The 56070-nt window shown below is 70.4% G+C and carries 56 protein-coding genes (2 of these 56 running past the window's edge); 29 read left to right on the top strand and 27 right to left on the bottom strand.

Features of this window, described 5'->3' with window-relative positions:
- The 3 genes from ACFC06_RS11510 to ACFC06_RS11500 form a co-directional block, all read right to left on the bottom strand.
- Positions 1 to 67, bottom strand: partial view of a hypothetical protein gene (locus ACFC06_RS11510; protein ID WP_375929679.1) — the beginning only. 380 nt of this gene lie to the left of the window's left edge; the window shows 67 of its 447 coding nt (coding positions 1-67); the start codon lies at positions 65 to 67; the stop codon falls past the left edge of the window.
- A gap of 73 nt (positions 68 to 140) precedes the next feature.
- Positions 141 to 605 (bottom strand): MarR family winged helix-turn-helix transcriptional regulator, encoded by a 465-nt coding sequence (locus ACFC06_RS11505; RefSeq protein WP_375929678.1) that lies wholly within the window; start codon positions 603 to 605, stop codon positions 141 to 143.
- A 109-nt stretch (positions 606 to 714) separates the two neighbouring features.
- Positions 715 to 1308: a DUF4352 domain-containing protein gene (locus tag ACFC06_RS11500; protein ID WP_375929677.1), complete on the bottom strand. Its 594-nt coding sequence runs from the start codon at positions 1306 to 1308 to the stop codon at positions 715 to 717.
- A 290-nt stretch (positions 1309 to 1598) separates the two neighbouring features.
- Between ACFC06_RS11500 and ACFC06_RS11495 the strand changes: the two genes are divergently transcribed.
- The 3 genes from ACFC06_RS11495 to ACFC06_RS11485 all read left to right on the top strand — a co-directional run bounded on the left by ACFC06_RS11495 (position 1599) and on the right by ACFC06_RS11485 (position 6432).
- The gene (locus tag ACFC06_RS11495) at positions 1599 to 3524 is read left to right on the top strand and encodes an N-6 DNA methylase (protein ID WP_375929676.1); all 1926 of its coding nucleotides are present in this window, start codon (positions 1599 to 1601) and stop codon (positions 3522 to 3524) included.
- A 133-nt stretch (positions 3525 to 3657) separates the two neighbouring features.
- A complete protein-coding gene (locus ACFC06_RS11490) occupies positions 3658 to 5196 on the top strand; it encodes a serine/threonine-protein kinase (RefSeq protein ID WP_375929675.1) in 1539 nt (512 codons plus the stop codon).
- Positions 5197 to 5355: 159 nt separating this feature from the next.
- Positions 5356 to 6432 (top strand): DUF3320 domain-containing protein, encoded by a 1077-nt coding sequence (locus ACFC06_RS11485; RefSeq protein ID WP_375929674.1) that lies wholly within the window; start codon positions 5356 to 5358, stop codon positions 6430 to 6432.
- Here the strand turns inward: ACFC06_RS11485 and ACFC06_RS11480 are convergent.
- Positions 6429 to 6746 carry a hypothetical protein gene (locus tag ACFC06_RS11480; RefSeq protein ID WP_375929673.1) on the bottom strand — a complete coding sequence of 106 codons (318 nt, stop codon included), beginning with the start codon at positions 6744 to 6746 and terminating at the stop codon, positions 6429 to 6431. The two genes, ACFC06_RS11485 and ACFC06_RS11480, sit on opposite strands and share 4 nt — an antisense overlap.
- A 194-nt stretch (positions 6747 to 6940) precedes the next feature.
- On the opposite strand from ACFC06_RS11480, the gene ACFC06_RS11475 reads away from it, so the two are divergent.
- Positions 6941 to 7810, top strand: a complete 870-nt coding sequence (locus ACFC06_RS11475) for an Ig-like domain-containing protein (protein ID WP_375929672.1) — start codon at positions 6941 to 6943, stop codon at positions 7808 to 7810.
- Positions 7811 to 7837: 27 nt separating this feature from the next.
- Here ACFC06_RS11475 and rsgA read toward each other — a convergent pair whose 3' ends face one another.
- Both rsgA and aroA read right to left on the bottom strand, forming a co-directional pair.
- A complete protein-coding gene (gene rsgA, locus ACFC06_RS11470; protein ID WP_375935398.1) occupies positions 7838 to 8839 on the bottom strand; it encodes a ribosome small subunit-dependent GTPase A in 1002 nt (333 codons plus the stop codon).
- On the bottom strand, positions 8836 to 10146 hold the full coding sequence (gene aroA / locus ACFC06_RS11465) for a 3-phosphoshikimate 1-carboxyvinyltransferase (protein ID WP_375929671.1): 1311 nt from the start codon (positions 10144 to 10146) through the stop codon (positions 8836 to 8838). Before aroA ends, rsgA begins: the two co-directional genes overlap by 4 nt.
- A gap of 93 nt (positions 10147 to 10239) precedes the next feature.
- Between aroA and ACFC06_RS11460 the strand changes: the two genes are divergently transcribed.
- Positions 10240 to 11025: an SOS response-associated peptidase gene (locus tag ACFC06_RS11460; protein WP_375929670.1), complete on the top strand. Its 786-nt coding sequence runs from the start codon at positions 10240 to 10242 to the stop codon at positions 11023 to 11025.
- A 111-nt stretch (positions 11026 to 11136) separates the two neighbouring features.
- Positions 11137 to 12393 carry an enterobactin transporter EntS gene (gene entS, locus ACFC06_RS11455; RefSeq protein ID WP_375929669.1) on the top strand — a complete coding sequence of 419 codons (1257 nt, stop codon included), beginning with the start codon at positions 11137 to 11139 and terminating at the stop codon, positions 12391 to 12393.
- Here entS and ACFC06_RS11450 read toward each other — a convergent pair.
- From ACFC06_RS11450 to ACFC06_RS11435, 4 genes are read right to left on the bottom strand one after another with little or no spacing between them, the layout of a single operon-like run.
- A complete protein-coding gene (locus tag ACFC06_RS11450) occupies positions 12377 to 13360 on the bottom strand; it encodes an ABC transporter substrate-binding protein (protein WP_375929668.1) in 984 nt (327 codons plus the stop codon). The genes entS and ACFC06_RS11450 overlap by 17 nt on opposite strands.
- 40 nt (positions 13361 to 13400) lie before the next feature.
- Positions 13401 to 14222: an ABC transporter ATP-binding protein gene (locus ACFC06_RS11445; protein WP_375929667.1), complete on the bottom strand. Its 822-nt coding sequence runs from the start codon at positions 14220 to 14222 to the stop codon at positions 13401 to 13403.
- Positions 14219 to 15307, bottom strand: coding sequence for a FecCD family ABC transporter permease (locus ACFC06_RS11440; protein ID WP_375929666.1), 1089 nt, complete (start codon positions 15305 to 15307; stop codon positions 14219 to 14221). Before ACFC06_RS11440 ends, ACFC06_RS11445 begins: the two co-directional genes overlap by 4 nt.
- Positions 15301 to 16320, bottom strand: a complete 1020-nt coding sequence (locus ACFC06_RS11435) for a FecCD family ABC transporter permease (RefSeq protein ID WP_375929665.1) — start codon at positions 16318 to 16320, stop codon at positions 15301 to 15303. Before ACFC06_RS11435 ends, ACFC06_RS11440 begins: the two co-directional genes overlap by 7 nt.
- Positions 16321 to 16544: 224 nt before the next feature.
- On the opposite strand from ACFC06_RS11435, the gene ACFC06_RS11430 reads away from it, so the two are divergent.
- Genes ACFC06_RS11430 through ACFC06_RS11415 form a run of 4 tightly spaced genes read left to right on the top strand, consistent with a single transcriptional unit; the run spans position 16545 to position 22193 of the window.
- Positions 16545 to 18287, top strand: coding sequence for an ABC transporter ATP-binding protein (locus ACFC06_RS11430; RefSeq protein ID WP_375929664.1), 1743 nt, complete (start codon positions 16545 to 16547; stop codon positions 18285 to 18287).
- The gene (locus ACFC06_RS11425) at positions 18284 to 20020 is read left to right on the top strand and encodes an ABC transporter ATP-binding protein (RefSeq protein ID WP_375929663.1); all 1737 of its coding nucleotides are present in this window, start codon (positions 18284 to 18286) and stop codon (positions 20018 to 20020) included. Before ACFC06_RS11430 ends, ACFC06_RS11425 begins: the two co-directional genes overlap by 4 nt.
- The gene (locus ACFC06_RS11420; RefSeq protein WP_375929662.1) at positions 20017 to 21132 is read left to right on the top strand and encodes a FecCD family ABC transporter permease; all 1116 of its coding nucleotides are present in this window, start codon (positions 20017 to 20019) and stop codon (positions 21130 to 21132) included. Before ACFC06_RS11425 ends, ACFC06_RS11420 begins: the two co-directional genes overlap by 4 nt.
- The gene (locus ACFC06_RS11415) at positions 21129 to 22193 is read left to right on the top strand and encodes a FecCD family ABC transporter permease (protein WP_375929661.1); all 1065 of its coding nucleotides are present in this window, start codon (positions 21129 to 21131) and stop codon (positions 22191 to 22193) included. Before ACFC06_RS11420 ends, ACFC06_RS11415 begins: the two co-directional genes overlap by 4 nt.
- 77 nt (positions 22194 to 22270) lie before the next feature.
- Here the strand turns inward: ACFC06_RS11415 and ACFC06_RS11410 are convergent, their stop codons facing one another.
- The 3 genes from ACFC06_RS11410 to ybaK form a co-directional block, all read right to left on the bottom strand.
- Entirely contained in the window at positions 22271 to 23266 is a 996-nt protein-coding gene (locus ACFC06_RS11410; RefSeq protein ID WP_375929660.1) for an ABC transporter substrate-binding protein, read from the bottom strand.
- A gap of 151 nt (positions 23267 to 23417) precedes the next feature.
- Entirely contained in the window at positions 23418 to 23729 is a 312-nt protein-coding gene (locus ACFC06_RS11405) for a hypothetical protein (RefSeq protein WP_375929659.1), read from the bottom strand.
- A gap of 89 nt (positions 23730 to 23818) precedes the next feature.
- Positions 23819 to 24310 carry a Cys-tRNA(Pro) deacylase gene (gene ybaK / locus ACFC06_RS11400; protein WP_375929658.1) on the bottom strand — a complete coding sequence of 164 codons (492 nt, stop codon included), beginning with the start codon at positions 24308 to 24310 and terminating at the stop codon, positions 23819 to 23821.
- Between the two features lie 221 nt (positions 24311 to 24531).
- Between ybaK and ACFC06_RS11395 the strand changes: the two genes are divergently transcribed.
- Positions 24532 to 25161, top strand: coding sequence for a sigma-70 family RNA polymerase sigma factor (locus tag ACFC06_RS11395; RefSeq protein ID WP_375935395.1), 630 nt, complete (start codon positions 24532 to 24534; stop codon positions 25159 to 25161).
- Between the two features lie 11 nt (positions 25162 to 25172).
- Positions 25173 to 25436, top strand: a complete 264-nt coding sequence (gene rsrA / locus ACFC06_RS11390) for a mycothiol system anti-sigma-R factor (protein ID WP_375935392.1) — start codon at positions 25173 to 25175, stop codon at positions 25434 to 25436.
- 67 nt (positions 25437 to 25503) lie between these two features.
- Here the strand turns inward: rsrA and ACFC06_RS11385 are convergent, their stop codons facing one another.
- A complete protein-coding gene (locus ACFC06_RS11385; RefSeq protein WP_022597109.1) occupies positions 25504 to 25578 on the bottom strand; it encodes a 50S ribosomal protein bL37 in 75 nt (24 codons plus the stop codon).
- 147 nt (positions 25579 to 25725) lie between these two features.
- Here ACFC06_RS11385 and ACFC06_RS11380 point away from each other — a divergent pair, with 147 nt between their 5' ends.
- Together ACFC06_RS11380 and ACFC06_RS11375 are read left to right on the top strand one after the other, a co-directional pair.
- Positions 25726 to 25941: a biotin/lipoyl-binding carrier protein gene (locus ACFC06_RS11380; protein WP_278263399.1), complete on the top strand. Its 216-nt coding sequence runs from the start codon at positions 25726 to 25728 to the stop codon at positions 25939 to 25941.
- A 30-nt stretch (positions 25942 to 25971) separates the two neighbouring features.
- Entirely contained in the window at positions 25972 to 27486 is a 1515-nt protein-coding gene (locus ACFC06_RS11375) for a sensor histidine kinase (protein ID WP_375929657.1), read from the top strand.
- Between the two features lie 104 nt (positions 27487 to 27590).
- Here ACFC06_RS11375 and ACFC06_RS11370 read toward each other — a convergent pair whose 3' ends face one another.
- Together ACFC06_RS11370 and ACFC06_RS11365 are read right to left on the bottom strand one after the other, a co-directional pair.
- Positions 27591 to 27845 (bottom strand): WhiB family transcriptional regulator, encoded by a 255-nt coding sequence (locus ACFC06_RS11370; protein ID WP_022567051.1) that lies wholly within the window; start codon positions 27843 to 27845, stop codon positions 27591 to 27593.
- Between the two features lie 238 nt (positions 27846 to 28083).
- The gene (locus tag ACFC06_RS11365; protein ID WP_375929656.1) at positions 28084 to 29043 is read right to left on the bottom strand and encodes a diacylglycerol/lipid kinase family protein; all 960 of its coding nucleotides are present in this window, start codon (positions 29041 to 29043) and stop codon (positions 28084 to 28086) included.
- A 142-nt stretch (positions 29044 to 29185) separates the two neighbouring features.
- Here ACFC06_RS11365 and ACFC06_RS11360 point away from each other — a divergent pair, with 142 nt between their 5' ends.
- On the top strand, positions 29186 to 29593 hold the full coding sequence (locus ACFC06_RS11360; RefSeq protein WP_375935389.1) for a hypothetical protein: 408 nt from the start codon (positions 29186 to 29188) through the stop codon (positions 29591 to 29593).
- Here the strand turns inward: ACFC06_RS11360 and ACFC06_RS11355 are convergent, their stop codons facing one another.
- From ACFC06_RS11355 to ACFC06_RS11335, 5 genes are read right to left on the bottom strand one after another with little or no spacing between them, the layout of a single operon-like run.
- The gene (locus ACFC06_RS11355; protein ID WP_375929655.1) at positions 29594 to 30271 is read right to left on the bottom strand and encodes an endonuclease V; all 678 of its coding nucleotides are present in this window, start codon (positions 30269 to 30271) and stop codon (positions 29594 to 29596) included. It lies immediately after the preceding gene.
- Between the two features lies 1 nt (position 30272).
- Entirely contained in the window at positions 30273 to 30752 is a 480-nt protein-coding gene (locus ACFC06_RS11350) for a GNAT family N-acetyltransferase (RefSeq protein WP_375929654.1), read from the bottom strand.
- Entirely contained in the window at positions 30749 to 31366 is a 618-nt protein-coding gene (locus ACFC06_RS11345) for an acid phosphatase (protein WP_375929653.1), read from the bottom strand. The genes ACFC06_RS11350 and ACFC06_RS11345 overlap by 4 nt, the downstream gene beginning before the upstream one ends.
- Positions 31367 to 31394: 28 nt before the next feature.
- Positions 31395 to 32630, bottom strand: coding sequence for a PQQ-binding-like beta-propeller repeat protein (locus ACFC06_RS11340; RefSeq protein WP_375929652.1), 1236 nt, complete (start codon positions 32628 to 32630; stop codon positions 31395 to 31397).
- A gap of 27 nt (positions 32631 to 32657) precedes the next feature.
- A complete protein-coding gene (locus ACFC06_RS11335; RefSeq protein ID WP_375929651.1) occupies positions 32658 to 34397 on the bottom strand; it encodes a DEAD/DEAH box helicase in 1740 nt (579 codons plus the stop codon).
- Between the two features lie 442 nt (positions 34398 to 34839).
- On the opposite strand from ACFC06_RS11335, the gene ACFC06_RS11330 reads away from it, so the two are divergent.
- Together ACFC06_RS11330 and ACFC06_RS11325 are read left to right on the top strand one after the other, a co-directional pair.
- Positions 34840 to 35892: an alpha/beta fold hydrolase gene (locus ACFC06_RS11330; protein WP_375929650.1), complete on the top strand. Its 1053-nt coding sequence runs from the start codon at positions 34840 to 34842 to the stop codon at positions 35890 to 35892.
- Positions 35893 to 35919: 27 nt separating this feature from the next.
- Positions 35920 to 36609, top strand: a complete 690-nt coding sequence (locus tag ACFC06_RS11325; RefSeq protein WP_375929649.1) for a ferritin-like fold-containing protein — start codon at positions 35920 to 35922, stop codon at positions 36607 to 36609.
- Positions 36610 to 36633: 24 nt separating this feature from the next.
- On the opposite strand, the gene ACFC06_RS11320 is transcribed toward ACFC06_RS11325, so the two are convergent.
- Entirely contained in the window at positions 36634 to 37530 is an 897-nt protein-coding gene (locus ACFC06_RS11320; protein ID WP_375929648.1) for a helix-turn-helix transcriptional regulator, read from the bottom strand.
- 100 nt (positions 37531 to 37630) lie between these two features.
- Between ACFC06_RS11320 and ACFC06_RS11315 the strand changes: the two genes are divergently transcribed.
- Together ACFC06_RS11315 and ACFC06_RS11310 are read left to right on the top strand one after the other, a co-directional pair.
- Entirely contained in the window at positions 37631 to 38167 is a 537-nt protein-coding gene (locus ACFC06_RS11315; RefSeq protein ID WP_375929647.1) for a YceI family protein, read from the top strand.
- 99 nt (positions 38168 to 38266) lie between these two features.
- Positions 38267 to 38494, top strand: a complete 228-nt coding sequence (locus ACFC06_RS11310; protein WP_375929646.1) for a DUF3107 domain-containing protein — start codon at positions 38267 to 38269, stop codon at positions 38492 to 38494.
- 59 nt (positions 38495 to 38553) lie between these two features.
- On the opposite strand, the gene ACFC06_RS11305 is transcribed toward ACFC06_RS11310, so the two are convergent.
- Positions 38554 to 39219: a TetR/AcrR family transcriptional regulator gene (locus ACFC06_RS11305; protein ID WP_336080919.1), complete on the bottom strand. Its 666-nt coding sequence runs from the start codon at positions 39217 to 39219 to the stop codon at positions 38554 to 38556.
- Positions 39220 to 39414: 195 nt separating this feature from the next.
- Here ACFC06_RS11305 and ACFC06_RS11300 point away from each other — a divergent pair, with 195 nt between their 5' ends.
- The 7 genes from ACFC06_RS11300 (at position 39415) to ACFC06_RS11270 (ending at position 47704) form a co-directional block, all read left to right on the top strand.
- Positions 39415 to 40503: a DUF3152 domain-containing protein gene (locus ACFC06_RS11300; protein WP_375929645.1), complete on the top strand. Its 1089-nt coding sequence runs from the start codon at positions 39415 to 39417 to the stop codon at positions 40501 to 40503.
- Between the two features lie 103 nt (positions 40504 to 40606).
- The gene (gene moeZ, locus ACFC06_RS11295) at positions 40607 to 41788 is read left to right on the top strand and encodes an adenylyltransferase/sulfurtransferase MoeZ (RefSeq protein WP_375929644.1); all 1182 of its coding nucleotides are present in this window, start codon (positions 40607 to 40609) and stop codon (positions 41786 to 41788) included.
- A gap of 101 nt (positions 41789 to 41889) precedes the next feature.
- Positions 41890 to 42741, top strand: coding sequence for a TIGR02569 family protein (locus ACFC06_RS11290; protein WP_375929643.1), 852 nt, complete (start codon positions 41890 to 41892; stop codon positions 42739 to 42741).
- A gap of 170 nt (positions 42742 to 42911) precedes the next feature.
- A complete protein-coding gene (locus ACFC06_RS11285) occupies positions 42912 to 44759 on the top strand; it encodes an SCO2524 family protein (protein WP_375929642.1) in 1848 nt (615 codons plus the stop codon).
- 4 nt (positions 44760 to 44763) lie between these two features.
- Complete coding sequence (locus tag ACFC06_RS11280; protein WP_375929641.1) at positions 44764 to 45711, top strand: SCO2523 family variant P-loop protein; 948 nt, start codon at positions 44764 to 44766, stop codon at positions 45709 to 45711.
- Complete coding sequence (locus tag ACFC06_RS11275) at positions 45711 to 46715, top strand: SCO2522 family protein (protein ID WP_375929640.1); 1005 nt, start codon at positions 45711 to 45713, stop codon at positions 46713 to 46715. The genes ACFC06_RS11280 and ACFC06_RS11275 overlap by 1 nt, the downstream gene beginning before the upstream one ends.
- 20 nt (positions 46716 to 46735) lie before the next feature.
- Positions 46736 to 47704, top strand: coding sequence for an SCO2521 family protein (locus ACFC06_RS11270; protein ID WP_375929639.1), 969 nt, complete (start codon positions 46736 to 46738; stop codon positions 47702 to 47704).
- On the opposite strand, the gene ACFC06_RS11265 is transcribed toward ACFC06_RS11270, so the two are convergent.
- The 4 genes from ACFC06_RS11265 to ACFC06_RS11250 all read right to left on the bottom strand — a co-directional run bounded on the left by ACFC06_RS11265 (position 47705) and on the right by ACFC06_RS11250 (position 51639).
- Positions 47705 to 48556: a hypothetical protein gene (locus ACFC06_RS11265; protein WP_375929638.1), complete on the bottom strand. Its 852-nt coding sequence runs from the start codon at positions 48554 to 48556 to the stop codon at positions 47705 to 47707.
- A 26-nt stretch (positions 48557 to 48582) separates the two neighbouring features.
- The gene (locus ACFC06_RS11260) at positions 48583 to 49140 is read right to left on the bottom strand and encodes a GNAT family N-acetyltransferase (protein WP_375929637.1); all 558 of its coding nucleotides are present in this window, start codon (positions 49138 to 49140) and stop codon (positions 48583 to 48585) included.
- 169 nt (positions 49141 to 49309) lie between these two features.
- Positions 49310 to 50794, bottom strand: coding sequence for an MFS transporter (locus ACFC06_RS11255; RefSeq protein WP_375929636.1), 1485 nt, complete (start codon positions 50792 to 50794; stop codon positions 49310 to 49312).
- A 173-nt stretch (positions 50795 to 50967) separates the two neighbouring features.
- A complete protein-coding gene (locus ACFC06_RS11250; RefSeq protein ID WP_375929635.1) occupies positions 50968 to 51639 on the bottom strand; it encodes a FadR/GntR family transcriptional regulator in 672 nt (223 codons plus the stop codon).
- 218 nt (positions 51640 to 51857) lie between these two features.
- Between ACFC06_RS11250 and ACFC06_RS11245 the strand changes: the two genes are divergently transcribed.
- From ACFC06_RS11245 to nirB, 3 genes are all read left to right on the top strand, one after another.
- Positions 51858 to 53033, top strand: a complete 1176-nt coding sequence (locus tag ACFC06_RS11245; protein WP_375935386.1) for an MFS transporter — start codon at positions 51858 to 51860, stop codon at positions 53031 to 53033.
- 275 nt (positions 53034 to 53308) lie between these two features.
- Positions 53309 to 54769 carry an MFS transporter gene (locus tag ACFC06_RS11240; protein ID WP_375929634.1) on the top strand — a complete coding sequence of 487 codons (1461 nt, stop codon included), beginning with the start codon at positions 53309 to 53311 and terminating at the stop codon, positions 54767 to 54769.
- A 29-nt stretch (positions 54770 to 54798) separates the two neighbouring features.
- On the top strand, positions 54799 to 56070 hold the 5' portion of the coding sequence (nirB, locus tag ACFC06_RS11235) for a nitrite reductase large subunit NirB (RefSeq protein ID WP_375929633.1). The gene runs 1266 nt beyond the window's last position; only the first 1272 of its 2538 coding nucleotides appear in the window; it begins with the start codon at positions 54799 to 54801; the stop codon falls past the right edge of the window.

Genomic DNA, 56070 nt, shown 5'->3' with positions numbered 1-56070 from the left:
CGACCGCCGATCCGCCCACGAAGACGATGCCGGCCACCACATGCACCGACAGCAACAGATGTTCCACGAACTGCTCCCTCCGACCTTCAATGTGATTGAAGCCTAGCTCGAGCTTCAGGGTTATTGAAGGTTGGTCGGGTTTATTCGCCGCTGCCCCGGGGATCGGGTGGGGCCATGCCGGCGAAGGCGGCGACGAGTGCGGCACCGACTTCGCGCTGGATCGGGTCGGCGTCGGGACCGAACAGGGTGGTGTCGACCTGCGTCACCACCGTGCGCGCCTCGGCGAGCAGCCGCGTGCCCTGCGTCGTCAGCTCGATCACCGAGGCCGACCCGGCCCGCGCCGTGCGATCCCGCACCAGACCCGCCGCCACCAGCGCTTTCACCGCCGTGTGGACGCTCTGCACGCTGGTGCCCGACATCCGTGCCAGCTCGCTGAACGAGGCCCCCGGCAAGCCGTTGATGTGTCCCAGCAGGCCCAGCCGCGCCACCGTCAGGTCCAGCGGCGCCAGTGCCGCGGCCAGCTCGGCCTCCACTCGCCTGCACAGCGTGATGACCAGAATCGTCGGGCTCAGCAGCGGTCCGGATCGCGTGTCATCGGTGCTCACCACCCCATTTTCCCGCACGGGCGGTCGCCTCGGCGGTGCGGTGCTCGCCCGGCGCGGCACGACGAACGCGGGCCCAGCGAAAATCGCTGGGCCCGCGGGATTCCCGGGTCTACTTCAGGGCGACGCGCACGCCGTTGGAGAAGGCCGAGTCGTGGAATTCCACGGCGGCGGGCACGGTACCCGTCGGAACGTCGAAGACCAGCACCATGGAGACCTTGTTGCCGGGGTTGATCTCGGCGGTGAGCTGCTCGTTGACATTGATCTCGGCCGAGGTGTCGTTGGCGAACTCGCGGCCCTGGTCGTCGATCAGCTTCTGGTTGGAGCCGAAGTACTGCTGGGCGACGGTCGAGGTGTTGGCGACATCGACGTAGACCAGGATGAACTCGCCCTGGGCGGTCTTCTGCAGGAACTGGTTGTCGCCGACGGTGGTGACCGGCGGGTCCACCTTGGTCACGGTGAAGCTGAACTTGCCGTCGCGGACCTCGGTGCCCGCGGGGGCGGCCGAGGCGCGACTCTCCTCGTTCTTGGCGACCTCCTCGGCGGCGCTGCCGATCAGCGCGGCGCACCCGCCGAACAGGGCGATGACGGCGAGGAAGAAGCCGCCGAGCACCCACGGCCAGACCTTCCGCTTACGCGGGGGCTGCGGGTAGTAGGGCTGCTGCGGAGCGGCGCCGGGATGTGCGGGGTACTGGGGGTTGGACATGACGTTCTCCTCGGGTGTGGGCACGGCGGATCGCGGCCGCTGCGGGCCGTTGACTGCGGGGGTGCTCGATGACGGATGTGATGACGAAAGCTGTTGATGGTCAACATCTTTCGGTGCTGTTGAATGCGCATCGGGTGGTTGCTGCGCCGTTGAGAAGGACGCTACACCGCCCGTCACGAGAACGCAACAGGAGAACAATGTTTTCAGCGTGAATGGTGAAAACATGTGTACTGGAACCCTGGGAAGTCAATGACGGTGTGTAAGGTTTGACTACGACCGCGAGGAGACCCATGCCAGACTCGACGCCCACCGTCGCCGCCGCCGAGATCTCCCGGCTGGCCGGCGTCACCCGCGCGACCGTCAGCAACTGGCGGCGCAGGCACGCCGATTTCCCCGCCCCCGTCCCCGGCGGCTCCGAATCCCGGCCCCTGTTCGACCTCGGTGAGGTGCAGCAGTGGCTGCGCGGGCACGGGGTGACCGCCGCCGATTCACCGGTGCAGCGGTTGCGCACCCTGCTGCGGGCCGAGGTCGCGCCCGAGCAGGTCGCCGCGCTGATGAGCTTCGTCGGCGATCCCGCCGCCCCGGCGGGCGACGCGGTGCGCGAGGCGGTGCGGGACGCGATCGGGGAAGTCGGTGTGCAGCAGACGCTGTCGGTGCTGGCCGAACGGGGTCTCGACGGGCCGAGTACCGGGGTGTATCCCACCGATCAGCCGGTGGCCGCGCTGATGGCCGACCTGCTCGCCGTCACCGGTGCGCCCGGGTCGGTCCTCGACCCGTCCTGCGGTGGTGGCGCGCTGCTGCTCGAAGCCGCCAGGGTGGGCGCGACCCGGCTGGCGGGGCAGGACATCCTGCCGGTGCAGGCCGCCCGTACGGCCGCGCTGCTGGGCACGCTGGTGCCGCAGGCCGCCGCCGACATTCGGGCGGGTGACGCGCTGCTGGCCGACGCCTTCCCTGATCTCGAAGTCGATGGTGTCCTGGCCAATCCGCCGTATACACAACGGGATTGGGGTGCCGACGAACTGGCACTCGACCCGCGCTGGGTGTACTCGGTGCCCCCGCGCGGGGAGTCCGAGCTGGCCTGGGTCCAGCACGCGCTCGCGCATCTGCGGCCCGGCGGTACCGCGGTGCTGCTGTTGCCGCCCGCGGTGGCGGCGCGGTCGTCGGGGCGCCGGATTCGCATGGAACTCCTGCGTGGGGGTGCGCTGCGCGCGGTGCTCGCCCTGCCGCCCGGTGCCTCGACACCGCGGCAGGTCGGTCTGCAACTGTGGGTGCTGCGCAGACCCGAACCGGGGCAGGTCAGCGATACGCTGCTGTTCGCCGACTCCACCCGGCTACCGAATCCCGGTGGTGAGCAATCGAATTGGTCGGCGATCAGCGAGACGGTCATCGCGTCGTGGAGTGCGTTCGAGCGCGGTGACGCCGAGGCGGCCACGGTCGCCGATGTGACCGCGGTGGTCCGGGTGATGGATCTGCTCGACGACGACGTCGACCTGACGCCCGCGCGCCAGGTGCGCGCCGCCGTCGATCCGGGCAATGCCTCGGCCGCGGCGCACACCGCCATCGCGGTGCTCGGGGACAACCTGACCGCCCTGCGGGAGGTCGCCGAGGGGGTGCGGGACTGGACACCCGCGCCGGGCACGGTGTGGCGGCATGTGGCCGTCGGCAATCTGATCGCGGGCAAGGCAGTGCGCATCGTCACCGGGGCCGCCGAGGGGACCGACGACACCGGGCGCCCCGTCCTGACCGGGCACGACCTGCTCGACAGCCGCCCACCCTCGGGTCTCACCACGCCCGGCACCCCGGCCGGGGAACCGATCGAGGCCGGTGACGTGCTGGTCTCGCGCCTGCGCGACGACCACGGCGCCGCCCAAGGCGCCCGCGTCGCCGAGGACGCCGATATCGGCGCCGTCCCCGGGCCGGGCGTGCTCGTCTTCCGCACCGACCCCGACCGCGTCGACCCGTGGTTCTTCGCCGGATTCATCGGCAGCCCCGACAATGCCGCCGCCACTTACGGCACCACCACCATCCGCCTCGACCCCGCCCGCCTGCGCATCCCCCTGCTCCCCCTGCCCGACCAGCAACGCTACGGCGCCGCCTTCCGCCGCCTGCACCAGCTGCGCGTCACCGCCCGAGTCACCGCCGAAGCCGCCCGCTCCGCCGCCGACCTCATAGCCACCGGCCTCACCGCCGCCGCCCTGGAACCGCCCCGGAACTGACCTTGCGGCGGCCCCGCCGCACTGGGATCGTCTCGCGGCGGACCCCGCGCGGACCCGCCGTCATGGAGCCACCCCGGGGCGGAGGCAGTATCGTTCTCTGGTCCGTAGCAGGCGTCGGTCCGGGGGTGGTGGGGTGCGCGAGATCATCGACGACCGGTACGAGATCACCGGTGCGCTCGGGGCCGGGGGGATGGGGCAGGTGCTGCTCGGGTACGACACGGTGCTGGACCGGGCGGTGGCGGTGAAGCGGATCGCGGTGCGGCAGTTCGCGTCTCGCGACGATCTGGCCGCGGAGTTCGTGGCGCGGTTCCGGCGCGAGGCCAGGGTGACCGCGCGCATCCGGCACCACGGCGTGCCGCAGGTCTACGACGCGGTGCTCGACGCGCGGGCCGACAGTGTGTACCTGGTGCTCGAGCACATCGACGGGACGACTCTGCGCGACTTTCTCGCCGGGCTGGGGACGGCCCTGCCGGTGGCTGTCGCGGTGGCCGTCGGGGCCCAGATCGCGACGGTGCTGTCCTACGCGCACGCGCTGCCGGTGGTGCACCGGGATCTCAAACCGGCGAATGTGCTGCTCACCCGGGACGGGGTGGTGAAGGTGATCGACTTCGGGATCGCCGCGCTGCTCGACGGGAGCACCAGCCGGATCACCCGCACCGGATCGGTGCTCGGCACGGCCGCGTACATGTCACCGGAGCTGGTGAACGGGCAGGAGGTGGGACCGCGCGCCGACCTGTACGCGCTGGGCTGCGTACTGCACGAGATGTGCAGTGGGCGAAGGGTCTTCGAAGCGCGCTCGGATTTCGACGCCTTCAACCGGCACCTCACCGACAGCCCCACACCGCTGCGCACCCTGCGTCCCGAGGTGCCCGCCGCGCTCGAGGACCTGGTGCTCGACCTGCTCGCCAAGGACCCGTCCGACCGGCCCGCCTCCGCCCAGGAGGTGTACCGGCGGCTGCTGCCGTTCCTGCCGCCGCCCGGCGCGCCCGCCCCCACCCTCCCGGCCGGCCATCCGGACCCCACCCGGATCTTCCGGTGCCCGAACCCACCCGCCGACCTCGAGTCCCCGCCCCCGGCGCCCGCCCACCGCGCGGCCCGCCAGGCGATGACCGAGGCGGGCCACCTCGGCGACGCCGCCGCCCGCTACCGCGAACTGTGCGGTCTCGGGCGCTTCGCCCAGGCCGCCGAGGCGCTGCTCGCCGTCGTCGACGAGGTCGCCCGCCGCTACGGCCCCGACGGCACCGAAGCCGGTGACCTGCACCGCGATATCGCCCTCGCGCTCGCGCAGAGCGGGGAACAGCGCCGCGCCCTGACCGAATGGGAGCGGGTGGAAGCCATCGAACTGCGCGTGGGCGGTCCGAAGAGCCCGCGCCTGCGGCGTGCCCGCGTCGCCGCCGTGGGCTGCCGGGCCGTGCTCGGCGAACTGTCCGCCGCGGCCGCCGTCGACGAGCTGTACCGCCTCTTCGGCGAAATCCGCGGCACCGACGCCGAATTCGGCGAGGACGGCATCCGCCTGCGCCTGGCCATCGCCGAATGGCTGCCCGCCGCGGGCGACCACACCAGAGCCGAACGGTTCCTCACCCAGCTCCGCACCGACCTCGAGATGCTGCGTCCCGCCGACGACCCGGTCCGCCGTCGCGTCGAGGAGCTGGCCGCCGAACTCCGGCGCTGAGCGGCCCGCGCCCGGATCGGCGTTCGCCGTGCGTAGTTCGGGCTACGGACAGTGTCGGCGGCGCGGAGTAAACTCCTCGCATCGCCGACGGGGGAGCGCGTCGGCCGTCGGGTGTGCCTCGTTCGGGTGCGCGGAAGTGGAGTGCGTGCGGTGCGGTGGATGGGCAAATTCGGCTGGCTGGTCGGGTTGCTGGTGGGGCTGTTCTTCGTGCTCTTGGGCACGGTCGGCTACTTCACCGGGATCGGCAACGGCGACGCCGTCGAGATCACCCTGGCTGTCGGCTTCTTCGTGTTCGGCACCGGCGTATCGCTCACCACCATCTGGCAGCTCGCGCTCGGCGACCGCCGCAACAGGCGAACCTTCGCGCCCCATCCGGGCCGGCCCGTGGCCCCGCAGCCTGACCACGCGCCGCCGCCGTACACGCCGCTCGACCACGCGCAGCAGCCCTACCCGGCGACCTCGCAGCCCGATCTCGTGCAGCAGCCCTATCCGCCCGCGCCGCACGAGTATCCGCCGCGTCCGGGCGCGGCGTCACCCCGACCGCAGGACGCCCCGGTCACTCCGGCCCGGCCCATTCCGCAGGCACACTACGCCCCGTCTCCGGCACCCCTCGGCGCGGCGACCGTCGCGCAGACACCGGACTGGGTGCTGCGCACCCGGACCGCCCAGCACTGGTTGCCCAGCGGCATCCCGTACGCGAGCGCCCCGACCGGAGCGCTCGGTGCCCCGGTCGATCTGGATCGCGACAGTGCCGCCACCATTCCGGTCCGCATCCGTGAGGCGGTGCGCGAGACCATCGCCATCGAGGGGCCGATCGAGCGCGCGGTGCTGGTGGCGCGGGTCGCGCAGCGGTTCGGGGTGCGCGCGCCCTCGGACAAGCAGCAGATCCGGGTGCTCGGTGAGGTGCCGGAGAGCCTGATGCGCGCCACCTCGCTGGGTGTGTTCGTCTGGCCCTCGGACCTGGACCCGGGCAGCTGGCGCGGCTTCCGGTTCACCCCACCCACGGTGTCGCGGCCGATCGACACCATCTGCGCCGAGGAGATCGTCAACGCGATCACCCATGTGGCACAACGGGATCGGCACAGTTTCGACGACATCGTGTGGGCCACGCTCACCCAGTTCGGGCACGACCGCACGGGCGCCGCCGAGGACCGGATCGAGGCGTGCCTGACCCTGGCCGTGCGCCGCGGCCGCCTGGCGCGTGATCCCGACGGCCGCTATCGCGCGCTGGTCTAGGCGGGCAGGGCGGGGCGGGTGCGGGCGTGCACGACCTCGGGGGAGACGGTGACGATGTCGCACACGGCGAGCAGCCGCTCGGGCAGGTCGTGCTCGAAGTGGGCCAGGCCGGCGGTCACCACGGCGGCGGCCTCGGTGCTGGCGACCACCTCGAGCAGTTTGCCCAGCGGATCGCTGGTGCGCTCGCTGAAGACCACGGTCTTGGTACAGCGGTAACCCATGCGCTCGGCTAGCGAACGGATCTGCGTTTCGTCCCAGGATTGGGCGACACCCGAGATGTCGCGGCGCAGATAACCGATCGCCGGTGGCTTCATGGGCATGACGGTACCGGCGCGCGGTGTCCTCATCGTGAACGCGAGCGAACGCGAGTCGAATTCGCAATCTGAATGATGCTCATTTCTGAATTCGATCCGGTGGGGTGCCCGCGCGTGATCTACTGCTGCCACCTCGGGCGGATCGACGCCTCGACGACGTGGTCGAGGGCGCCCGGAGCTATCTGGAGACAACGATGGTGAACACAACAGTGCAGCGTGCGGCCGGATCACTGGCCGCGTTCGCGGTGGCCGCGGGTTTCGCGGTGGCCGTGGTGCCGGGAACCGCGGCGGCCGCGCCCGGCTCGATCAGCTGGAGCGACGGCAACAGCAAATTCACCAGGACGGTGTCGAACACCAACCCCGTCGTCGGTGACACGGTGACGGTGACGACCAAGTTCGAGCGCACCGGCATCCCGGTCGAGTACATCTACTCGATCAAGGACCTGCACCCGGCCTGCCTGACCCCGGTGCCGGGCTCGGCCAAGATGTCGGGCGACGCGGTGGCCATCGACACCTCGTCCTCGGACTGGATCCGCGCGGAGTTCGGCATCACCAAATACCCGGTGTACCCGAACATCTCGCCGAAGTCGCAGACCTTCGAGATCCAGTACAAGGTGGGCGTGAACTGCGCTCGCGACACCCCGCTGCCCACCTCCATGCACTACGGCGGCTCGCTCGGTGACGGCACCTATCAGGGCAAGGGCCCGGCCATCACCGTGTCCAGCGACGCGGTGTCGAGCACCTCGATCACCGAGGTCACCGGCGCCCAGGTCGGCAAGGCGGTGACCCTGGAGGCGAGCGTGACCCCGGCCGCGGCGGGTGGCACGGTGCAGTTCAAGGCGGGCGACAACGTCCTCGGTGACATCCCGGTCGGCGCGAACGGCAAGGCGTCGATCGTCTGGACCCCGGGCGCGCCCGGTGCCTACACGATCGGGGCGACCTTCTCCGGCCGCGAGGGTGTGGCCAGCTCCTCGACCACCAAGGTGGTCACCGTGGCCGAGCTGCCCACCGATCCCGAACCGGGCGACGGCGGCGGCACCGGCACCGGCTCGTTCGGCTTCTAGGAGCCGACCCCGGCACGGAACCGGTTGCTACCAGGTCTCGTTGGAGATCAGTGCGGTGAGCAGCTGGCGGATCGCGGCGACGCGACGTTCCGTGCCGGGGAGCTGGTCGAGCGCGCACTCCGGGTCCGCGGGTGGGCCCAGGTGGGTGCAGCCGCGCGGGCAGTCCTCGATGGCGTCGGCCAGGTCGGTGAACGAGGCGATCACGTCGTCGGGGGTGATGTGGGCCAGGCCGAACGAGCGCACGCCGGGGGTGTCGATCACCCAGCCGCCGCCGGGCAGCGGCAGCGCCACCGACTGGGTGGAGGTGTGCTTGCCCTTGCCCACGCCCGACACCTCGCCCACGGCCCGATAGGCATCGGGCACAAGACGATTCACCATCGTCGACTTGCCGACACCGGAGTGGCCGATGAGCGCGGAGAGCCGGTCGTCGAGGATCTCGCGCACCGGCTCGATCGGGTCGTCGATGCCGGCGTAGATGATCTTCAGGTCCAGGCCATCGAAGGCGGCGGCGAAGGCGGACTCCGCCACCAGATCTCGCTTGGTGAGCACCAGGATCGGTTCCAGCCCACCGGCGTAGGCGGCCACCATGGCCCGCTCCACGAATCCGGTGCGCGGCGGGGGATCGGCCAGCGCCACCACGATGAACAGCTGTTCGGCGTTGGCGACCACGATGCGCTCGAACGGGTCGGTGTCGTCGGCGGTGCGGCGCAGCACGGTGCCGCGATCGGCGACGCGCACGATCCGGGCCAGGGTGTCGGGTTTGCCGGTCAGATCGCCCACCACGTCGACCTGATCGCCCACCACGATCGGGGTGCGGCCCAGTTCCCTGGCCCGCATGGCGACGATGCGGCGGTCGGCGTCACCGTCGAGCACACAGCCCCAGCGGCCGCGATCCACCGAGACCACCATGGCGGCCTCGGCGTCGCTGTGCTGCGGGCGGGTCTTGGTGCGTGGGCGCGAGGCTTTGCCCGGACGCACCCGGACATCGGATTCGTCGTAGCTGGCTGCGCTGCGGCCGCGGCGGCTCAGCGCACCGCTCCCTCACCCGATAACGCGGAGGCCAGCATCTGCTCCCACAGCGCCACGAAGGTCGGCAGGGTCTTGGCGGTGGTGCCGATGTCCTCGATCTCCACGCCCGGCACGCGCAGGCCCAGAATCGCGCCCGCGGTGGCCATCCGGTGATCGGCGTAGGAGTGCCACTGCCCGCCGTGCAGCGGGGCGGGCACGATCTCGAGGCCGTCCTCGGTCTCGGTGACATCGCCGCCGAGCTTGTTGATCTCGGTGGACAGCGCGGCCAGCCGGTCGGTCTCGTGGCCGCGCAGGTGCGCGATGCCGCGCAGGTAGGACGGCGAATCGGCGAGCGCGGCCAGCGCGGCGACGGTGGGGGTGAGCTCGCCGACGTCGTGCAGGTCGATGTCGATGCCGGCCAGGCGTTCCGGGCCGCGCACGGTGAGGACGTTGTCGAACACGCGCGCCTCGGCGCCCATCCGGACCAGGATCTCGCGGATCACGTCACCGGGCTGGGTGGTGCCGCGCGGCCACATCGGCACGCTCACCTCGCCGCCGGTCACCGCGGCCGCGGCCAGGAACGGGGTGGCGTTGGACAGGTCGGGCTCGATCTCCCAGTCCACCGCGCGGATCGGGCCGGGCGAGACCGACCAGGTCTGGGCGCTGCGCGAATCGGCCGGGGTGGACACCGCCACGTCGGCGCGGCGCAGCATCTCCACCGTCATCTCGATGTGCGGCATGGAGGGCAGCTGCTTGCCGTCGTGGTGGACGGTGATGCCCTGCTCGAAGCGGGCCGCCGAGAGCAGCAGGCCGGAGATGAACTGCGAGGAACCCGAGGCGTCGATGGTGACGGTGCCACCGCGCAGGCTGCCGGTGCCGTGCACGACGAAGGGCAGGGCGTCGCCGTCGACATCGAGGCCGAGGGCGCGCAGCGCGTCGAGGATGGTGGACAGCGGGCGGTGGCGGGCCTGTTCGTCACCGAAGAAGGCGACGTCACCGGTGGCCAGGGCCGCGGCGGGCGGCAGGAACCGCATGATGGTGCCCGCCAGGCCGCAGTCGACGGCCGCGCTGTGCAGGGGTGCGGGGGTGATCTCGAGGGTCTCGGCGTCACCGGTGATCCCGGTGCCCAGCGCACGCAGGGCCGCGATCATCAGGTCGGTGTCGCGGCTGCGCAGCGCGCCGGTGAGGGTGGAGGGCCCGTCGGCGAGCGCGGCGAGGATGAGCGCGCGGTTGGTGATGGATTTCGAACCGGGCAGGGTCACGGTCGCGTGGACGGGGACCTCGATATGGGGCGCTGGCCAGAAACTCACCCGCCCATCCTCTCTCATGTGCGGTCCGGATACACCAGTGGCGGGCAAATCGGCGTGGTCGCGTGCTGTGCGTCACGTGGAGTTGTCGGTGTCCGGTGCCAAGATGGGGACATGTGTGGACGATATGCGACGACCACCAATCCGGCCCGGCTCGCCGCGGACCTCGACGCCGTCGACGAGACCGGCCTGGACTCCGCGCAGCCCGACGCGGGCGTCAGCTACAACGTCGCCCCGACCACCCAGGTGCTCACCGTGGTCGAGCGGCACGAGCACGGTGAGCCCGACGACGATCCCCGGTTACGCATCCGGCAGATGCGCTGGGGGCTGATCCCGTCCTGGACCAAGGCCGCCGAACCGGGTGTGCCGGCCAAGGGCAGGCCGCTGTTCAACGCCCGCGCCGACAAGGCCACCACCGCGCCCTCGTTCCGGGACGCGGCCAAGCACAAGCGCTGCCTGGTGCCGATGGACGGCTGGTACGAGTGGCTGGTCGAATCGGCGCCCGCCGAGAAGGGCAAGGCGGTGAAACGACCCTTCTACATGTCGCACGCCGACGGCTCGCTGCTGTACATGGCCGGGCTGTGGTCGGTGTGGCGCGACCGCGAGCAGCCCGATTCCGAACCGCTGCTCTCGTGCACGATCCTCACCACCGACGCCGTCGGCGCACTGGCCGAGATCCACGACCGGATGCCGCTGCCCATGCCGCGCGAGCACTGGGACGCCTGGCTCGACCCCGACCATCCGGCCCCGGCCGAGCTGCTCACCGCGCCCACCGAGGCCGAGGTCGCGGCGATCTCCGCGCGACCGGTGTCGACGCTGGTCAACAATGTCCGCAACAACGGGCCCGAACTGCTGGCCGCGGAGACCGGTGACGGCGGCGGGCATCCTGCCCTGTTCTGACCGCGCCGGATCGAGGCGGTGCGAGACGCGCCGGTAGCCTCGACCGCTGTCGCCGCGTGCGCCCGGAGCGAGAGGAGCTGCCATGACCGTCGACGGTGGCCGTCTCGCCCGATGAGCCCGCTCACCGCGCGCCGCTTCGCGATCGATCTCGAGCCGCTGCGCACGAGTCCGGCGTTCCGCACGCTGTTCGTGGCCAGGACCATCTCGGTGTTCGGCATCGGATTCCTGGTGGTGGCGCTGCCGATCCAGGTGTATCAGCTCACCGGGTCCACCGCGACGGTCGCGGCCGTGGCCACCGTCATCGGGGTCTCGGCCTTCCTCGGCACGCTCGTCGGCGGGACCGCGGCCGACCACTTCGACCGGCGCACCGTCATCGTGGCCTCCCGCGCCGGGGCGACCCTCGGCTTCGCCGTGCTCGCGGTGAACGCGATGCTGCCAGAACCACGGCTGTGGGTGATCCTGCTGTGTGCCGTGGTCGACGGGCTGACCGGCGGTATCTCCGAGACAGCGCTGGTCGCGGCCATGCCCGGGCTCGTCCCGCCCGAGAAACTGGCCGCGGGCGCGGCGCTGATGGCCCTCACCGCCGACCTCGGGTCGATGGCCGCGCCCGCGCTGGCCGGAGTGCTCATCGCCTGGCTCGACGTGGCCGCCAACTACTGGCTGGCCGCGGCCGCGAGCCTGGTCACCACCGTGCTCATCGCCCGGCTCGGCCGGATGATCGCCGAACGCGGGCACGACGAGTCACCGCTGCGGGCGGTGCTGTCGGGATTCCGGTTCGTGCTCGGGCACCGGATCGTGGGTGCCGTGCTGCTCACGGGATGCGTCACCATGCTGCTCTCGGGCTGGAATGTGCTGGTCCCGGCCTATGTGCACGAGGTGCTGCACGGCGGGGAGGCCACCGTCGGCCTGCTGTTCGCCGCACCGGCGGTGGGCGCGGTGCTCGGCTCGCTCACCTCGGGCTGGACCGGGTCGATCCGCCGGGGCGGTCAGGTGATCTTCGTGGCGACGCTCGTCTCGGCGGCGGGCATTCTCGGCGCCGGGCTGGCCGGGGCGACCGCGGTTGTGTTCGCCGGGTTGCTCGCCCACGGCGCGGGCCGGGTGGTCAGCGACATCACCCGCTTCGCCGTGGTCCAGACCGAGACACCGGATGCCTTCCGGGGCCGGGTCTCGGGCCTGTGGACCGCGCAGCTCACCATCGCGCTGTCGCTGGGCGCGGTGCTGGCCGGGCTGATCGCCGAGGTGGTGCCGACCCGCGCCGTCTTCCTGGTCTACGGCGCGGGCGGCTGCGTGCTGACACTGCTGCTGTGGTGCCTGCTGCCCACCCTGCGCAGGCACCACAGTCACGCGGTGATCAGCGCGCCGCGGTGATGGAGGCCAGCTGCGGGGTGATCCGCTCCAGCGCGAAGGCCAGCGACTTCGGGGTGCCCGCCGACAGGGCCAGGATCGCCGGATCGGACTCGGGCAGCATCAGCGCCCGCCCGTCGCGCACCACCGCCAGCGAGTTGATCAGGGTGTCGTTCTCCAGATCGGTGAACGGCAGGGAGATGGTGGTGAACAGCGCCGCCTGGGCATCCAGGTCGCTGACCCGCTCCACCGGCACCTGGGCGAAGAACCCGGAACTCTGCAAGCGGGTGACCGGGGGATTGGGCGCGAAGCCGAGCTCGGCGAAGAAGTCGAAGCGGGCGTCACCGGGCAGGTAGGCGCCGTAGGCGGTGCCGAACTTGGCGGCGTAGACGAAGGTCTTGCCCTCGAACTCGGGATGTCCCGCCCGCACGGTCTGCTGCGCGGTGGTGGTCTCGAGGACGAGCTTGTCCGCCTCGGCGGTCTTGCCGAGGGCGGCGCCGATGAGCCGGGTCTGGGTCTGCCAGTTCACCGCGTAGTCGCCGGTGTCGTCGGGCGCGGTGACCACCGGGGCGATCTTGCTGAGGTTGGTGGTGATGTCGTCGTCGGACTTGGCCCGCACGTTCAGGATCAGATCCGGTTTCAGTTCCTCGATCTGCTGCATGTTGAACTCGCCCGCGCTCTGCGAGGACAGCAGCTCCGGGGTGGTGGTTCCCATGCCCGCCATGTCCCACTCGCCGACGCCCTTGGTATCGGCACCGAAGTTCATCCAGTCGTAGATCGCGACCGGCGCCACCCCCAGCTCGGCGGAGATCGCGCCGTCCGACCAGCCCAGCGCGACCACCCGCGGCTGGTCGGGCAGCGAGTATCCCGGGGTGGCGTCCGGGTCGTTGAACACCTCGTGGGTGTCGTTGTCGGATTTCACGCACGCGGTCGAGGTCAGGATCATGCTCGCCAGCACCGCGACGAGCACGCTGATACGCCGTTTCGACATCGATCTCCTTCTTCCCGGTTGGGTGCCCGGCAGGGGCACGTCAGGTCTCCTCGACCCGGACCGCACCCTGGGCCAGTGGCACCACCAGCGGGGTTCCGGTCTGCGGATCGTCGATGACCTGCGAATACACGCCGAACACCTGGTCGACCAGCTCGGCGGTGATGATCTCGCCCGGCGGCCCGACGGCGAGGATCTCGCCCGCCCGCATGGCGATGATGTGCGAGGCGTAGCGGGCGGCCTGGTTGAGATCGTGCAGCACGGCCACCAGCGTGGTACCCCGGCGATTGAGTTCGGTGCACAGTTCGAGCACCTCTATCTGATGGCCGAGATCCAGATAGGTCGTCGGCTCGTCGAGCAGCAGGATCGGGGTCTCCTGGGCCAGCGCCATCGCGATCCACACCCGCTGGCGCTGCCCGCCCGAGAGCGCCTCCACCCGGCGCGTGGACAGGTCGGTCAGCCGGGTGACCTGCAAGGCGAAGTCGACCGCGTGCTGGTCTGCGTCGGTCCACTGCCGGAACATCGTCTGATACGGGAACCGCCCGCGCGAGACCAGATCGATGATGGTGATGCCCTCCGGCGCGATCGACTGCTGCGGCAGCAGGCCCACCTCCCTGGCGAACTCCTTGCCGCCGTAGTCGTTCACCGCGCGCCCGTCGAGCAGGATCGTGCCGTGCTCTGGCTTCAGCAACCGGGACAAGGTCCGCAGCAGTGTCGACTTGCCGCAGGCATTGGGCCCGACGATGACGGTGAACGAGCCGTCGGGCACCACCACGTCCAGATCGGCGATGACGGTGCGTTCGCCGTAGCCCACCCGCAGGCCGCTGCCGGTGAGCCGTCCGTCGGTGGTCGTCGTGTCGGTCACGGCCGTGCCTTTCGGGACTGGGCGAGCAGGAGGAACAGCAGGTAGAGACCGCCGAGCGAGGTGGTGACCACGCCGACCGGCAGCTGGGTCTCGGGCGCGAGGATCGTGCGGGCCACCGCCTCGCTGGAGACCAGCAGCGTCGCCCCGACCGCCGCCGAGGTGACCAGCGGAATCCCCGCGCTGGGCGTGATCCGCGCCGCCACCTGCGGGGCGACCAGCGCGACGAAGGCGATCGGCCCGGCGATGGCGGTGGTGGCCGCGGCGAAACCGACGCCGATCACCAGCAGCAGCACCTGGGTGCGCGCGGTGTCGACGCCCTTGCTGGCCGCCGAGTCGGTGCCCAGCTCGAACATCCGCATCCGCGGGGCCACCACGATCAGCGCGGGGACGAGCATCGCCAGCGTGATGAACACCGGGATGGTGTCGGTCATCGTGAGATTGCGCAGGTTGCCCATGCCCCAGGCGGCCGCGACCCCGGCGTTCTGCACGTCGGAGGTCGCGATCAGATAGCCGTTGAACGACAGCAGCATGGCCGAGACACCGATGCCGACGATGATGAACCGGTAGTTGCCGGTCCCGCCGCGCATGCCGAGGAAGTACACCACCACCGCGGTCGCCAGGCAGCCCAGCAGCGCGCCGATCGTCGCCCCGCCGGAACCGAGCCCGAGCACCAGCATGGCCACCAGCGCACCGGTGTTGGCGCCGGTGGTGAAGCCGATGATGTCCGGGCTGCCCAGCGGATTGCGGGTGATGGTCTGGAAGATGGCCCCCGACAGCGCGAGCGAGGCACCGCCGAGGATCGCGGTGAGGACCACCGGCAGCCAGGTGGCCACGTGATTGGCCGGGGCACCGGAGATCTGCCCGGTCAGCACCCGCAGCACCTCGACGAAGCCGAGACCGGGCGTGCGGGTGGTGCTCGCGCCCAGCGACCACACGCCGACGACGGCGGTGACCAGCACCAGCGCCACGGTGATCAGCACGGAGATCAGGTCCAACCGCAGGCTCAGCCCGAGCGCGGGCACCCGCAGGAAACGCACCCGGCTCGGCCAGCGGGCCCGGGTCGGTGTGGTCGTGGTGGTCACCATTGCGAGCCCTTCTCCTTGCGCGCCAGCCAGATCAGCACGGGCGCGCCGAGGAACGCCGTCACCATGCCGACGGGCAGTTCGCTCGCGGTGGCGACCCGGGCCAGCAGATCCGAGCCGACCAGCACGATCGGCCCGACCACCAGGCACAGCGGGATCATCCAGCGATGATCCGGGCCAACCACCATCCGCACCGCGTGCGGCACCATCAGCCCGACGAAGGTGATCGGCCCGACCGCCGCCGTGGCCGCCCCGCACAGCACCGTGATCACGACGAACCCCGCCGCGCGCACCGAGGTCACCGGCACGCCGAGGGCGCTGGCGCGGTCGTCACCGAGGGCGAGGGCGTTGAGATAGCCGGTCAGCGCCACCGCGCCGGCCAGCCCGAGCAGCACCAGCAGCCAGGTGGCCGAGAGCTGCGGCCAGCCGCGTCCGTCGAGGGTGCCGATGAGCAGACCGCGGATGGCGTCGAAGGTGCGCGGGTGGATCATGGTGAGCGCGAACGCGAGTCCGCTCAGCATCGAGGCGATGGCGACACCGGTGAGCACCAGCTTGGCCGGGCTGGCCCCGCCCACCCCGCGCGAACCGACGAAATAGACCAGCACCGAGGCCGCGAAGGCGCCACCGAGCGCCCACCACAGGTACTCGGTGCCCGCCGCCCCGACCAGCACCGAGCCGAGCACCATCGCGAAGTACGCGCCGGAGTTGACGCCCAGGATGCCCGGATCGGCGAGCGGGTTGCGGGTCAGCCCCTGCATCACCGCGCCCGCCACCCCGAGCGCCGCGCCGACCAGGGCGGCCAGCAGTGTGCGGGGAATTCGCTGCTCCCGGATGACGCCGAGCGCGGTCGGCGTGCCCTCACCGAACAGCGCGTGCCAGGCATCCGACACCGTGTAGTCGCCGCTGCCGACGATCAGCCCGCACGCCATCAGCGCGATCAGGAGCACGACCAGCAGTGACAGGGCGAGCGACCGGGGCACGGCAGGGCGCGGGGCGACTTCGGTGACTCGGGACACGGCAATCAGTCCTCGCTTCGCGACGCTTCGGTCGGTGGCCGAAACGCCGCTGCCACCAGTCGAGGTGAGTTTAGCCTTACGTTAGCCGCCGATCGGGTGGATCGGCCGCGCGTGGCGCCGGGACGGAAAAGGTAGCCGACCGAAATCGTCGATAGGCCGGTAATGTCCGATTGCGTCTTTGTTCGGTTGTGGTCGCGAGGCGGCCGGGGTCAGGAGGAAAACCCATGCCGCCGACCGGCCCAGCCGGCCTGGCCCCGCTGTTGCGTCCCGTCCGGTTCCGGCTGATCGCGGCGGCTCTGCTGCAATCGATCGCCGCGGTGGCCACGGTGCTGACCTTCATCGCGCTCGGCAGGCTGCTGACGACTCTGCTCGACCACGGGGTCACCGACGCGGTCCGCGGCTGGGCCTGGATCGCCGTCGCCACCTTGTTCGCCGTGCCGCTCGCGCACGGCATCTCGTTCACGCTGAGCTTCGCCGCGAGCCGCCGGGTCGAGCACGAGGCGCGGCGCGCGGTGATCGCCCAGCTCGAACGGCTGCCGCTGGGCTGGTTCGGCCGCCACGGCTCGGCCCAGGTCCGCAAGACCGTCGGCGCCGACATCGGTTCCCTGAGTGTGCTGGTCGGCGAGGGCATTCCGATGCTGCCGCGCTTCGTCCTCACGACGGTGCTCGCCACCGGCTACCTGGTGTGGGTGGACTGGCTGCTGGCCCTGGTCGTGCTGGCGCCCACCGTGGCCGCGACCGTCGTGCTCACCCGGCAGAGCCGCGCTCCGCATCCGGCCGAGGCCGCGCACGAGGAAGCCGCCCGGCTGCTCGGGGCGCGCACCACCGAACTGGCCCAGGGCATTTCGGTGTTCAAGGTCTTCGGTCAGCAGCGGCGCGGCACCGAGCGCTTCGGTGCCGCGGCCGACGGATTCGCCGCGACCTATCTGCGGGCCGAGGCCGTCGAAGCCCGCCGGACCAGGGCCACCTCGATCCTGTCGTCGTGGATCGTCACCCTCGGGTGCGCGGCCGTGGTGGGCACCGTGTTCACCGCGCTCGGCTGGATCGAGGCCATCGATATCGTCCCGTTCCTGCTGCTGTCGTGGATCGTGTCCCGTGGGGTCTGGTCGCTGCCGATGGTGCTCACCGCCGGGCGCCGCGCCCGCATGGTCGCGATGTCGCTGGGGCAGATCTTCGCCGAGACCCCGCTGACGGTGCGTCCGGCCGCCGACCCCGTCCGCGCCGAGATCGCCGTGGAGTTCGACGGCGTGTGCTTCGGCTACCGCCCGGACGCGCCGGTCCTGCGCGAGATCGACCTGCGGCTGCCCGCGGGCACCGTCACCGCCGTGGTCGGCGCGTCGGGCTCGGGCAAATCGACGCTGGCCCGGCTGATCCCGCGCTTCTGGGATGTCGACGACGGCGCCGTCCGGGTGAACGGGCGCGACGTCCGCGAACTCGAACCCGGCGAGCTCTACCGCGAGCTCGCCTTCGTCTTCCAGGAACCGCAACTGCTGCGGCGGTCGATCGCCGACAACATCCGCCTCGGCGCGCCCGACGCCGACGAAGCCGCCGTCGTCGCGGCCGCCGAGCACGCCGGAATCGCCGACCGGATCGCCGAATTGCCGCGCGGGTACGCCTCGGTGATCGGGACCGACGCGCACCTGTCCGGCGGCGAGGCGCAGCGGGTGGCCATCGCCCGCGCTCTGCTGGCCGACGCGCCGATCCTCGTCCTGGACGAACCCACCGCCGCCGCCGACGCGGAGTCCGCGGCCCGCATCCAGGACGGGCTGTCGAAGCTGGTGGTGGGCAAGACCGTCCTGGTGATCGCCCACCAGCTGAGCACCGTCGTCGGCGCCGACCGGATCGTCGTGCTCGACGGCGGCCGGATCACCGAATCCGGCACCCACGCCGAACTGCTCGCCGCCGCAGGCCAGTACGCGCGGCTGTGGGCGGCCTCGGCGCCGAGCACGGAGGTGAACGCCCGATGATCACATCGGCACACAGTGTCGTGACCCCGGCGGTGCGGCGCCGGATGTGGCGCTGCTACCTGCTGGTCGCGGCCTCGGCCGTGGTCGAAGGGGGCTGCTTCGCGCTGCTGGTCCCGCTGGTGCGCGCGCTGCTCGAGGACCGGATGCCCCGGGCCGGGCTGTGGGCCGCGGCGCTGGGCGTGCTGGTCGTCGTCGCCGTCACCCTGGCGCGGGTGGCCTCGGCCCTGCAGCGGGCGGTGACCAGCGAGATCGTGGCCTCGCTGCAACACCGCCTGGCCGAACACGTCGTCACCCTGCCGCTCGGCTGGTTCTCGCCCGCCCGCGCGGCCGCGCTGACCCGGCTGGCGGGGGAGGCCACGCGGATGCTCGCCGCGACGCTGAACGGCGTCGTCGCGGTGAACATCCGGGCCGCGACGCTGGCCGCGTCGGTCTGGGTGGTGCTGGTGGTGGTCGATCCCGTCACCGGAGCGGTCGCCGCGGCGGGCCTCGGTCTGCTGGTGGTGCTGTACTTCTGGGCGGCCCGGCTGCTGCGCGGCGCCACCGCGGCGGGCAACGACACCACCGAGCTCGTCAACGCCGAACTCGTCGAATTCGCCCAGCTCCAGCCCGTGCTGCGGGCCTACGGGCAGACCGCGCGCGCCGATTCGGAGCTGACCGCCCTGCTCGCGCGGGTCCGTGCGGCCTCGGCGGCCTACTTCAAGGGCGCGGTCACCGGCTCGGTGGTATTCCAGTGCGGCACCGCGCTGTTCCTGTCCGCGGTGCTGCTCACCGCGCTGCACCGGGCCGAATCCGGCGCCGTGACGGCGGTGGTCGCCACGATCGCGGTGGTGATCGCCGCCCTGCTGGTCGACTCGATGGCCGCGCTCGGACGCACCGGCAGCGTGATCTGGGCGGCCGAACGGACACTGTCCGAGATCGGGGACATCATCGCCACCCCCGCGCTGCCCGAACCCGACAGCGACACCTCCGTCCCCGACGACACCTCGATCGCCTTCCACGATGTCCGCTTCGGCTACGACGCCGACCGCACGATCCTCGACGGCGTCGACTTCGCGGTGCCGCGGGGCTCGGTGTGCGCGATCGTCGGCCCGTCGGGCTCGGGCAAGACCACCCTGACCCGGCTGGTCGCCCGGTTCTGGGACGTGGATTCGGGCTCGATCACGCTGGGCGGCAAGGACATCCGCGAGATCGGCACCGGCGAGCTGATGGCCGCGGTGTCGATGGTGTTCCAGGACGTGTACCTGTTCGACGCCACCATCCGTGACAACCTCGTCATCGCCCGCCCCGGCGCCACCGACGACGAACTCGCGGCCGCGGCCGCGCGATCCGGCGTCGACGAGATCATCGCCCGGCTGCCCGACGGCTGGGACACCCGCGTCGGCGAGGGCGGCACCGCGCTGTCCGGCGGTGAGCGCCAACGCGTCTCCTTCGCCCGCGCCCTGCTCGCGGACGCACCGGTGGTCCTGCTCGACGAGGCGACCTCGGCCCTGGACGCGGCGAACGAGGCCGTGATCCGCGCCGCCACCAGCGCCCTCGCCGCGGGCCGCACGGTGCTGGTCATCGCCCATCGGCTCGACACCATCCGCACCGCCGACCGGATCGTGTTCCTCGAACACGGCCGCGTCACCGAGACCGGCACCCACGACGAACTCCTCGCCGCCCACGGCAGATACGCCGAATTCTGGAACGAGCAGCAACGCGCGCGGTCCTGGAAGATCGGCGCGCACGCATGACAGGCAGCGCACAACGGCCAGGCGAGGCCCCGACGGCCACCGCCACTCCGTCCGGGACGGGCCTGACGAAGAACCCGACCGCCGGAACGGAATCGGCGCGGAGTCTCGGCGCCGTCGGCTCACGGGGGCGGGTGCTGGGGCTGCTCGTCGCGGCGCTGATTCTGGCGGTCGCGCTCGCGCTGAGTCTGGCCGTCGGTAGTCGCGGGATCGCGCTCGGCACGGTCTGGGACGCGTTGTGGCACTACGACGGGTCACCCGATCACATGGTCATGCACACCCTGCGGGTTCCCCGGACCGTGCTGGGCCTGCTCGCCGGGATCGGCCTCGGGGTGGCGGGCGCGCTGATCCAGGCGATGACCCGCAACCCCTTGGCGGACCCCGGAATCCTCGGGGTCAATGCCGGTGCCGCGTTCTTCGTCGCGCTCGCGGTCGCCGTCTTCGGATTCACCGGCATCTGGTCGTATGTGTGGTTCGCCTTCCTCGGCGCCGTCGTGGTGACCGTCGCGGTGTACGCGCTCGGCGCGCGCGGGCGCGACGGGGCAACGCCGATCCGGATCACCCTGTCCGGGGTGGCGATCGGCGCGGTGCTCAGCGGCGTCACCACGGGGCTGATGATGATCGACCCCGCGACCTTCGACCACCTCCGGTTCTGGAACGCCGGGTCGATCGCGGGAGCCCGGCCCGATGTGGTCTGGGCGGTCAGCGGATTCGTCGTGGCCGGAACGCTGCTGGCGTTCGTGGTCGCCCGCCCGCTCAACGCCATCGCCCTCGGCGACGACCTGGCGCGCTCGCTCGGCGTCGACATCGCGGGGACCCGCAGACTCGGCATCGTCGCGGTGACCCTGCTGTGCGGCGCCGCGACCGCCGCCGCCGGGCCGATCGGCTTCGTCGGGCTGATGATTCCGCACGTCGCCCGCTGGCTGGTCGGCCCCGACCAGCGCTGGATCCTGTGCTACACCGTGCTCGGCGCGCCGACGCTGCTGCTGGTGGCCGATGTGCTCGGCCGGATCGTGGTGCGGCCCGCGGAACTCCAGGTCGGGATCGTCACCGCGTTCGTCGGGGCGCCCGTGCTCGTCGTCCTGGTCCGTCGGCAGCGGGCGAGCGGGCTGTGAAGGCCACCGGGGGCACCTCCCGCATCGACTTCGGGCGCGCGATCGCGACGATCCGGCTCACCGAGCGGTTCTCGGCCCGGATCGGGCTGCGGGTGGTGGCCGTCGTCGGGGTGCTGGCGGTGCTGGCCGGTGCCGTCGCGGTGATCGCGCTCGGTACCGGCGACTACACGATCTCCCCGCCCGACGTGCTGCGCACGATCTTCGGCGAGGGCTCGCGCACCGACGAACTCGTCGTCGGCAAGTGGCGGATGCCGCGGGTGCTGCTGGCCCTGATGTTCGGTGCCGCGCTCGGGGCCAGCGGTGCCATCTTCCAATCGCTGACCCGCAATCCGCTGGGCAGTCCCGACATCATCGGCTTCAACACCGGCGCCTACACCGGTGCGCTGGTCGTCATGCTGGTCACCCAGGGCGGCTACTTCCAGACCGCGGCGGGCGCGCTGATCGGCGGACTGGCCACCGCCTCGGTGGTGTATCTGCTGGCCTTCAAGAACGGGGTCCAGGGCTTCCGGCTGATCATCGTCGGTATCGCGATCAGCGCCATGCTCCAGTCGGTGAACACCTGGATGATCGTCAAGACCGACCTGACCGCCGCGATGGCCGCCGCCGTCTGGGGTTCCGGCTCGCTGGCCGGGCTGGACTGGGCGCAGGTGCTGCCGGTGGCCGTCGCGCTCGCGGTGCTGCTGACGTGCGCGGCGGTGCTGTCGCACCGGCTGCCGGTGCTCGACCTCGGTGACGAGGTCGCCCGCGCCCTCGGTGTCCGGGTGGAGCCAACCCGGCTGGCCCTGGTGCTGATCGGGGTCGGGCTCACCGCGCTGGCGACCGCCGCGGCCGGGCCGATCGTGTTCGTCGCGCTGGCGGCACCGCAGCTGGCGCGCCGGCTCACCCGCACCGCGTCGGTGGCGGTGCTGCCCGCCGCGGCGATGGGGGCGCTGCTGCTCGTCCTCGCCGACTGGATCGCCCAGCGCGCCTTCGCCCCGAGCCAGCTGCCGGTCGGCGTGGTGACGGTGTCGATCGGCGGCGGGTACTTCGTCTGGCTGCTGGCGCGGGAGATGCGCCGCTGAAAATACGACGGCACCGGCACGCAGCGCGCGCCGGTGCCGTCGGTGACCGGCCTCGGTGACCGGCCTAGGTGACCGGCCTAGGCGACCGGCTTGGCCGCGGCGATCGCGGCCTTGATGTCGGCGGCCTGCAGACCCGCCGCCTCGAAGGTGTAGGCGTAGGGGGTGCGCAGCGCGAACAGGTTGCCCGCGGCGACCGCGGGCAGGGCCTTGAACAGCGGCGAATCCAGCAGCGCCTGGGTGCGCGCGGTCGGCTTGCCGTTGATGTCGGCCTCGAAGAAGATCGCCTTCGCCGTGGCCAGGCGCGGCAGGTCCTCCAGCGAGATCTGCTGGTTGTAGCGGGCCGGGGCGGGATCGGCTCCGGCGAAGTACCGCAGGCCCGACTTGGTCAGCCGCTCGTAGACCAGCGCCTTGTTGGTCGCGATCTGGAAATTGCCCGCCTGCGCGGACCCCTCGGCGTAGACGACCTCGCCGAGACCGGCGATCTTGTCCTTGTTCGCCGCCGCGATATCGGCCCAGGACTTGTCCAGCTCCGTCAGCCGCTGCTGGGCGTCGGCTCCCTTGCCGACCACGTCGGCGACCTTGCCGTAGTTGGCCCACACCCCGGTCGGGTCGGTGATCTCGATGGCGACCGTCGGCGCGATGTCCGACAGCGCGGCCAGGTCGATGCCCTTCATCCCGGGACGGACCATGGTGACGATCAGATCGGGCTGCAGCTCGACGATCTTCTCCAGGTTGACCGAGGTCTCGACCCCGCCCACCGACGGCACATCGGCCACCTGGGCCAGCGCGGCCGGGCTGGCATTGAGCTTCAGGTCGTCGAACATGCCGACCGGGGTGACACCGAGGTCGACCAGCAGGGTGCCGACGAGCCATCCCGCGACGACGCGCTGCGGTGCGCTGGGCACCTCCACGTCGCCGAGCGCGGTGCCGGTCACCACGCGGGTGGCGGTGGAACCCGCCGGCTCCGTGCTGCCGGAATCGGATCCGCCACATCCCGCGACGAGGCCGACCACCGCGAGGGCGGCGACGAGGGCGCGGGCACCGGGGATGCCCGTCAGGTAAAGCCTTTTCATGCTCAGTTCCATCCGCTTCTAAAGATTGGTTAGGCTAATCTAACCGGCTGACCGTGGGATGTCAGCATCTCGTTCGCGCGGAGGAAGACAGCGGTGGCCGCACCGCCGGACCGGCCGGAAGTGCCCGGTCCGGCCGACGGCGAGACCCGGATCAGAGCGTGCAGGGCACCGAATCGGTGGCGATATTGAGGCCGCACTTGATGATGCCGGTGGCCAGGTCGATGAGTTCGGTGGCGACTCCACCGCCGAGCTTCTCGGCCTTGTCGGCCTCCTCGCTCTGCTCCGGGCTCGCCTGCGGCGAATTCTTCGGGGTGCCTTGGCCGTTGAGCGGGTAGTCGCCCGGCTCGGTGGGCGCGGACGGGGCCACCGGTGGGATGGCGGTGGCGGGCGCCGCGAAAGCGACGGCGCCGAAGGTGAGGACAAGAGCACCGGACAGGGTGGCGATCGTCGAACGAGTGGACATTTCTCGCATCACATCCTCGGGTCGAATCGGTCGTACCGGGCAGGGAATGCGTCCCGAGAAGATTCGGAACCGAACCCCCGCGCGGATGGCTAGCCGACGATCGCGGCGGTGACCGCGTCGCTCGCGCGCACCAGATCGGCCGGGGCGAGCTCGATCTCGAGACCGCGCCTGCCCGCGCTGCACAGCACCCGCTCCCAGCCCAGCGCCGACTCGTCGAGCACCGTCGCCAGCTTCTTGCGCTGGCCCAGCGGTGAGACCCCGCCCAGCACATAGCCGGTGGTGCGCTCGGCCTTCGTCTTGTCGGCCAACGCGGCCTTCGGCGCGCCCAGTGCCGCGGCGGCCGCCTTGAGCGAGAGCTTGGCGGGCACCGGCAGCACCGCGACCGCCAGCACGCCGGTCGACAACTCGATCACCAGCGTCTTGAGGATCTGCTCCGGTCGCACACCCAGCTCGGCGCCGAGCGCGTCCACCGCCTCCTCCCCGTAGGACGACACCCGCGGGTCGTGCGCGTAGGCGTGCACCCGGTGGACGATGCCCGCCGCCGTGAGTGCCTTGATCGCGGGAGTGGAACCGGCTGCCATGACCGTCACCCTAGTGGCGCACGCAACCGGAAATCGCTACCGAACGGGAACACCCGCGCGGGACCGTCGGTTGCACTGTGGTGACGAGCCCACCCGCCGAGCGATGCGAAGGAGAGATAGTGACAGTGCTGCTCGAGGAGCGCCCCATCGCCGCGCGGGGTGCGCGATTGCCGTTCGATTCCGCCGAGCCGGTAGATTCGGCTACTACGGCGATCGAAGGGATTGGTGTGACGAGCGACGACGACGTGGAGTCCGGCGCAGAAGTCGACGAAGCCGAGCTGGCGGCGCGGTTCGAGCGCGACGCGCTCCCGATGCTGGACCAGCTCTACGGCGCCGCCCTGCGGATGACCAGGAACCCGGCCGACGCCGAGGACCTGGTGCAGGAGACGTACGTCAAGGCCTTCCAGGGGTTCAAGTCCTTCAAGGAGGGCACCAACCTGCGGGCCTGGCTGTACCGGATCCTCACCAACACCTACATCAACTCCTACCGCAAGAAGCAGCGTCAGCCCGCGCAGTACCCGACCGACGAGATCACCGACTGGCAGCTCGCGGCCACCGCCGAACACTCCTCGACGGGCCTGCGCTCGGCCGAGGTGGAGGCGCTCGACGCCCTGCCCGACGACGAGATCAAGGCCGCGCTGCAACAGCTGCCGGAGGAGTTCCGGATGGCGGTGTACTACGCCGATGTCGAAGGCTTCCCGTATAAGGAAATCGCCGACATCATGGGCACCCCGATCGGTACCGTGATGTCCCGGCTGCATCGCGGCCGCAAGCAACTCAAGGGTTTGCTCGCCGACGTGGCGCGCGAGCGTGGATTCGACCGTGGGGAACGCCAGGAGGTTACGAAGTGAGCGACCCCGATATGGAGATGGACTGCACCGCCGTACTCGCGGACGTGTGGCTCATGCTCGACGGCGAATGCGATCAGGCCACCCGCGAGCGCCTGCAGCAGCACATGGACCACTGCAGTCCGTGCATCGAGGCCTACGGCATCGAGGAGAAGCTCAAGGGCCTGCTCAGCCGCAAATGCGGTGGTGAGCACGCTCCCGAGGGGCTGCGCGACCGGCTCAAGCTGGAGATCCACCGGTCGATCACCGTCACCAGGATCGAGACCACCGAGGGCTGAGACCCACGGCACAGACACGGAAAAGGGGCACCCGCCGGGTGCCCCTTTTCCGTTATCCGAACCAAGCTCAGGCGTTGGGCCGCTTGCCGTGGTTGGCTGCGTTGCCCTTGCGGCTGCGCTTCTTACGTCCACGCTTACCCATCGGTAGCTCCCTTCTGTGGGTCCTCCCCGCCGGAGCGCGGAGCACAATCTGATCGACAGCCATTGTTTCATGTGTGATTGGCTGTAGCTTCGGCGGATACGGCCACCGCCCGCACGCGGTGGCCGAACGACTAACGAACGGGGTGTCATGCCTGAAGAAGTGCGCGCGGAGATGGTCTCGACCGTGCTCGCTGTCGAGGTGGCGGTGGGTGAGCATGTCCAGGTCGACCAGACCCTGGTGCTGCTCGAGTCGATGAAGATGGAGATCCCGGTGCTCACCGAGATCGAGGGCGACATCACCTCGGTCGACGTCGCCCCGGGCCAGGTGCTACAGGCGGGCGACCTGATCGCCACGATCGCCTAGCACCGGGAAGGGAACAAGCGGTAGATCCCCGTGGCAACACTGAGCGAGCTCCTGGCCGAACACACCGACCTTCCCGGCATCGCCGTGGACCATCTGCAACGGGTGGTGGGCGATTGGCAGTTGCTCGCCGACCTCTCGTTCTCGGATCTGCTGCTCTGGGTGGGCGCGGGCCCGGTCGCCGAGGGCGCCGACGTCGTGTGTGTCGCCCAGATCCGTCCGACGACGGCGCCCACCGTCCATCTCGACGACAAGGTGGGCACCACCGCCTCCCGCACCGACTTCCCGCAGGTGTTCGACGCGCTGCTCGCCGGTGAGCCGGTGCGTACCGACACCGAGGTCGAGGTGAGCGGGGTCTACCACCCCAGCCCGCTGCACGCGGTGCGCGAGGCCATTCCGGTGCGCTGCGGCGAGGACGTGATCGCGGTGCTCAGCCGCGACTCGGACCTGCAGCGCTCCCGGGTGCGCTCCACCCTGGAGACCGCCTACGTCTCCTGCGCCGACGACCTGTGCCGGATGATCGCCGACGGCTCCTTCCCCACGCCGGAGGACCGCGCGGCCACGCATTCCAGCCCGCGCGCCGGCGACGGCTTCATCCGCCTCGACACCGACGGCATCGTGGTCTACGCCAGCCCCAACGCGCTGTCGGCCTATCACCGGATGGGCATGCAGGCCGACCTGGTGGGCCAGGATCTGGCCGTCACCACCCGCTCGCTGATCACCGACCCGTTCGACGCGCAGGAAGTGGTGGCCGACATCCAGGCCGCGCTGGCCGGGCGCACCGGCAGGCGGATGGAGGTCGAGGCCCGCGGCGCGACGGTGCTGTTGCGCACGCTGGTGATGCGGCCCGGTGGCGAGCTGGCCGGGCCCGCGGTGCTGGTGCGTGACGTCACCGAGGTGAAGCGGCGCGACCGCGCGCTGCTCAGCAAGGACGCCACCATCCGCGAGATCCACCACCGGGTGAAGAACAATCTGCAGACCGTCGCGGCGCTGCTGCGCCTGCAGGCGCGCCGCACCGAGAACCCGGAAGCCCAAGTGGCGCTGACGGAATCGGTGCGCCGGGTCACCTCCATCGCCTCGGTGCACGAGATGCTGTCGATGTCGGTGGACGAAGAGGTCGATCTCGACGAGGTGGTCGACCGGCTGCTGCCGATCATGGCCGACGTGGCCACCGTGCACACCGCGCGGATCAAGGTGCGCCGCGCGGGCTCGCTCGGGGTGTTCTCGGCCGAACGGGCCACGCCGCTGGTGATGGTGCTGACCGAGCTGGTGCAGAACGCCATCGAGCACGCCTTCGACGCGGGCCAGAACGGCACCGTGACGATTCGTTCGGAACGCTCCGCGCGCTGGCTCGACGTGATCATCAGCGACGACGGTCGCGGCCTGCCCGCGGGATTCAGCCTGGAGAGTTCCGACCGGCTCGGCTTGCAGATCGTGCGCACGCTGGTGACCTCGGAACTGGGCGGCTCGATCGGGCTGCATCCCGGTGCCGAGGTGGGGACCGACGCGGTGCTGCGGGTTCCGCTGGGACGTCGGTCCGGGCGCTGAGAACCGCTGCGGGGCAACAATAAACCCGGCACCGTAAGGTGCCGGGTTCTCTACATGCGTTACCGGGCCGGGGCTGGATGGCCCGGCAACGCCTCCTGCGTCGACTAGACGGAGGTACGCGTACGGGTGCGCGCGTTGCGCCGCTTGAGCGCGCGACGCTCGTCTTCGCTCATTCCACCCCACACGCCGGCATCCTGCCCGGACTTCAGGGCCCACGACAGGCAGTCGGCGGTGACGGGGCAGCGGGCGCAGACCAGCTTGGCATCGGCAATCTGCGCGAGCGCAGGACCACTGTTACCCACCGGGAAGAACAGCTCGGGGTCCTCATCGCGACAGATGGCCTTGTGGCGCCAGTCCATTCCTCTGCTCCTTTGCGCGGGCACCCCAAAAGGGCACCTCTGGTTAGTGGATCGTTCACTTGTGCGACTCGAATGTTTCCGCACGGTTGCTTGTGAATGCTTTCACGAACACCGTAGATGTCAATAGGTGTCCGGCGCACCGTGGGGGAGATCACGCTCTAGAGGACCCGCGAGGGGAACCTGCCCGGTCCTTTGTACTCGCGTCCGCTGGTTTTCGCAGCGCAACCGGGAGATTTTTCTACGCCTCCGGAGCGGGAGCGGGCTTGGGAGCGACCACATCCAGTACCCCGGGCACCGATGTGAAATGCACCATCTTGCGTTTTCCGATGTAGTCGCCATCGATTTGCAGGCCGATCTCGGAACCGGTGTCGATACGCACCGACGGCGCGTCGTCGACCCGAAAGAGCGCGGGGGACTGCGGGTTTCCGTTCTCGGCCAGCAACTGCCGGGCAAGCAGCAGGGTGCGGGGCACACTCATCGACCGCACCGCGAACACACCGAGTCCGGATTCGAAGGTCGTTGTGGGATTGGTACGGACCGGACGGTCCTCCAGATAGGTCCACGGGCTCGAATTCGTGACGAAGGCGTAATACACCTGCTCGACCGGATCATGGCCGGGAACCTCGACCACGACATCCGGTTCGCGGCGCCGGGCGCGGAAGAACTGGCGCACCGTGGTCCGCAGATAGCGCGCGGGCGTGGCCTTGCGGCCCTTGGCGCGCGCGGCGTCGATCGCCTCGCAGACATCGGCGTCCAGGCCGACGCCCGCGCTGAAGGTGAACCAGCGGTCGTCGGCCAGGCCGAGCCCGATGCTGCGGTCGCCGTCGCGGCCGAGCAGATCGATGAGCTGGTTGGTCGCGGTCACCGGATCGGGGGAGATGCCCAGCGCGCGGGCGAACACATTGGCCGAACCGCCCGGGATGATGCCGAGGCGCGGCCGCCACACCTGATCGTCGGCGACCTCGGGCAGCGGCAGGAAACCGTTGATGGTCTCGTTGACCGTCCCATCGCCCCCGTGCACGACGATCAGGTCCATTTCCTGGGTGGATGCCCACTGGGCCAGTTCCGCCGCGTGGCCGCGATGCTGGGTGTGCGCAACCGTCAGCTGCGTTCGGCTCTCCAGCGCGTGCGCGAGCAGATCGCGCGTGGCGGGAGTGGTCGAAGTGGCATTCGGATTGACGATCAGCAGCGTCCGCACTGTGTTGATTTTGCCGCGCGTCCGTCCCTCCCTAGGGGTCGGGGGTGCGGGGTGGCGTTCGTCGTAGGCTGGGCTGGTGGAACAGCCGGATTTGACCAAGGGTGATGAGCAGCGGGACGACCGCCGGGTGGTGGCGGGCGGGATTCCGTCCACCGTGCGGGTGGCCGGTGTGCTGGTCACGCTGGAGGGGCTGATCGGGGTCGGGACGGCGATCGTGCTGATCGTTCGGGCCGCGACCGGGCACGATCAGTCGGTCGCCAGTGGTATCGGGACCGCGATCTGGTTCGGGGTGCTGTTCGGCGGGGTACTGGCCGCGGGGATCGGGTTGCTGCGTGGCAAGCGCTGGGGGCGGGCCATCGCGGTCATCGCGCAGGTGCTGATGCTGCCGGTCGCGTGGTCGTTGCTGACCGACTCACATCAGCCGCTGTGGGGGACCCTGCTGGCGGTGGTGGTGCTCGGCGCCCTCGGTGCCCTCTTCGCCCCCGCCACCAGCCGCTTCATGGCTTTGGACTACGGCGAGCTCCCCGAAGAAGACCCCCACCGCAACTGATCACGCCGTGGCCGCGCGCAGCGCCTGACGGCACAGGTGGTCGGCGCGGCGGGTGGTCTCCGGCTGCCGGTAGCCCTGGGTCAGCGCCAGGACCTGCGCGCACGCGGTGTCGAGGTCGATGAGATGACCGACCGAGACGAACAGCGGCTTCACCCCGTCCCTGGTGCGCACCGCGCGCCCGACCACCTCCCCGTCGAGGAACACCTCGGCGGTGTCGCCCCGGCGCGGGCCGGGTTCGGTGTACTCACCCCACACCGACTTGGCCACGCCGATGGTCGGAATGCCGGTCAGCAACCCGACGTGACAGGCCGATCCGAAGCGGCGCGGATGCGCGATGCCCTGGGCGTCGCAGACGAGTAGATCAGGGATAGCGGTGAGCATTTCCAGGGCGGCCACGGTGGCCGGGAGTTCCCGGAAGGCGAGCAGTCCCGGCACATAGGGAAAGTCCGAAATTCCGTGCGCGACGGCCGATTCGACTGTTTCCATCGTGACCATATCGACAATGACGGCAGCGGTCGCGACCGTGCCGTCTTCGTGATATGCCGAATCAATTCCGGCGGCGGTCCGGAATTGCGGCGGCGCCGGATTGTGCGCGCGCACCAGCGGGCGCAGCGCGTTCTGCAGGGCGACGGCCTCCTGCGCGGTGCGCGGCCATTCGCCCGGTGACTCGATGCGCATCTCAGTCGGCCGTCGCCGCCAGCGCCGCCAGTTCGGGTCCGGCCAGGCGGTACCCGATCCACTCGTCCTGCGCGGCGGCGCCGAGGGCTTCGTAGAAGGCGATGGACGGGGTGTTCCAGGTGAGCACCGACCAGGAGACCCTGCTGTAGTTCCGGCGCACGGCTTCGGCGGCCAGCGCCGCCACCAGCGCGCGGCCGAGTCCGCTGCCGCGCAGCCGCGGCCGCACGTACAGGTCCTCCAGGTAGATGCCGTGCACGCCGTCCCAGGTCGAATAGTTCAGGAACCAGATCGCGCAGCCCACCACCGCGCCCTCGTGCTCGGCGACATGGGCGAACAGCGCGGGCGCCGGGCCGAACAGCGCGGTGTGCAGCTGATCGGTGGTGAGCGTGCACTGTTCGGGCGCCTTCTCGTAGGCGGCCAGTTCGTGCACCAGCTCGACCATCGCCGTGACGTCGGCCGGGGTGGCGCGGCGCACGCTCATCGGCCGGCCTCCTCGAGCGGTTCGGTGCGGGCGGTCAGATTGTGGCCCCAGATGCTGCGCGCGTCGTGGTCGAAACCGAGCACGCTCAGCGCGCCGGTGGACAACGCGAAGCGGCGGCCCTCGGTCACCGCGAACTCGGCCCAGCGCGCGATCAGCACCCGCGAGAAGTGCCCGTGCCCGACGAACACCACATCGCGCTCGGCCAGGATCGGCTCGGCCTTCGCCAGCGCCCGGTCGGCCCGCGCGCCCACCTGTTCGGCGTTCTCGCCGCCGGGGACCGGATGGGTCCACACCGTCCAGCCGGGGACGGTCTCGCGGATCTGCGCGGTGGTGATGCCCTCGTAGTCGCCGTAGTCCCACTCGACCAGATCGTCGTCGACGTGGACGGGCGACAGCCCTGCCAGTTCGGCGGTCCGGCGGGCGCGCAGCCGGGGGCTGGTGAACACCAGCGGATCACGCAGCTCCAGCGATTTCAGCACCGGCGCGGCCGCGCGGGCCTGGGCCTCGCCCTCGGGAGTCAGCGGCAGATCGGTGTGGCTGGTGTGGCGGCGCTGACGCGACCAGGTGGTTTCGCCGTGGCGCAGCAGGACCAGTCGGGCCTCGGGTACGGACATGGGTCCATCATGGCAGGCCGCCGATGGCTCAGCCGAGCGCGTAGAGCACCCCGCCCCGGCGCTCGAAGACCGTCGGGCCCAGCACCGCCGTGGAAATGGCGCCACCGGTGTAGTCGCCGCGCTGGACCGGGAGCCGCTCCACGGTCGCCCCGGAGCCCACGTCCACGGCCAGCACGGCGTCGGCGACCGGAACGAGCAGCCTGCCCGCCATCAGCGCGGGTGTGCCGAGGGCGTCGGGAACCGTCCACACCGGCTGCAAGGTGCTGGTGTTCAACGCCATCAGGCTGTCGCCGGTGAAGACGTAGACGGCCGAACCGATCCTGGTCAGCGTCGCCTGATCGGTCCACGGCGCGGCCAGCGGATAGGTCGCGAGCTCGTTGCCGTTGCCGTCGTGCACCACCAGCCGGGCGGGCAGGCCGAGACCGGTGGCGGTGGGTTCGGTGGGCGGGTAGTAGACGGCGACCTTGTTGTCCGACACCGCGATCACCCGCACCTCGGGGGCGTCGGCGCCGGGCGCGGTGAGCACGTGCGAGCCGTACTCCTCGGGATCGGTGGCCTCCTTCGGCGCCGGATTGAGCACGGTCAGGCGCTCGGTGGCGTCACCGGGGCAGCGTTCGAGCACCGCCAGCCGTGAGGAACTCGACGCCGCCGAATGCAGGGTGCAGCCCGAACGGGGCTGGGTGTTGGGGTTCACCGGGGCGTCGACATAGCCGTATTCGAGGGTGCGTACCAGATCCGACCGCCACATCTCCAGCCGCTCGGAGCCCAGCGCGAGCAGATAGGTGCCGTCCCCGGTGACGCGGATGTCGTCGTCCATGTAGCTGCTGCGTGCCACCCGGCGCTGCCCGGTATCGGCCTCGAGCATCACGCTCTGACTGCATCCGCGCTGGTCACGATAGGTGGCGATGACGGCACCGTACTGCGACTGCACCGCGCACAGCGGCATGTCGCGGCGATACCACCACAGCTGTTCGCCGGTGCGCGGATCACGCCCGCTCACGGTCCCGTCGTCCCCGGTGACGGCCACGTTCCCGGAGACCAGCGCGCGGCTGCTGGAGGAATCGGCCGCGTGCCAGAGTTCGCGCAGCCCGGTGGGCAGGGTGGTCGCGGCGGTGACCGACGGCGCGGCGGCCGTGGCGACCACGGAATCGGTCCCGGTGGCATCGGCCCGGGCCCAGACCACGATCGCCGCCACCACGACGGTGACGGCGATCGCTACTGCGGCAAAGATATCGGCGCGCGTCCGCCGCTCTGGTGCGAGCACGCAAGCGACACTAGCCGATGGACGCGACTAGACGGAGGCCGCCGTCGCGGGCTCGGCGGCCGGGCTGGAGCTGCCCTCGGCCTCACCAGCGGGCTTGCGGCGCCGCCTGCGGCGGGCGGGCTTGGCCTCGGGGGCTTCGCCGTCGGCCGGGGTCGACTCGGCGACTGCCGATACGGTCTCCGCCGGTTCGGTGGTGGCCGGATCGCCGGTGGCCGCCTCGCCGGACTGGTCGGCCGGCTTGCGGCGGCGACGGCGCCTGCGGGCGGGCTTGTCGCCCTCGGTGGTGTCCTCGGCCGGGGTCTCGGCGGTGGCCTCGGTGGCTTCGGTCGAGGTGGCCTCGGTCGACGGGGTGTCGGCCTTGCCGCCGCGGGTGCGGCGGCGGTTGCGGGTCGACTTGGGGCGCTCGGCGCGCTCCTCGACGACATCGCCCTCTTCGCGCACCGGCTTGGGCTTGCGGATCACGCCGGTGACGCCCTCGGGGATGCCGAGGTCGGCGTACAGGTGCGGCGAGCGCGAGTAGGTCTCGGCGGGCTCGGGGATGCCCAAGCCCAGCGCCTTGTCGATGGAGGCCCAGCGGTGCAGCTCGTCCCAGTCGATCAGGGTGATCGCGACACCGGTGCGCCCGGCGCGGCCCGTGCGGCCGATCCGGTGCACGTAGGTCTTCTCGTCCTCGGGGCACTGGTAGTTGATGACGTGGGTGACGTCGTCGATGTCGATACCGCGCGCGGCCACATCGGTGGCCACCAGCACGTCGATGCTGCCCTTGCGGAACTTGGTCAGCGCCTTCTCACGGGCGATCTGGCCCAGGTCGCCGTGCACCGCGCCGACCGCGAAACCGCGCTCGGCCAGGTCGTCGGCCACCTTCTGCGCGGTGCGCTTGGTGCGGGTGAAGATCATCGTGGCGCCGCGGCTCTCGGCCTGCAGCACGCGCGCGACCAGCTCGCTCTTGTCCAGCGCGTGCGCGCGGTAGACGAACTGCGCGGTGCGGTCGTGCACCGCGGAATCGTTGGCCAGCTCGGCGCGGATGTGCGTCGGCCGGGTCAGGAACGTGCGGGCCAGGGTGATGATCGGGCCGGGCATGGTGGCCGAGAACAGCATCGTCTGACGCTTGTCGGGGACCATCGACAGGATGCGTTCGATATCGGGCAGGAAGCCGAGGTCGAGCATCTCGTCGGCCTCGTCCAGGACGAGCACGCCGATCTTGCCGAGGATCAGGTGGTTCTGGTTGGCCAGGTCGAGCAGGCGGCCGGGGGTGCCGACGACCACGTCGACGCCCTCGCGCAGCGCGGCGATCTGGGTGTCGTAGGGGCGGCCACCGTAGATGGCGGCGACCTTCAGCGGACCCTGGTGGTTGGTCAGGTACTTGCTCGCGTTCTCCAGGTCCTTGGTGACCTGGATGCACAGCTCACGCGTCGGCACGATGACCAGCGCGCGGGGGGTGCCGTCGAGCGGGGTGGTTCCGGTGTCGGCGGTGGCGATGCGGTGCAGCAGCGGCACACCGAAACCGAAGGTCTTGCCCATTCCGGTACGGGCCTGACCGATGAGGTCTTCGCCGGCCAGCGCCAGCGGCAGGGTGAGTTCCTGAATCGCGAAGGTGCGTTCGATTCCGATCTCGCCGAGCGCGCGCACGATTTCTTCGCGGACGCCCAATTCGGCGAAACTCGGGGGTACGTGGGTGTTGTCCAGTTCGGCCGTCAGGAGGGTGTCGGTGAGACCGGGTTCCTGTTCGACAGTGATCTTGCTCAGGGTTCGTGCCTTCCTCGTCATCGCATCTCGCACGCACGAGGTGGGGCGGGCCGGTCGGCCCGCGACGACCACATATCCGCCTGTGATACTCGCCGGGCCGGCGCCGGACAACCGGGGAAACGGTGTCATCGGCGCGGCACGCCGGCGATGCGGATTCGGTGCGCGCACATTTTCGGTGGACATCGCCGCTGCCCACCGCGCGGTGGCCGGTGGCGCGCCGCGCCCGTTGGAGTGCGCCGGGGCGGCGAATTTAGCGTTGTCCACGGAGATTGTAGCGTGATAATGTGCGCAATCCGAATTTCGACGTGGCTGAATGCCGCGCGAAAACGCCGTGAGCGCAGGTGGAACCGGGTAGCGATGGTGTGTCACAGCGCAATTCACCGGGCCCGGATTTCGCGCGTGTCCGCGCCTGTAATGGAGCTCACTTGGTACCGCCGGTACCGGGTGTGAGACATTTCTAGCTGTGAGTATCACCGACACCGTCACCACGGCCGCCCGCAACGCGTGGGCGCTGAGCTTCGGCTCCGGCATCGAGCCCGTCGACCCGGCGCCCTCGACCGTGCTGTGGGACGAGCCGCATCGCCTGCTGCGTCGTTACGACACCGAATTCCAGTCCGCCGCAAGCGATTCCGCTGTTCTGCTGGTACCTCCGCTGGCCGCCCCGGCTACCTGTTTCGATCTGCGCCGCGACCAGAGCCTGGCCCGCTACCTGGTGGAGACCGGGCGCGCGCCGTACCTGGTCGACTACGGCGACATCAGCTTCGCCGACCGCCGCATGGGCTTCGAGGACTGGATTCTCGACATCCTGCCCGAGGCGATCCTGCGCACCAGCGCCGATCGCGGCGGCGCGCCCGTGGACCTGATCGGCTGGTCGGTGGGCGGCATGTTCTCGCTGCTCACCGCCGCCGCGAACACCGCGCTGCCGATCCGCTCGATCACCGCCGTCGGCGCCCCGCTGGACTACGACAAGATGCTGGGCATCCCGCAGCTGCGCGCGGTCGCGAACCTGACCGGCGGCAAGGCCACCACCGCCTTCGTGCGGGCCGCGGGCGGCATCCCGGCCCCGCTCACCCGGATCGGCTACCGGCTGGCCGCCTTCGAACGCGAGTTGCAGCGGCCGATGTTCATCGCGAACAACATCACCAGGACCGAGACGCTGGCCAAGATGGAATCCATCGACCGGTTCCAGTCGTCGATGCCCGGCTACCCCGGCCGCTTCTACAACCAGCTGTGGGGCCGGATGATGCTGGCCAACGACATCGGCAACGGCAAGCTCGAGCTGCGCGACCGCACCGTGGAGCTGTCGCAGGTGCGCGTGCCGGTGCTGCTGATCGGCGGCACCGCCGACGTGATCACCCCCAAGGCCGCCGTGGAGGCCGGGCTGCGCACGCTCAGCGGCTCGCCGTCGGTGACCTACGAGGTCTGCCCCGGCAGCCACCTGGGCATCCTCACCGGTCCCGACGCGCGCGAGACCACCTGGGCGCACCTGGACAAGTTCCTGGCCGAACGCGAGTGAGCCCCGATCGGGACTAAGGTGAAGCGCATGGGAGCCCAGACCTCTGCCGCGCCGGATGTTGCCTCGACCGAACCGCTCGCCGCGGACCACCAGGGGGTGACCGAGCTGTTCGCGGTCCTCGCCTACGGTGAGATCTCCGCGTTCTACCGCCTCGCCGAGGAGGCCAAGCTCGCACCGAGCCTGCGTGGCCGGGTGGCCGTGGCCAAGATGGCCGCCGCCGAGCTCGCGCACTTCGAGACGCTCGAGGCCGCGCTGAGCGACCGCGGTGCCGATCCGGAGGCCGCGATGCGCCAGTACGAGGGCGCGCTGGACTCCTACCACGCCTCCACCGACCCCTCGACCTGGCTCGAGTCGATGGTGAAGTTCTACGTCGGCGACGGTCTGGCCGCCGATTTCTACACCGAGATCGCCGGCGCGCTGCCCGCCGAGGTCGCCGAGGTGGTCCGCGACGTGCTGGCCGAGACCGGGCATTCCCAGTTCGTCGTCGACGAGGTGCGCAGCGCCGTGGCCGCCAGCCGCTCCGAGCGCGACCGCCTGACCCTGTGGGGTCGCAGGCTGCTCGGCGAGGCGATCACCCAGGCGCAGTACGTGATGGCCCAGCGCGACGAGCTCGCCGAACTGGTGCTGGCCGCCACCGGCGACCTCAACGGCATCGCCACGCTGTTCGACCGCATGCAGGAGCGGCACGCCGCCCGGATGGCAGAACTCGGACTGTAGCTCTCGCGCCTCGTGCCCGGCGAGTTACCCATGTTCGCGCGAGATCACGCGATCGTTGTCAGCCGAGCGGGTGGGGACTAGGCGGAGGTCGGGGGTGCGGGCCGCGGCGGTGCGCGGCAGCCAGATCACCACTTCCTGATCGCGCTCGGCGGCCAGGGTCTGCACGGTGAAGGTGAGCGCGCCCAGGGTGGGATGTTCGAAGCCGAGCAGGCTCGGAGTGTCCTCGGCCAGCCGGTGCGGTTGCCAGCGGCGGGCGAATTCCGGTTCGGCGCACAGGGTTTCGATGACCGCCGCGACGCGTTCGTCCTCGGGGCGGCGCAGCCGGGTGTGCGCGAGCTGGTCGGCCTGCAGGTCGGCGAACTGGGCCCAGTCGGTGACGGCGGTGCGTGCCAGCGGATGCCGGAAGGTCCACAGCGCCAGATTGACCTCCTCGGGGCCGTCGAGCAGGCCCAGCGGGGCCGCCAGCTCGGCCCACGCGCTGTTCCAGGCGAGCACGGCCGCACGCGGGCCCAGGACGAACGCCGGTGCGGGGGCGAGCGCGTCGACGACGGCGCGCAGCGCGGCGGGCACCTGATCCAGGCTCGGATCGAACGCGGTACTCGGGCAGCGCGACTCGCTGCCGGTGGTCAGTGCCAGCCAGCTGAAGCGGGCGCGTTCGGTCTCGTTGAAGCGCAGCGCGGTGGCCAGCGCGTCGACCACGGCCATCGACGGATTCGTGTCGCGGCCCTGTTCGAGCCGGGCCAGGTAATCGGCGCTGACCCCGGCGAGCACGGCGACTTCCTCGCGGCGCAGGCCCGGGGTGCGGCGGCGCCCGCCCGCGGGCAGGCCGACGTCCTCGGGACGCAGTTCGCCGCGCCGGGCCACCAGCAACTCGGCGAAGGCCGGACGGCCCTGCTGCTCGGTCATGTCTGTGCCTGCCATGTCTCGATGGTCCCCGCCGCGGGGACGCCTAGCCACGCCCTGTCGGGTCCAGGATAACGGCGGTCTGGTTAGCGGACCGTGGTCCGTTCAGGCTGGGTGCATGACTTCCTCGACACAGACCCAGCAGCTCAAGGCCGGTTCCTGGGCGCTGGACGCCCACCACTCCTCGGTCGCCTTCACCATCCGGCACCTCGGTATCGCCAAGGTCCGCGGCGGCTTCACCCGCTTCGCCACCGAGTTCGTCGTCGACGAGACCGGCACGGCGAGCCTGTCGGCCACCATCGAGCTGGACTCCTTCGACACCGGCAACCCCGACCGTGACGCCCACGTGCGCAATGCCGACTTCCTCGACGTCGCCAACCGGCCCACCCTGAGCTTCCGCTCCACCCAGCCGGTGACCATCGGGGAGACCTTCACCGTCGTCGGCGAGGCCACCCTCGGCACCGTCACCCGACCGCTCACCTTCGACGTCGAGTGGGGCGGCATCGCCGACTTCCCCGACGGCACCCGGCACGCGGGCTTCTCGGCCACCGGCACCATCAAGCGCACCGAGTTCGGAGTGGGCGGGCCGATGCCGGGCATGCTCGCCGACAAGGTGGCCATCGAGCTGGAGATCGAACTGGTCGAACCCGCCTGAGCCGTTCGCTCACAGCGCAGATAGGCGTGTCACCGGCCCGGCGTCCCTGCATTAGCCTGGAACCCGACAACACAGGACTCTTACGTTCGGAGGTTGGCCGTGGAGGTCAAGATCGGTATTTCGGATAGCCCGCGCGAGCTCGTCATCAACAGCGCGCAGAGCCCTGAAGAGATCGAGGCGCTGGTGTCCGAGGCGCTGGGCGGCGGGAGCGGCGTCGTCTCGCTCACCGACGAGAAGGGCCGCAAGTTCCTGATCCAGTCCGCGAAGGTCGCCTACGTGGAGATCGGCTCGCCCGCCGCCCCCCGCGTCGGCTTCGCCACGGTCTAGCCGTTCCACCGAAAAGCCCCGCACCGGAAACGGTGCGGGGCTTTTCGCGTGTTCGCGGGTTACTGGCCGATCGGATGCAGCGGGACGTGCTTGAGGCCGCCCCAGGCCAGTGCGACGGTGGTGTCGACGGCCTCGTCCTTGGGGATCGGGCGGTCGGCCTCGAGCCAGTAGCGGGCGGTGAACTGGCTGGCGCCCACCAGGCCGACGGCCAGGATGCGGGCGCGGTACGGGTCCAGGCCGGAGTCGTGGGCGACCAGGTCGAAGACCGCGTCCACGCACGCCTCGGTGGCCTGCTCGACGCGGCGCTGCACCTGCGGCTCGGAGGTGAGGTCGGACTCGAAGACCAGGCGGAAACCCTGCATCTCGTTGTCCACGAAGTCGAAGTACGCGGCGACCGCGGCCCGCACGCGCTGCTTGTTGTCGGTGGTGGAGCGCAGCGCCTGACGCACGCTCGACACCAGGATGTCGACATAGTTCTGCAGTACCGCCAGATACAGCTCCAGCTTGCTGGCGAAGTGCTGGTAGAGCACCGGCTTGCTGACGCCGGCCACCTGGGAGATCTCGTCCATGCCCGCGGCGTGGTAGCCCCGCTGCACGAAGACCTCGCTGGCCGCCAGCAGCAGCTGCTGACGCCGTTCGTCCCTGGGCATACGGGTGCCGCGCTTGGACGGGACCGTCTCCGGCACCGATCGGCGCGAGGTCATGCGGTCCACGAGGTCAGTCATCTCGGCTCTCTTTGTCGTTGCCCCCGGGCCGAGGGTGTGCGGTCCAGGTTTCCCACGAACGATACTCGCCCGGTGTTCCCACGGAGTTTCGCCCTGGAAATGTAGTACCAGGCCACGCGGTTCGCCGGGCCGTAACCGCGCGATCCGGTCCGGCCGCCCGACGGGCCGGGTTGCGGACTGTGAGAATCTGGTGGGGTGACCGACCGACCGGAACAACCGTCCGGCGGCGGGCGCGATGTCGCTCGCCCCCCGCAATCCACCGAGTCCGGTTCCGAGACGTCGGCGTCAGAGGGGCGGGAACTGCAGGTCTACGACCCGCTGGGGCTGTATCAGCCCGCCGACCGATCCCGCCAGCCGCTGCGGGCCCGCTGGGACCCCACCCAGCCCGACAACGGGCGACCGCGCAGCCCGCAACGCGACGCCAAGAAGCAGAGCGCGATCGGCCGGTTCGTCTCCACCTACGGCTGGCGCGCCTACGCGCTGCCGGTGCTGCTTGCGGTGACCGTGCTGGTGGTCGTCGACGCCGTGCGCGCGGTGCCCATGCCCGCCCCCGCCGACCCCGGCTTCGGCGCGCTGAGCCCGAAGACAGCCCAGTCCGGCATCATCGGCGCCCCGCCCGGTGACGGGAAGTTCCCCGCGGATCTGCCGCTGGGCGCGCTGCCCGACGGCGGCGACTACGTCGAGCGCGCGGCGGGCACCTGGCACATCGTGCCCGGCACCAGCCCGCAGGTCGGTGTCGGCACCGAGCGGGTCTTCCGCTACACCGTCGAGGTCGAGGACGGCATCGACACCGGCCCGTTCGGCGGTGACGCCGCGGTCGCCAAGATGGTCGAGACGACCCTGGCCAATCCCAAGAGCTGGACCCACGACACCAAATTCGGCTTCCAGCGCATCGATACCGGCGAACCCGATTTCCGGCTCTCGCTGACCTCCCGCGACACCACCCGCGCCTCCTGCGGCTTCGAGATCCCGATCGACTCCTCCTGCTACAACGCCGACCTGGACCGCGTGGTGCTCTCGGAGGTGCGCTGGGTGCGCGGCGCGCTGGCCTTCGACGGCGACATCGGCTCCTACCGGCAGTACCAGATCAACCACGAGGTCGGCCACGCCATCGGCTACCACGGCCACCAGCCGTGTGAGACCGACGGTGGGCTGGCGCCGATCATGATGCAGCAGACCTTCGGCACCAGGAACAACGACATCGCCTTGCTCGACCCGCACGGCGTGGTCCCCGCCGACGGCAAGACCTGCCGCTTCAACCCCTGGCCGTACCCGCGAGGCTGACACCCGCGCCGATACGTCACCATGGTGGGGAAGAACCGCGCACCCGGTGACGTTGTCACCACTGCCAGCCCTTCAGTCGCACATCAACACAGGAGCACGTGACGTGTCTATCAACGGGTCTCTCCCGCCGCTGGTCGAACCGGCCGCGGAGCTGACCAAGGACGAGGTCGCCCGCTACAGCCGCCACCTGATCATCCCGGATCTGGGTGTGGACGGGCAGAAGCGGCTCAAGAACGCGAAGGTGCTGGTGATCGGCGCGGGCGGGCTCGGCTCCCCGGCGCTGCTGTACCTGGCCGCGGCCGGAGTCGGCACCCTGGGCATCGTCGAGTTCGACGAGGTCGACATGTCCAATCTGCAGCGTCAGGTCATCCACGGCGAATCCGATATCGGCCGTTCCAAGGCCGACAGCGCCCGCGACTCGATCCTGGAGATCAACTCGGGGATCACCGTCGAGCTGCACAAGATCCGCCTCGAGCCGGACAACGCGGTCGAGTTGTTCCGCCAGTACGACCTCATCGTCGACGGCACCGACAATTTCGCGACCCGCTACCTGGTCAACGACGCCGCCGTGCTGGCGGGCAAGCCGTACGTGTGGGGTTCGATCTACCGCTTCGAGGGTCAGGTCTCGGTGTTCTGGGAGGACGCCCCCGACGGCCGCGGCATCAACTACCGCGACCTGTACCCGGAGGCCCCGCCGCCGGGCATGGTCCCCTCCTGCGCCGAGGGCGGCGTGCTGGGCGTGCTGTGCGCCTCGATCGGCTCGATCATGGTGACCGAGGCGATCAAATTGATCACCGGGATCGGCGAGACGCTGCTGGGCCGTCTGATGGTCTACGACGCGCTGGACATGAACTACCGCACGATCAAGCTGCGCCGCGATCCGGAACGTCAGCCGATCACCGAACTGATCGACTACGAGGCGTTCTGCGGTGTGGTCTCCGAGGAGGGCATGGCCGCCGCGGCCGGCTCGACGATCACCGCCGCCGAGCTGAAGGATCTGCTCGACGCCGACAAGGTGCAGCTGATCGACGTGCGCGAGCCGGTCGAGTGGGACATCGTGCACATCGAGGGCGCGACGCTGATCCCCAAGGACCGCATCCTCTCCGGGGAGGCGCTCTCGGAGCTGCCCCAGCACAAGCCGATCGTGCTGCACTGCAAGACCGGTATCCGTTCGGCCGAGGCGCTGGCGGCGCTCAAGCGCGCCGGGTTCGCCGATGCCACGCATTTGCAGGGCGGGGTCGTGGCCTGGGCCAAACAGGTCGATCCCTCGCTGCCGGTCTACTGATCCACCGCACGACCTCGCCGCTGGTTGCGGCGAGGTCGCAAAGTGGTCAGGGCCAGCGTGGCTTAGGGCTCGCGGGGCGAACCCGGGGTTACGGTACGGCCGTGACCTCAGTCGAACCCCCCGATCATGTGCGCGCCACATTCGGACTTCGCGAAGTGACACCGGTCCCGCTCGGTGACTGGGACGGTGGCTGGCGATTCGGTGACGTGGTGCTGAGTCCGGTGGCCGATCACGCGCGGGCCGCGTGGTCGGCGAAGGTCCGCGAGACGCTCGCGGTCGACGGTCTGCGGGTGGCGCGCCCGGTGCGGGCCACCGACGGCCGGTACGTGGTGTCGGGCTGGCGCGCCGACACCCATGTCGACGGGGCGCCCGAGCCGCGCCACGACGAGGTCGTCTCGGTGTCGCTGCGCCTGCACAAGGCCACCTCCGAGCTGGACCGGCCCCGGTTCCTGGTGCAGCCGCCGGTCGCGCCGTGGGTCGACGTGGACGTGTTCGTCGCCGCCGACCGGGCCGCCTGGGAGACGGTTCCGCTGCGCAGCCTGCGCGCGGGGGGCGTGCCGATCGCGGCCACTCCCGACGGGCAGCGCAGCCTCGAGCTCATCGGGCAGCTGGCGACCCTGCGCAAGCCGATCCGCACCCCGAACCAGCTCGTGCACGGTGATCTGTTCGGCACGGTCCTGTTCGCCGGGGCGCACACCCCCGGCCTCACCGACATCACCCCGTACTGGCGCCCGGCCGCCTGGGCCGCGGGTGTGGTGGTGGTCGACGCGCTGGCCTGGGGCGGCGGGGACGACGGCCTGCTCGACCGCTGGTCGACGCTGCCGGAATGGCCACAGATGCTGTTGCGCGCGTTGATGTTCCGGCTCGCGGTGCACGCGCTGCACCCGCGCTCCACCCCGGAGGCGTTCCCGGGCCTGGCCCGCACCGCCGACATGGTCCGTTTGGCGCTGTAAGGGCGAAATGCGCGCATCGTGACCGATGGGTCTGATGTTGTTTCAAAACCGTTGAGACCCAACGTTTCCTGGGCCCGCGCGTGCTATCTTCATCGAGCATCGCCGCCATGTGTCCTGCGCTGGACCGGGGGACCCGCGCGGCCCGTCACGAGCGGTGAGGATTGCTGCGGGTGAGAATCCAGCCCAGACAACAGATTCTGGACATTTGGAGCGCCATGCTCTCGGCCTGCTACCGGGACGGCACCTGGCACTGGGACGGCGTCCTGGACGCGAACTCGATCAGCGATTCCGAACAGCTGCTGTGCCTGCTCTATCCGGCCACCGAGATCGAGAGCTTCTCGCTGGACCGGCCGGAATCCATGTCCGACGACGTGCGTGAGGTGCTCGGCGCCTTCGGCGGCCCGGCCCGCATCGGCATCACCATGATCGGCCTGCTCGAGGAATACCTGCGCCGCAACACCGACGCCGACGGCACCCCGCGCTTCGACGCGGGCAGCTACCTGCGCCCCGCGGGCGGCGAGCGGCCCACCGAGCAGCAGCTGGCCATCGAAGTGGTGGACAGCTATTCGATGGCGGTGACCCTGTGCCTGGCCGGGCTCGGTTTCGCGCGCGTCTTCGACCGCTGGGCCGACACCGAGCGCCGCACCGACATCAACGACCGCATCGAGGTGCTCGGCGCGGGACTGTCCGACCGGCTGACCCTCGCGATGACCGGCCTGATCCGCAGTTTCGTCGTCAACACCGTCTCGGTGCGATCGTCGTCGGGGCGGGCCATGCTCGCCATGCTCAACCAGTCCGGGGCGCCGGAACGCACTGTCGTGGAGGCGGCGCGGGTCAGCCTGGACCGGGTGCGTTCGCGCCTGCGCACCGACGTGAAGCTGGGCCGCACGCCGCATACCGACTTCGCCGACGACGATCAGCTCTTCGAATGCGGCTGGAGCTGGGGCGTGGTGCAGGACGCCGACCCGGTGGCCTTCGAGGACCGCGAGGTCGCCCAGGTCACCGGCATCGCCGACCCGCGGCCCTACCTGTACTTCACGGTCGTGGCCCTCGACGGCATCAACGACATCCTGTCCCAGCGCACCAGAGAACTCGACCTGCTCAATCCCGAACAGCAGCGCCTGGCCGACGCCCTGCGCCTGCGCTGGGACCTCACCCAGCGCTACTGGTCCACGGTGGCGCGCTTCGGTTCCGGGCGCTGGCCGCTCGAGGACATCCCGTGGCGCACCTCCGACGGCGAGGAATCCGACTACTTCTCGCTGATCGTGTCGGCAGTGCTCATCCAGGAACTCATCGCCCGCACCGCCTCCGACGACGACCTCACCCGCGCGGTCGCCATCTTCGACGAGCTGTCGCGGCGCGGCCGGATCAAGAGCAGGCCCACCAAGGCCGACCCGGCGGTGGCCCTGCACGACCCCGGCGTGCGGATGGTGCTGCGCGGCACCGAGAAGGTCGACGGCGGTGGGCCGCAACTGGAATGGATCGTCTCCGACTTCGCCACCGTACTGCTCAAGCGCGCGTTGCAGGCCGCCCAGCTCTCCGGCAACATCGCCGCGCGCGACCAGCTGATGGAACTGGCCAAGACCGTGATGGACCACCTGGACCGCCGGGTGATCGCCGAGGGCGAGGCGCGCGGGCTCTGGGACGATCCGGCGGTGATCTTCGGCGGCACCCACCGCGACCGGCCCTCCTGGTACCTCACCGAGCGGATGGTGGAGTGCCTGGTGGCCGCCGACCGCACCTTCCGCGAGACCCCGCTGCGCTCGACCGCCATGGTCAACCGCGCCGTCGAGATCCTCAACGAGGCAGAGCATCTACTCAATCAGGAGATGCTCGAGGTGAGCATCTCCGACTCCTCGGCCAACCGCCTGTCGCTGGACCTGATCGAGCAGCAGCTCGGCCGGGCCCGCGCGCTGATCAACACCCAGCCGGGCACCTCGTTCACGCTGGCCTCGGCGGCCCTGATCGAGCTGGACCGCCTGGCCTTCGCGCGCTCCGATGCGATGAGGAGTATCTGAACCGATGATCGTGTTCGCCACGTCCGACAAGGGCGGGACCGGCCGGTCGGTCACCAGCTGCAACCTGGCCTACCGCCTCGGGATGCGCGGGATGAGCACCGCCTACGTGGATTTCGACTTCGGTTCGCCGACCGCGGGCGCGCTGTTCGAGATCAGCGCGGTGGAGCGCGGCGCCACCCAGGGCCGGGGTCTGCACGCGTATCTGCGCGGCGAGATCAGCGATCCGCAGCGCCTGGACGTGCGCGCCGCCACCGATCGCGACGCGCTGCGCAGCCAGCGTTCCCGCGGCGGCAAGCTGGTGCTGCTGCCCGGTGACGAAGGTGGCGGCGAGGCGATGGAGGCCAACAACCCGGCCGTGGTGCGCCGCTGTGTGGACCTGCTGCTGGAACTGGACGCGGCGTTCAAGGTGGTGATCGTCGACCTGAGTTCGGGTCGCTCGGTGGCCATGCAGATCGCGCTCGAGGCCACCGCGCCCAAGTACATGCCCGACAAGCAGGTGTGCTGGCTGCTGTTCCACCGCTGGACGCGTCAGCACATCGTGGCCGCGCACGGTCTGGTCCGCGGGCCCAAGGGCCTGCTGAGCACCGCGACCACCGACCTCGGCGGTCGCCCGCTCTACACCGAGGACGAACTGCTGCAACGCATCCGGTTCGTGCGCACCGCGGTGCCCTCGCTGCTGGACCAGTCCGCGGCGGCCAGCGGACCGCAGGCCGCCTGGCTGCTGCGCCAGGACGCCGCGCTGCGCTCGCTCGCCGCCGAATACCGCCTCGGTCAGGGCTCGCTGCTGGGGGACACCCCGGTCGAGCCGGTGTTGCAGTGGCGTGAGCAGATCATCCTCGACGCCGATGTCAGCGCCGGGATCGCCAACCGGGAGACCGTGGACGCCTTCGAGGGGCTGGCCAGGAAACTGGTCGACCCCGACACCTGGGTACCGATCGACAGGCGGAGCTGATGGACTCGTTGTTCCAGGAGGCGACGGCGGCCACCCGGGTGGAATCGGTGGCCATGTCGCATGTCTCGCTCGAGGTCGGGCACTTCTCGATGGACGAGCTGGCCAACCGGCCCGACGCGATCCGCGCCCAGTTCCAGCGGGTCGCACCCCTGGTGAACGCGTTCACCGAGATCGCCCGCGACGAGTTCGCCGAGCGCGCGGGCGGGCGCTCGCGGGTGCGGGTGAGCACCTGTTTCCTCGTCGACGACTACTTCCGCGGCGGCACCGATCCGCGCGAGATCCTGCCCGGCTTCCTCGGGATAGCGGAGGAATGCGGCATCCGGATCGACTATCTCGGCCGCGAATCCGGGTGCGCGACGGTGCCGCGCCGCGACGGCAGCGGCAGCGCGATCGAGCTCGCCCAGGTGGTCGCGGACATGGTGGTCGCCGAACCGCTCGAGGACTACACCGGCCGCAGGCCGCCGACCAGCGAACTCGGCTGGCTGGCCAACGGCCGCCGCTCCAGCGACGACGAACGCCGCGAGGCCATGGACCTGCGCGACTACGAACCGCCGCAGGAACTGAGCAGGCGCAACCACTCGATCTTCCTCGACGTGGAGATGTGGCGGCGCGAACCCGACCGCGAGGACCGGTACTGGTCGTGCCCGTTCCTGGCCTCGGTCTGGCAGTTGCTGCGGCTGGGCATGGTGCGTTTCGAGGGCAGGCGGGTCGCCGAGCCCGCGGACTTCCGCGACTGGCGCGCCCAGGAGTGGCCCGACACCTGGGCGCTGCTGCCCTCGGTCATGCAACTGCACGACGCGGCGCCCTTCGCGGCCTTCCGGTCGATGTCGGTGCTGCCGAAACGCTATCTGGGCATCGAACATTCGGTGCAGCAGATCCTGGACCACCTCGACATCGATGCCGGCGTCACCGCCGTCTACGCCCAGCGCGCGCAGGAGAACCGGATCACCCCGACCGACCGGATCAGCGAGCGGCTCGCGCACTATTTCCTCTGCGCCGAGTGAGCGGCCAGTACGCTGCAACGATGGAACCGCACCCTCCGGTGTCGGCGGTGCTCGGCGAGGTACGCACCGCCCTGCTTCCCGAATCCGCCGCGCTGAGCCGTGGTTCGGCCGCCGAGCTGATGGCGCTGGTGCACGGGCGGCCGGTGCGCTCGCGGGAACGTCCGGTGATCTGGGCGCAGTCGCCGGTGGTGGTGGAGGGCATCGACTGCCGCTTCGCCACCCCGGATCAGCGCCGGGTCAGGGCGGTGGGCACCGTCGCCGCGCGGGCCTCGGTGGTCGGCGGGCGGATCATGCAGAGCTCGGCGCACAGCACGGTGGTGCCCGCGACCTCGGACCGGCGGCAGAAGTGGGTGCACTATCTGGGCAGGCCCGGGGTCGCCGAGGTGCTCACCCGGGTGCCCGCGAGTCTCGGCGCGGAACTGACCGCGGGCTTTCTCGCGGTGCGGGATTCGGCCACCGACACCTTCGACCCCGGCGCGGTCGCCGCGCGGCTGGCCACCCGGGTCCGGCGCAACCCGATGCTCGACCAGAACCCGCCGCTGCACACCCCGACCACCCGGCTGCGCTGGGCGGCGCGGGTGGAAGCGGGCAGCGCGGCCACCATGACGATGACGCTGCACCCCGGCGAACTGCGCACCGCCGACTTCGTCGTCGGCGACCTCGCCGAACTGGCCGCGGTCCCGGCCTTCTGCGACGACCTGGCCCTGCACGACTGGCTGCTGACCGTGCTCACCGAGGTGATCGACGAGGCCGAGATGTACGAACTCTCGCGCACTCCGGTGGACCAGGTGATCAGCCCACTGCTCGAACACCTGGTCTACCTGTGGATGCCGGGCTCGTCCACGCCGCCGCCGCTGCGCGGGCTGTGGGACGTGCTCGAGGCCGATCCGGGGTTCAGCAGGCAGTGGCACGCCAGGGTCGGGCAGCTGCGCGACCGGCTCGCGGTGGCCACCCTGGCCGCGCTGAACCGGGTGAGCACCGTCTGGTGATCACAGCCGGAACAGCTGACGCACCAGCAGCGCGAAGAACACCGAGATCGACACGATGCCGGTGTAGGCCTCCACGGTGAGGATCACCCGCGCCAGCGTGCCCGTGGTCTCCACATCCTGGTAGCCCAGCGGATTCAGGAAGCTGATGAACCCCAGATACATAGCGATCCCGACGCTGGTCTGCGAGGTGGCCACCACCGCGAGGGTGAACAGCGCGATCTGCGCGGCGATCCAGCCCAGCAGCCGGAACGGGCGATAGCCGTAGCCGCACAGCAGATCCGAGGTGCGGCCGAGCACGCGGCCGCGCCGGGTCGGATGGGCCAGGGTGCGGGCCCTGGCCTGGCTCAGCCCGCAGCGGTCCTGGCCGCGGAAGTCCTCGGTCACGGTGTGCAGGCGATAGGCCTGGCGGAAGGCCAGTGCCGCGTGGGCGGGCAGCCGGGCACGCAGCAGGTGCTCGCCGATCTCCTCGTAGACCTCGGCGAGCAGGGTGTCCTGGGTGCGGCTCAGGCGCAGCGGGCCGCGCGTCTCCACCTCGGCGGCGAACAGCGCGCTCAGGGTGGTGACCAGTTGCAGGTCCTCGCCCGCGGTGCGCAGCCGGGCCGGGTCGGCGGCGCCGTAGAGGTGGCCGAAGACCAGGCTGTCCCCGGCGCGACGGCTCGTGGGCGGGGTGTAGCTGAGCAGGATGGACTCGACCTGGTGGTTGAAACCGTCGAGCAGTTCGTGTTCGTCGGCCGCGCCGTCACCGCGCCGGAACTCGGCGATCTCGGCGGCGAAGGCGTCGGCGTGGCGGTGGATCAGGTTGGTCTTGGCGGCGACGAAATCACTGAGCTGTCGCTGTTCGGCGTATTCCATGCTCTTCCCCCGGTTCTCCTCGCGCGCTAGCCACCCGGCGGCGCGTGCCCGCCCTTGCGCCAGCGCGGATCCCAGCGGTCCACCGGCGGCCAGCGATCGGGGGTGGGCGCGAGCCAGTGCACCAGCAGTTCACGGGGTTCCCCCGCCCCGAAGTACTGGTCCTCGTAGCCGGCCCAGGTGAACCCCGATTCCTTGTACAGATTCGCCGCGGGCGCGTTCGACGGGCGCACCGTGATGAACACCGCGTCCACCGCACCGGCCCGGCATCCCGCCACCGCGCGGTCGAGCAGCAGCCGCCCCAGGCCGCGCCCCCGGCAGTGCGCCGCCACGGCCAGCCCGATCAGCCAGGCGCTGCGGGCGGGCCCGACCGCGACGAGCGCGTAGCCACACACCACGCCGCCCAGATCGGCCACCACCCAGTGCGATCCGTGCACGTCGAACAGCTGGCGCAGCGCGAAGTACGGGTAGGCGAGTGGCTCGAATTCGCTGGATTCCAGTGCGGCGATGGCGGGCAGGTCGTCGACGACGGCAGACCGGAACACCGGTTCGGTCACCCTGTCCGAGATGTCCAACGATCCGCTCACCTCTGCCGCCCCGACGCAACGTCCACCTCCAGGGTAAGGGCAGCGTCGGTGGTGAGGCCATAAACCAGCGCGAAAAGCGTTGTCACACAGTGTGGTACTGGTCGTGACAGCCGAAAGCCACGTCCGGAGAGGAGGTTCCGGACGTGGCTTTCGGTGTGGGGAACAGGGATCAGACTCCCGCGTAGGCCAGGGACGGCACCCGGTCGGTGGCGAAGCCGGTGCGCAGGTAGCACCACCAGGTCACCGCGGCCATCACCAGGAACACCGCCGCGTAGGCCCAGAACGCGGGAACCATGGTGTGCAGGTGCACATTCGACAGCCGCAGCGCCTGCTGCACGACGAAGCCGCCCGCCGCGCCGACCGCGCCGATGACACCGATCGCCGCACCGGCCTGCCGCTTGGCCGAGATGAGCGCCTCGGCGGCGTCCATCCCGTGCTCGGCGGCGTACTTCTTGGCGGTGGCGTTGAAGATCGACGGGATCATCCGGTAGGTCGAGCCGTTGCCGATGCCCGCCAGCACGAACAGCGCCAGGAACCCGGCCAGGTAGAGCGGGAAGCTCTTCAGCTCGACCGCGAGCACGATGAACGCCACCGCGACCGCCATCCCGCCGAAGACGTAGACGGTGATCTTGGCGCCGCCGCCGACCTTGTCGGCCACCCAGCCACCGAACGGACGGCTGAACGAGCCCACCAGCGCGCCCAGGAAGGCCAGGTTGCCCAGGGTGGTGATCCAGCCGATCGAGGCCAGCTCGGGGAAGGTCGCCTTGATCAGGGTGGGGAAGGCGAAGGAGAAGCCGATGAACGAACCGAAGGTGCCGATGTAGAGGAAGGCCATCACCCAGGTGTGCCGGTTGGTCAGGGCCAGCTTGTAGGACCGCCCGTCGGACTTGGCCTCGGCGACCGAATCCATGAAGTACAGCGCGCCCAGCGTCGCCACCGCGATGAACGGCAGCCAGAACAGCACGGCCAGGGTGATGCCGAAGCGGTAGCCGCCGGCGTCCTTGGCCATGATGTGGGTGCCCAGGGTGATCAGCAGCGGCACGATCAGCTGGGTCTGCGCGACACCGAGATTGCCGCCCGCGGCATTGAGGCCCAGCGCCGCGCCCTTCTTGCCCTCCGGGAAGAAGAACGAGATATTGGCCATCGACGAGGAGAAGTTACCGCCGCCGACACCGGCCAGCGAGGCCAGCACGAGGAACACCCACAGCGGCGTGCCCGGCTGGTTGACGAAATAGAGGATGCCCAGCGCCGGGAAGAACAGCATCGCCGCGCTGAATGCCGTGAACGCGCGCCCACCGAATTTCGGCACCGCGAAGGTGTAGGGGATGCGCAGGGCGGCACCGACCAGGGTGGGCACCGAGGTGAGCAGCAGGGCGTTGCCGACCGCGGTGGGATCGCCCTTGCCCAGCCCGGCCAGGAAGGTGAACCCGGCCGAGCCCATGGCGGTGACGATGGAACCCCAGATCACCCAGATGCTGAAGCCCAGATTCTCGGCGAACACCGAGAACCACAGGTTCTTGCGGGCGGTCTGTTTGCCGCCCGCCTCCCAGAACGCCGGGTCGTCGGGGTTCCACTGGGTCAGCCAGCGGCCCTTGCGCTGATAGTCGAAGGACGGGGCTTCCGTCGCTGTGCCGGTGGCGGCGATCGCGGTCATCGGCTTCCTCTCGATCGGGCTCGACAGCGCCACATCGCTTTTCGGGGGAGTGCGATGCCGCTGTCTGCGGGGTCGAGTCAACGGTAGGAGCCGGTTGTTGCGTGCCCGTGGCCTCAGGTGACGTTCCCGCCAACTCGACCTCACCGCGCGATCCGGGCGCGGTGACCGATCGGTTACCTGTCGGGATACTCGGCCAGCAGCGACCCGAGGAAGCAGCGGGTGGCCTGCATGGCCCGCTCGGCGTCACCGTCGATGACGGCCTGCACGAGCTCGGCGTGCTCGGTGTCGTAGGCGTCGTCGGAGCGCGCGGTCCGCGCGTGGATGGCCTGCTCGATGATCGGCAGCAGCGAGTCGTAGAACTCCAGATACACCGCGTTGTGGCTGGCGACCACGATCGCGCGGTGCAGTTCCACATCGGCGGCGATGGCCACCGGGTCCGGCGCGGACCAGTCGCGATCGCTGCGCTCGGCCAGCAGGCGGCGCAGGGTGGCGATGTCGGCGTCGTCGCGGCGGCGCGCGGCCAGCCCGGCGGCGGTGGTGTCGAGGGCCTGACGCAGTTCGAGGATGTCGCGTTGCTGGGCGTCGGCGAAGTACTTGGCCAGGGTGCCGCCCACCTCGGAGGTGGCGATCACATAGGTCCCCGAGCCCTGGCGGCGTTCGAGCATGCCCGCGTGCACGAGCGCCTGGACGGCCTCGCGCACGGTATTGCGCCCGGTCCCGGTGAGCTCGGTGAGCTCGGGTTCGGTGGGGATGCGCCGGCCCACGGGCCAACGGCCGGAACGGATTTCGGCCCGAAGCTGCTCGGTGACCTGGGCGATGAGGCTGGTTCGCCGGACGGGTTGCACGTCAGCAAGACTACTGGCCCGCTTCCGCGCGTACTTCTGCTCACAGTCGCTTGGCTTTGGTCATCGGGTCATCCTATGATTTCTCGGTGCCGCCACTCCACGAATCCGTCACCGCCCCGCAGCTGCGCGACCCCGAGCCGGAGGTCGTGGCCGACGAGGGGCGGATCAGTCGCCGCTCGTTGATCGAGGGGCGGCTGCTGGTTCTCGCGGCGATCGTCATGTCCGCGCTCACCCTGCGCGCCGCCGTCACCGCGTTCAGTCCGCTGGCCGAGAGCATCGGGGCCGATGTCGGGTACGGGACGGCGGTCGTCGGGGTGTTCGGCATGTTGCCGACCGTCATGTTCGGGTTCGCGGGGCTGCTCACGCCGATACTGGTGCGCCGCTTCGGGCTCGAGCGCACGGTGCTGCTGGCCATGCTGCTGGCCGGGACCGGGTCGCTGACGCGGGCCTTCGCCCACGGCACGGGGGAGCTGCTGGCGTTCTCGGCGGTGGTGCTGCTCGGTATGGGCATCGGCAATGTGGTGATCCCGCCGCTGGTCAAGCGCTATTTCGCCGACCGGCTCGCCGCGATCAGCTCGCTCTACATCGTCATGGTGCAGCTGAGCACCGTCATCCCCGCGTTCGTCGCGGTGCCGCTCGAGCAGGCGCACGGCTGGCGCATCTCGCTGGGCGTGTGGGCCCTGGTCGGCTTCGCCGCCGCGGTGCCGTGGCTGTTCGTGCTGCGTGATCGCGAGGGCCGCGACAAGCACGATGTCACCGCGCTGCCCGCCGAATCCCACGCCGCCGCCACCGCCATCTGGCGCTCGCCGCTGGCCTGGGGCATGGCCGCCATGTTCGGCATGACCTCGCTGACCACCTACGCCATCTTCGCCTGGCTGCCCAAGATCCTGTCCGACGCGGGCGCGAGCGCCGGCTTCGGCGGCAGCATGGTCGGGCTGTTCGCGCTGATGGGCCTGATCCCGGCGCTGGGCGCGCCGACCGTGGTCTCGCGCATGCGCAACCCGTTCCCCGTGGTGGTCGGCTGTGTGGTGCTGTTCGTCGCCGCCTTCGCCGGGCTGCTGATCGCGCCGATGGGCGCCCCGGTGCTCTGGGTGATCCTGCTGGGTCTGGGCCCGAGCACCTTCCCGATGGCACTGACCCTGATCAACCTGCGCACCCGCACCCCACAGGGTTCGGCCGCGCTCTCGGGCTTCACCCAGGGCGTCGGATACGCGCTGGCCAGCGTGGGCCCGCTGCTGTTCGGCATGCTGCACAGCTGGACCGGCGGCTGGCTGATCCCGTTCGAGATGCTCGGCGTCGCGCTGGTGATCCTGCTGATCGGCGCCTGGCAGGCGTGCAAGCCGCGCATGCTCGAGGACTGCCCGCCGTTCCGGTTCGGCGCGCGCGCGAAGTAATCGGCCGGACAACCGGGCAACTCACCTTTCGAGTTGCCCGGTTGTGCGTTCCGGGCAATGCTGTGTAGGTCACACCCTCACGCGGGCTGTACGCGAAATTCCGCTGCTTCCTTACCTGCGGAAATCGTTGTGTCACATGCCGGAAACAAACGACACGATCTCACCCCGATTCCCCGCGAATGGTGAGAAACCGTTGATTCGCGCGACATTTCCCGCAGCATTTCGGCAATACCGATTTCCTACCGTTGGGCCATCGCACTTTTGGGAGGCCCAACTTGAGCACGCTGAAGCGTAACCACGACATCGAGCACTGGGATGCCGAAGATGTCGCGGCCTGGGAGGCCGGCGGCAAGGACATCGCCAAGCGCAACCTGATCTGGTCGGTGATCGCCGAGCACGTCGGGTTCTCGGTGTGGTCGATCTGGTCGGTGATGGTGCTGTTCATGCCGACCGACAAGTTCGGCATCGACGCGGCGGGCAAGTTCTTCCTCGTCGCCATGCCGACGCTGGTCGGCGGGTTCCTGCGCATCCCCTACACCGTGGCCACCGCCCGCTTCGGCGGCCGCAACTGGACGATCTTCAGCGCGCTGCTGCTGCTGGTGCCGCTGCTGCTGACGCTGTACTTCGTCACCCAGCCGGGCACCTCGTACACGACCTTCCTGATCGTGGCCGCGTTCGCCGGTGTCGGTGGTGGCAACTTCGCCTCCTCGATGACCAATATCAACGCCTTCTACCCGCAGCGGCTCAAGGGCTGGGCGCTGGGCATGAACGCGGGCGGCGGCAATATCGGCGTGCCGGTGATCCAGCTGCTCGGCCTGCTGGTGCTGGTCACCCTCGGCGGCGACTACGCCTACCTCATCTGCGCGATCTACCTGGTCTTCGTCGGTCTCACCGCGGTCGGCGCCGCGCTGTACATGGACAACCTGACCAACCAGAAGGCCGACCTGTCCTACATGGGCAAGGCCCTGCGGGTGCCGCAGTCGTGGGTGATCGCCTTCCTCTACATCGGCACCTTCGGTTCGTTCATCGGCTACAGCTTCGCCTTCGGCCAGATCCTGCAGATCAGCTTCAAGGCCGGTGGCGACACCGCCGCCCAGGCCGCGATCCACGCCGCCTCGATCGCCTTCATCGGCCCGCTGCTGGGCTCGCTGGCCCGCCCCTACGGCGGCAAGATGGCCGACCGCGTCGGCGGCAGCCGGGTCGCGCTGGGCACCTTCGGCGCCATGATGGCCGCCACGCTGATCGTCATCGCCGCCTCGACCATGGCCGACCGCAACAACGGGGTCGCCTCCGGCGCCACCATGACCGTGCTGGTCATCGGCTTCATCGCCCTGTTCGTCCTGTCCGGTTTCGGCAACGGTGCCGTCACCAAGATCATCCCGTCGGTGTTCGAGGCCAAGTCCAAGAGCCTGCCGGGCACACGCGCCGAACAGGCCGCCTGGTCGCAGAACGCCGGTGGCGCGCTGATCGGATTCGTCGGCGCGATCGGCTCGCTGGGTGGTGTCGGCATCAACATGGTGCTGCGCAGCTCCTACGCCAGCACCTCCTCGGCCACCACCGCGTTCTGGGTGTTCCTGGTGTTCTACGTGGTCTGCGCGGCCGTCACCTGGACGGTGTTCCTGCGCCGTCCGCGTCTGTCCCCGTCCTCCGACTCCGATGTGGTGGTCGAGGCCGAGTCCCTGGTCCTCGAGGCCGAAAACAACGCTTCGTCGGCCAATACGTCGGCTCGCCGCTGACAACCGACCATCACAAGGAGGTCCCTCCCATGAACAGCACTCGCAAAACAGTCGTCGTGGTCGGCCACGGCATGGTCGGACACCGTTTCGTCGAAGCCCTGCGCGCCCGCGACGAGGCCGGCCAGTGGCAGGTCGTCATCCTCTCCGAGGAGAAGCTGCCCGCCTACGACCGCGTCGGCCTGTCCTACTACGTCGGCGCCTGGGACCCGTCCGCGCTGGCGCTGCCCGGCAACGAGTACGCCGGTGACGACCTGGTCGACCTGCGACTGGGCCAGCGCGGCGCCGCGATCGACCGCGCGGCCAAGACCGTCACCAGCTCCACCGGCGAGGTGATCTCCTACGACGCGCTGGTCATGGCGACCGGCTCCTACGCCTTCGTGCCGCCGGTGCCCGGCCACGACCTGCCCGAATGCTTCGTCTACCGCACCATCGAGGACCTCGACGGCATCCGGGCCGCGGCCGAGGCCGCCGGTCCCGGCGCGCACGGCGTGGTCGTCGGCGGTGGTCTGCTCGGCCTGGAGGCGGCCAACGCGCTGCGCCTGATGGGCATGACCCCGCACGTGGTCGAGTTCGCGCCCCGCCTGATGCCCGCCCAGATCGACGACGGCGGCAGCTCGGTGCTGGAGAAGCTCGTCGCCGACCTCGGCCTGAACGTGCACACCGGCGTTGGCACGGCCAACATCGAGCAGGCCGACGGCGGGCTGAAGGTGACCCTGTCCGACGAGTCGGTGATCGACGCCTCGCTGCTGGTGTTCTCCGCCGGTGTCCGCCCGCACGACGCGGTCGCCCGGGAAGCGGGCCTCGAGCTGGGCGCGCGCGGCGGCATCCTCACCGACCTGTCCATGGTCACCTCCGACCCCGACATCTACGCCGTCGGTGAGTGCGCGGCCATCGAGGGGGTCTGCTACGGCCTGGTGGCCCCCGGTTACACCACCGCCGAGATCGTCGCCGACCGCCTGCTGGGCGGCGAGGGCGAGTTCCCCGGCGCCGACATGTCCACCAAGCTGAAGCTGATGGGCGTCGACGTGGCCTCCTTCGGTGACGCGCACGCCACCACCGAGGGCGCGCTGTCGGTGGTCCTGCACGACGCGGCCAAGGGCACCTACGCCAAGCTGGTCGTCTCCGACGACGCGCAGACCCTGCTCGGCGGCATCCTGGTCGGCGACGCCACCGCCTACGCGGCGTTGCGCCCGCTGGTCGGTCGGCCGCTGCCCGCCGACCCGGCCTCGCTGATCTCCCCGGCCGGTGCCGAGCTCGGCGCCGACGCGCTGCCCGACGACGCCCAGATCTGTTCCTGCAAC

The organism is Nocardia sp. NPDC056064, assembly GCF_042266925.1.
Taxonomy (GTDB): Bacteria; Actinomycetota; Actinomycetes; order Mycobacteriales; family Mycobacteriaceae; genus Nocardia.
The sequence above is the reverse complement of the archived record's forward strand: the minus strand, read 5'-3'. Positions and strand labels throughout refer to the sequence as shown.

Excerpts from the sequence above, each read along its gene's own strand:
- ACFC06_RS11500 (WP_375929677.1), bottom strand. The coding sequence starts at position 1,308 with ATGTCCAACCCCCAGTACCCCGCACATCCCGGCGCCGCTCCGCAGCAG.
- ACFC06_RS11495 (WP_375929676.1), top strand. The coding sequence starts at position 1,599 with ATGCCAGACTCGACGCCCACCGTCGCCGCCGCCGAGATCTCCCGGCTG.
- ACFC06_RS11485 (WP_375929674.1), top strand. The coding sequence starts at position 5,356 with ATGGGCAAATTCGGCTGGCTGGTCGGGTTGCTGGTGGGGCTGTTCTTC.
- ACFC06_RS11480 (WP_375929673.1), bottom strand. The coding sequence starts at position 6,746 with ATGAAGCCACCGGCGATCGGTTATCTGCGCCGCGACATCTCGGGTGTC.
- ACFC06_RS11475 (WP_375929672.1), top strand. The coding sequence starts at position 6,941 with ATGGTGAACACAACAGTGCAGCGTGCGGCCGGATCACTGGCCGCGTTC.
- aroA (WP_375929671.1), bottom strand. The coding sequence starts at position 10,146 with ATGAGAGAGGATGGGCGGGTGAGTTTCTGGCCAGCGCCCCATATCGAG.
- ACFC06_RS11460 (WP_375929670.1), top strand. The coding sequence starts at position 10,240 with ATGTGTGGACGATATGCGACGACCACCAATCCGGCCCGGCTCGCCGCG.
- entS (WP_375929669.1), top strand. The coding sequence starts at position 11,137 with ATGAGCCCGCTCACCGCGCGCCGCTTCGCGATCGATCTCGAGCCGCTG.
- ACFC06_RS11450 (WP_375929668.1), bottom strand. The coding sequence starts at position 13,360 with ATGTCGAAACGGCGTATCAGCGTGCTCGTCGCGGTGCTGGCGAGCATG.
- ACFC06_RS11440 (WP_375929666.1), bottom strand. The coding sequence starts at position 15,307 with ATGGTGACCACCACGACCACACCGACCCGGGCCCGCTGGCCGAGCCGG.
- ACFC06_RS11430 (WP_375929664.1), top strand. The coding sequence starts at position 16,545 with ATGCCGCCGACCGGCCCAGCCGGCCTGGCCCCGCTGTTGCGTCCCGTC.
- ACFC06_RS11425 (WP_375929663.1), top strand. The coding sequence starts at position 18,284 with ATGATCACATCGGCACACAGTGTCGTGACCCCGGCGGTGCGGCGCCGG.
- ACFC06_RS11420 (WP_375929662.1), top strand. The coding sequence starts at position 20,017 with ATGACAGGCAGCGCACAACGGCCAGGCGAGGCCCCGACGGCCACCGCC.
- ACFC06_RS11410 (WP_375929660.1), bottom strand. The coding sequence starts at position 23,266 with ATGAAAAGGCTTTACCTGACGGGCATCCCCGGTGCCCGCGCCCTCGTC.
- ACFC06_RS11405 (WP_375929659.1), bottom strand. The coding sequence starts at position 23,729 with ATGTCCACTCGTTCGACGATCGCCACCCTGTCCGGTGCTCTTGTCCTC.
- ybaK (WP_375929658.1), bottom strand. The coding sequence starts at position 24,310 with ATGGCAGCCGGTTCCACTCCCGCGATCAAGGCACTCACGGCGGCGGGC.
- rsrA (WP_375935392.1), top strand. The coding sequence starts at position 25,173 with ATGGAGATGGACTGCACCGCCGTACTCGCGGACGTGTGGCTCATGCTC.
- ACFC06_RS11380 (WP_278263399.1), top strand. The coding sequence starts at position 25,726 with ATGCCTGAAGAAGTGCGCGCGGAGATGGTCTCGACCGTGCTCGCTGTC.
- ACFC06_RS11370 (WP_022567051.1), bottom strand. The coding sequence starts at position 27,845 with ATGGACTGGCGCCACAAGGCCATCTGTCGCGATGAGGACCCCGAGCTG.
- ACFC06_RS11355 (WP_375929655.1), bottom strand. The coding sequence starts at position 30,271 with ATGCGCATCGAGTCACCGGGCGAATGGCCGCGCACCGCGCAGGAGGCC.
- ACFC06_RS11350 (WP_375929654.1), bottom strand. The coding sequence starts at position 30,752 with ATGAGCGTGCGCCGCGCCACCCCGGCCGACGTCACGGCGATGGTCGAG.
- ACFC06_RS11345 (WP_375929653.1), bottom strand. The coding sequence starts at position 31,366 with ATGTCCGTACCCGAGGCCCGACTGGTCCTGCTGCGCCACGGCGAAACC.
- ACFC06_RS11335 (WP_375929651.1), bottom strand. The coding sequence starts at position 34,397 with ATGACGAGGAAGGCACGAACCCTGAGCAAGATCACTGTCGAACAGGAA.
- ACFC06_RS11325 (WP_375929649.1), top strand. The coding sequence starts at position 35,920 with ATGGGAGCCCAGACCTCTGCCGCGCCGGATGTTGCCTCGACCGAACCG.
- ACFC06_RS11320 (WP_375929648.1), bottom strand. The coding sequence starts at position 37,530 with ATGGCAGGCACAGACATGACCGAGCAGCAGGGCCGTCCGGCCTTCGCC.
- ACFC06_RS11315 (WP_375929647.1), top strand. The coding sequence starts at position 37,631 with ATGACTTCCTCGACACAGACCCAGCAGCTCAAGGCCGGTTCCTGGGCG.
- ACFC06_RS11305 (WP_336080919.1), bottom strand. The coding sequence starts at position 39,219 with ATGACTGACCTCGTGGACCGCATGACCTCGCGCCGATCGGTGCCGGAG.
- ACFC06_RS11280 (WP_375929641.1), top strand. The coding sequence starts at position 44,764 with ATGATCGTGTTCGCCACGTCCGACAAGGGCGGGACCGGCCGGTCGGTC.
- ACFC06_RS11275 (WP_375929640.1), top strand. The coding sequence starts at position 45,711 with ATGGACTCGTTGTTCCAGGAGGCGACGGCGGCCACCCGGGTGGAATCG.
- ACFC06_RS11270 (WP_375929639.1), top strand. The coding sequence starts at position 46,736 with ATGGAACCGCACCCTCCGGTGTCGGCGGTGCTCGGCGAGGTACGCACC.
- ACFC06_RS11265 (WP_375929638.1), bottom strand. The coding sequence starts at position 48,556 with ATGGAATACGCCGAACAGCGACAGCTCAGTGATTTCGTCGCCGCCAAG.
- ACFC06_RS11255 (WP_375929636.1), bottom strand. The coding sequence starts at position 50,794 with ATGACCGCGATCGCCGCCACCGGCACAGCGACGGAAGCCCCGTCCTTC.
- ACFC06_RS11245 (WP_375935386.1), top strand. The coding sequence starts at position 51,858 with ATGTCCGCGCTCACCCTGCGCGCCGCCGTCACCGCGTTCAGTCCGCTG.